Raw genomic sequence first — 57,671 nt, 5'->3', positions numbered from 1 at the left:
GTTTCCTGATGGTGCTCTTCGAGACGGCGATCGCCAAGATGCGGGTGTTCCGTGTGCCGGAATTCGTCGGCGGCGCGCTGATGCTCGGCTTTCTCGGCACCCTGCTGCTGTTCGTTTCGCGGAGCTTCTGATGGAACGCTTTTCCCTCGACGCTGCGCATCTTCTCGCCGGAGGCATGGTCCTGGTGAGCTTCATGATGCTCTACCAGAATCGCATTCTCGGCCTGCTCAACGTGTTTGCGGCGCACGCGGTTGTGCTGTCGCTCTCCGTTGCCTGGCAAGCCTATGTCCAGTCGGCGCCGCACCTCTTCGTAACGGCTGCTATCGCTTTGATCCTCAAGGCGATCATCATTCCGGTGGCGCTCCACCATATGGTGCTGCGGCTCGGTGTCCATCGCGACATCGAGACGGTGGGCGGCATCGGCCCGACCATGCTGATGGGCATCGGCCTGGTGGCGCTTTCCATGGTCGTGATGCTGCCGGCCGCCGCCGAAGCTGATCCGATCGCCCGCGAAGACTTGGCGCTCGCCCTCTCGGTGATTCTGCTCGGCCTCCTGATGATGGTGACGCGTCAGAATGCCATTAGCCAGATCGTCGGCTTCATGAGCCTTGAAAATGGGTTGGTGCTGGCAGCCACCGGCGCCCGGGGCATGCCGCTGGTGGTCGAGATTTCCGTCGCCTTTTCGGTGTTGGTCGCCTTCATCGTCATCGGCGTGTTCCTGTTCCGCATCCGCGAACGCTTCGACACCATCGATACCCAAGCCCTCGACGACTTCCGGGAGGGCCGGGAATGAGCTCGTTTCTGAATATGCTCCCCTTTGCGCCGATCGACGCTCTGCTCGTGGTACCCGGCGTTGCCGCGCTGCTTCTGACATTGATCCCGCAATACCGGCTCGGTGCGCGCGTCAACATGCTGGCGTCAGGCATCACCTTCCTGTTCGCCCTGACATTGCTCATCGAGCGGCCGGATCCGACGGTCAGTTTCCTGTTCGTCGACGACCTCAACGTCGTGTTCGTCGTGCTGGGCACTTTTGTGGGGTTCACCACCTCGATCTTCTCGGCGAGCTACATCGGGCACGAAATCGAGATCGGCCGGCTGAAGCCGGGCTACATCCGCTTCTACCACGGCATGTACCAAGCGCTTTCCTTCTCGATGAACCTCGGTCTGACGGCCAACAATGTCGGCTTGATGTGGGTGGCGGTGGAGCTTGCCACGCTGACCACCGTGCTGATGGTCGGCCTTTACCGCACACAGGCGGCGTTGGAAGCGGCCTGGAAATACTTCATTCTCGGCTCGGTCGGCATTGCCCTCGCCCTGTTCGGCACCATCCTGATCTACATGGCCGCCCGGCCGGTGATCGGCGAGGGCCACGACGCGATGGTGTGGACCTCATTGATCGCCAATGCCCCGAAGTTCAGCCCAGAGCTACTTAACGTCGCCTTTGTGTTCCTGATGCTTGGCTACGGCACCAAGGTCGGTCTCGCGCCATTGCATGCCTGGTTGCCTGACGCCCATGCGGAGGGCCCGACACCGATCTCAGCGGTGCTGTCGGGCCTCCTGCTCAACGTGGCGCTCTATGCACTGTTGCGCTTCAAGATGCTGCTCGCCGCCAATCCCCTTGCAGTGGCGCCGGGACCGCTCCTGGTGACGCTCGGCTTGGTATCGCTGATCTTTGCGGCCTTCATGCTGTACCTCAGGCGCGACATCAAGCGGCTGTTCGCCTACTCGTCGATCGAGCACATGGGGCTCATCGCCTTCGCGTTCGGCATGGGCGGGCCGCTTGCCAACTTTGCCGGCCTCTTGCACATGACCATGCATTCGCTGACCAAGTCGGCTATCTTCTTTGCCGTCGGACAGGTGGCACAGGTCAAGGGAACGCAGAAGATCGCCGATATCAGGGGCCTCACCGAGAGCCATCCGACACTCGGCTGGAGCCTCATCGTCGGCGTCGCCGCCATTGCCGGCCTGCCGCCCATGGGCATCTTTACCAGCGAGTTCCTGCTGGTGAGTTCGACCTTTGCCCGTCAGCCGCTGCTGGCCATACCGCTGGTCATTGGCCTGCTCCTTGCCTTTGGCGCGCTGATCTGGCGGCTGACCGGCATTGCTTTCGGCAAACCATCACCCAGCGTTGTCGACGCCGGCCGGCACCCCTCGATGTTGCCGCTCATCATTCATCTTGTTCTGGTGCTGATCGCTGGTCTCTATCTGCCGGGTCCGCTGGTCGCCTGGTTCCAGAACGTCGCGCGGATGTTGGGGTGAAATCATGAGCACGCTCCGCACCGCCCTTCTCAACGCCGCCCTGACCGTCGAAGAGCAGAAGCCCTGGCCGCGCATTACCGTCGACGCCGATACATGGCGGCAGGCAACGCTGGCGGTTGCCGCCGGCAACGCCACGCTATCCGGCCTCTGGGCTGAGCCGGGCGCCGTCCATATGGCCTTGCTCGACGACGACGACGGCTCGCTGATGGTACTGACGCTCCTGGCGTCCGACGGCCGCTTTCCGTCGGTCGGCCTTACGCATCCGCCGGCCCAGCGCCTCGAGCGAAAAATTGTCGATCTCTATGGCCTCATTCCGGAGGGCATGCCGGACGACCGACGCTGGCTCGATCATGATCGCTGGGGCGTTCGCGCGCCGCTTGGCTCCAGTGCCCCGGCATCGGCCGACGGAGCCACCTACCCCTTCCTGAAGGCCGAAGGGCCGCCGCTGCATCAGATTGCCGTCGGCCCAGTACACGCCGGCATCATCGAACCAGGCCATTTCCGCTTTTCCGCCAATGGCGAGATCGTCGTGCGGTTGGAGGAACGGCTCGGTTACGTCCACAAAGGCATCGAGGGGTTGCTTATCAACACGACGCTGGAGGCCGCGGCGAAGGTGGTCGCCCGTGTTTCCGGCGACAGTACGGTGGCCTATTCCCTCGCTTTCGCGCGAGCCGCCGAGGCAGCCCTTGGTGTCGCCGTGCCGCAACGGGCGGTCTGGCTTCGTGCACTGATGGCCGAACTCGAACGGCTTGCCAACCATCTCGGCGACATCGGCGCCATCTGCAACGACGCCGCCTTCGCGCTCATGCTTGCTCACTGCGGCATGCTGCGCGAAGAGGTATTGAGGGCAACCAAGATCGCCTTCGGCCACCGGTTGATGATGGATTGCATCGTGCCGGGTGGTATCGCCACCGATCTTCACGATGCCGCACCGATCTTGGCGCTGACAATGCATATTCGGCAGCGCTTTCCGCGGCTGGTCGAACTCTACGACAATACAGCATCGCTGCAGAATCGCACCGTCTCGACGGGGCGCCTTCTGCCCGAACTCGCCCGCCGTTTCGGTGCTGGTGGGCCGGTCGGCCGCGCCTCTGGGCGCGCCTTCGATGCCCGTAAGGCGCCTGGCTATCCTCCCTACGGCGATCTCGACTTCAAGATGATCAAGCGGGAGGACGGCGACGTCGATGCCCGCATCTGGGTGCGCATCGACGAGGTCTATGAAAGCCTGGAGCTGATCGAGCAGATCGTCGACCGGTTGCCAGCCGGACCGATTGCCTACCCACTGGCGCCGGCACTCCGCGAGCGGAAGGTGCCGCAGGCCGGCGGTCTTGCCAACGAACCACGCGATAGCGCCAGTGAGGGGCTCGCCATGGTCGAGGGCTTTCGGGGCGACATCCTGGTCTGGCTCAGGACCGACGAGACTGGCCACGTGCTACGGGGCACCGTACGCGACCCCTCGGTCTTCCATTGGCCGCTCCTGGAAGCAGCGATCGAGGGCAACATCGTCGCCGACTTCCCGCTCTGCAACAAGTCTTTCAACTGTTCCTATTCCGGACACGACCTTTGAAGCGGACGACCGACCATGCGTAGAATGCTGCTTGAAGGGCTTTTTCGCCGGCCGGTGACGGAAGGGGCGCCGACCATCGCCGATGCCGAAATTGAAGCGCTGGCCGAGCGACTCGGCGTCGCCGCAAAAGCGCGGCTTGGCCGCAGCTTATCGATCCGTGAGGTCGATGCCGGCTCGTGCAATGGCTGCGAGTTGGAAATCCACGCCCTCAACAACAGTTATTATGACGTGGAGCGTTTCGGCCTGCGCTTCGTCGCTTCGCCTCGCCACGCCGACGTGCTGATGGTAACCGGGCCAGTGACGGCCAATATGCGCGAGGGACTTGAGCGCACTTATGCGGCAACGCCTGCGCCCAAATGGGTGGTGGCGATCGGCGACTGCGCGGCCGGCTGCGGGGTGTTCGGCAAGAGTTACGCGGTCGTCGGTGCCGTATCGAACGTCATTCCGGTCGATCTCGTCATCCCCGGATGTCCGCCGGAGCCGATCGACATGCTGAAAGGCTTGGTCGGCCTCATCGAGGCCAGTGCGCGCGGTTAAAGCCGCCGTCCAAAGCGCCACAGAAGCAACGGCTTTTGCCAGGCACCGATTTCGGCCACCGGTCCGTAGGGCGGCCTCTTGGCCAGCGCTTTGAGATAGGACGGAATGAAGGCGAGCGGCAGAAAGGCCGGCTTGGCGCGTGCGTCCGTTCCCGTCAAGGCAGCGAGCGCCTTTTCGAGATGACCGGCGACGTGGCTTCTGAGACCTTCGAGAACCCCCGCCAGTTCTTCCGCCTTATGACCCTGGCGGACATCGTCCGGATCAATCCCGGCTGCCTTCAGAAGATCGGCGGGTAGATAGACCTGATTGCGTCGCGCATGGATCGGCAGCGCCCGCATCAATCCGGTCAAAGCGTAAGCGACCCCAGCATGACCGGCAGCGTCGGCCGCTTTGGGATCCGCGCCGTCGCAAAGGATCTGTGCGATTTCAAGGAACAGCACCGACGCCGTTTCTCCGGCGTAGCCCTCGAGGTCGTTGAGCGTCGGCATGGCGTCGTCGTAGAGATCGAAGCGGCGCGCTTCCAGGAGATTGACAAAACCCGAACGACGCAGCGAGAAGCGCCGGATCGTATCGATCAACGCCGCAGCCACCGGATGGCCGGCAACGTCACCCCGCGCTTCGCCCTCGATGGCATCGACCCACCATTGCAGCCGAATTTCGCCCGGCATCGCCTCGTGAATGGTCTCGCGGATGCGGGCCGCCTCGTAGGAAAAGGCGTGGACAGCTAGGGCATGCCGGCGTTTCGTCTCAGGCAGAAGTCCGTCAGCCAACCAGCGGTCACGATCATGATCGTGCACGAGGTCTTCGCAATAGCGGTAGGCGTCGTCGAGGCGCGCGGGCGTCATCAGTCGACCGCCAGGAGGGCTGCGGCGAACCGGCGGCGCTCGCCGAGCATGACGTTGAACAATCGAACCGCCGCCCCGGTCGACATCGCTTCGTGCTTGAGTCCCTGTTCGCGCAGAGCTTCGGCGACACTCCGCTTGACTGGGACGAGGTCATTGCCCGTGCCGATCAACAACATGTCGAGGCTGGCGACCTCGGCCAGAACCAGAGCGAGGCTCTCGCCGGTGATGTCGGACGGTGCAACGGCCGCCCAGCCATGAACGCCGGACGGCAGAATCAGAATCGATCCGCGGTGAGACATGCCGCCAAAACGGAAGCCGCCGTTGCCGTAGGCTTCTACCGGCACCTGCTCGGGCAGGTGCTGTTCGAGGCGTTCCAGAGGTCGGCCTCGTGGTCCGAACAGCTTCATCGGCGGCGCTCCGGCGTTGAAGACACGTCCGAACTCACGCCGGTTCGGCGGCCTCTTCGCTGTCATCCTCGACTTTTTTCGCCGATTTGTCGCCGGCCAATTGCGGGTCAAGGAAGATCAGAACCGGGGCGGCGATGAAGATCGACGAGTAAGTGCCGATCACCACGCCGAACAGCATCGAGGCGGTGAACGAGCGGATCACTTCCCCACCGAAGATCACCAGCGCGGAAAGCGCGATAAGGGTGGTGAGCGCGGTGTTGGTCGTCCGGGTCAGCGTCTGGTTGATGGCGAGATCCAGGAGGACGACGAGGTTGAGACGCTTGTACTTACGCCGCATCTCGCGGATTCGGTCGTACACGACGACGGTATCATTCAGCGAATAGCCGACGATAGTCAGGATGGCGGCGATCGATGACAGGTTGAACTCAACCTGACTGACCGCGAAGAAGCCGATGGTCAGCACAACGTCGTGCAGCGTGGCGATCACCGCGCCGAGCGAATATTGCCATTCGAACCGGAACCAGACGTAGACCATGATCAGGCCCAGCGCCGAGATGATGCCGAGGATGCCGTTCTGAGCCAGTTCGCCGGAAACGCGCGGGCCGACCACTTCCGTGCGGCGATAGTCGACGCTGTCGCCGAAGGCGGCCTGCACCTTGTCAACCACGGCCGTTTGCGCCTCGTCGCCACCATTCTGGCGGACGATGCGGATCAGCACGTCATTATCGGCACCAAACGACTGTACCTGCACCTCGCCAAGTTTGAGCCCATCAAGGGTATGGCGGATACCCTCGAGATCGGCAGGGCCAGACTTGGTCTGAATTTCCATGAGCGTGCCGCCCTGGAAATCGATGCCGGTGTTCATGCCGTGGGTATAGAGGACCACGAAGCAGAGCACCGACGCAATGCCGGAAAAGAGGAAGCTCCACTTCCTCCACTTCATGAAAGGGATCTTGGTGTCGTCGGGAAATAGGCGAAGCAGGCGCATGATGGAGCCTCAGGGTCCGGATCAGAGCGGAACGACGGACGGCCGCCGATAGCGGACCCAGGTCGCCACCACCAAACGGGTGAAGGTGATGGCCGTGAACATGGTGGTGACGATGCCGATTACGTGGGTCACCGCGAAGCCCTTCACCGGACCGGAGCCCATCTGGAACAGTACGATGGCAGCGATCAGCGTTGTGATGTTGGCGTCGAGGATAGTGCCGAAAGCGCGACGGAACCCGGCATCAATGGCAGAAACTGGCGACCGGCCAAGCCGCTGCTCTTCTCGGATGCGCTCGTAGATCAGCACGTTGCTGTCCACCGCCATACCCATGGTGAGCACGATACCGGCGATACCGGGCAGCGTCAGCGTCGCCTGCAGGATGGTGATGATCGCCATGATCAGGATCAGGTTCACCACCAGAGCAACGTTGGCAAACACCCCGAACAGGCCATAGGCCGCCAGCATGAAGATGACGACGGCGACCGTACCGATCATCGCGGCGCGCTCGCCGGCGGCGATCGAGTCGGCGCCAAGGCCCGGACCGACAGTGCGCTCTTCGGCGACCGACAGCTTGGCCGGCAACGCGCCGGCGCGGAGCAGCACAGCAAGATCGTTGGCCGTTTCCACCGTGAAGTGGCCGGAGATCTGGCCGGAACCCTGGGTGATCGGCTCGTTGATGCGCGGCGCGGAGATGATCTCATCGTCGAGGACGATGGCAAACAGCCGGCCGACGTTGTCGGAGGTCACCTGAGCAAACTTGCGGGCACCCGACGTCGACAGACGGAAGGACACCACCGGCTCGTTGGTCTGGCTCTGGAAGGACGTCTGGGCGTCCGTGAGATCTTCGCCGGTCATCAACGGCGTCTCGTCGACCACCATCGGAATACCGCCCGCTTCCTTCTGCTTCAGAAGAATCTCGCCGGGCGGCAGGTTGCCCTTGGCCGCTTCCTCGGGCGACACATTGAGGTCGACGAGGTGGAAGGTCATCTGTGCCGTACGGCCAATGATATTCTTGAGACGGGCGGGATCCTTCTCACCCGGCGCTTCGACCAGGATACGGTCTGACCCCTGGCGCTGGATCGACGGCTCGACAGCGCCCATCTGATCGACGCGGCGACGAATGACTTCGATGGACTGCTGAACGACGGTGCCGAGCCGCTTATCGAGACCGGCCTCAGAGAACCCGAGGCGCATCAGGCCATCGGAGCCCTGGTCCAGTTGGAATTCGGTAACGGCAACGCCGCCAAGCGCACCGGTCGACAGTGGCGTCAGCAAATTGCGAAGGCGCTTTGCGGCTTCATCGAACTTATCGGCATCACGGACCTTCATCTGGACGACGTCGCCCTGAATGCCGAGGCCGGTGTAGCCGATGCGCGGCTCGTCGCGCATTGCCTGACGGATATCGCCTTCCAGCGACTTGAGCCGCTTCTGCTTATAGTCGTTCACATCGACTTGGTAGAGCAGATAGACACCGCCCTGGAGGTCGAGGCCAAGGACCACCTGCCGCCCGGGAAGCCAGGACGGCCAATAGGACTTGATCTGGTCCGAGCTCAGGTAGTTGGGAATCAGAACCACGAGCGCGACGAAAATCGTCAAGAGGATCGCGGTTACCTTCCAGCGGGAAAAATAGAGCATTTGCTGCCTCGGACCTCATTGGCCGAAAGCGGGCAGTCGGGCTGCCCGCCTTCCCTCTCGTACCGACCGTTCGGTCAGTTGCCTTCCTTGACGGGCTCGCCTTTGGTGCGCAGCTGCTGCACCAGGCCGGCGGCGACTCGCACCTGCACCTTGGCCGTGCCGTCGCCCACATCCAGTACCAGCTCGCTCTCATCGACGACCTTGACGATCTTGCCGATCAGGCCGCCCTGCATCACCACCACGTCACCACGGCGGAGATTCTTCAGCATATCCCGGTGCTCCTTGGCCTTGCGCTGCTGCGGCCGAATGAGCAGGAAATACATGATGACGAAGATCAGGATGAAGGGCGCGAACTGGATCAGAAAATTGGCGTCGCCAGCAGCACCGGCTGCCTGGGCATAGGCTGGGGTCACGAACATCAAGTCAACTCCATCGGCACGCCGCCGCCCGCAAAGCCGGACCGACGAGGCATAGGGGCATTGAAGAGAAGGCGGCATGCCGCCCGCTCGAAAGTGGCCGGAATATACCTAGGCCGCAGGACTTTGCAAACCAAAGCTACGTATGGGCGCTCTCGTGATGGACTTCTAGGTAGTCTCCGGCAGAAATCGCAGCAAAGCGTACCGCAAATGACCTTGCGTGGTTTGCATCGGCACGCCCGGCGGACTAGAAGATAGCAAGAGTACCGCACGGTACGCAGCCCAAAAGGAAGGGGACGGACATGAACGATTCCGCCATCGAGACGCTGAATGTCCATCTTGAACGCATCGCCAGCCTTCTCGAACGGCTAGCTCCCCCCCTGCCCCAGTCGCCGGATTTCGGAGCGGCCGATGCCTTCGTTTTCGTAGCTGATCCCATTTCGCTGCAACCCGTCCGGCGGGTCAACCGTGTCGAGATCGACCTTCTCAAAGGTATTGACCGCAACCGCGACATGATCGTCGCCAACACCGAGCGTTTCGCCCGCGGCCTGCCGGCCAATAATGTGCTTCTCTGGGGCGCGCGCGGCATGGGCAAGTCATCGCTGGTGAAGGCTTCGCAGGCGGAGGTCAACAAGCGCCTTGTCGGCCATCCCGGCTTCACGCCGCTCAAGCTGATCGAGATTCACCGCGAGGACATCGAGAGCCTGCCCGTTTTGATGAAGATGCTGCGTGATAGCGGCCACCGCTTTATCCTGTTCTGCGACGATCTGTCCTTCGATCACGGGGACACGTCCTATAAGTCGCTGAAGGCGGTGCTGGAGGGTGGCATTGAGGGGCGCCCTGACAATGTGGTGTTCTACGCCACCTCCAACCGACGCCATTTGCTGCCGCGTGACATGATGGAGAATGAGCGGGCCACCGCGATCAATCCAGGGGAAGCCGTCGAGGAAAAGGTGTCGCTCTCGGATCGCTTCGGTCTATGGGTCGGCTTCCATAATTGTTCGCAGGATGATTATCTCGAAATGGTTCATGGCTATGTCGCCGCGCTGGAACTCAATATCGATCCCGAGGTTCTCCGTGCCGAGGCACTCGAATGGGAGCGGACGCGCGGCGCACGGTCGGGCCGTGTCGCCTGGCAATATGTTCAAGATCTGGCCGGTCGGCTCGGGCTCGGCGAGTAACCGCCGGCGTCCGGTGCGGGAGGAAAAAATGATGAAGCGTGTCGTGGCGTTGGGAGCACTCGCCCTGCTCGCGGGCTGCGTGTCGACACCGGTTCCGGTCGTCTACAAAGCCGGATCGACCTTCGCTGAGCGACAGGCGGTGGCCGACCAATGCCGTGTCGAATCGCTGGGAAAAATCCCGCAGGCGCTGGTCACGGAGTACCGGCCACCGGAATACAGCCCGGGATTTACCGAGTGCCGGGAAGATCCAGTCAGCGGACGCAGATATTGCCGCGAGACCGGTGGGTTCTTCTATCCCGGAAGCAGCCGCACACGGGACGTGAATGCCGAATTGCGGGAGCGCTATATCGGCGGCTGCCTGCGCCGCTCGGGATTTGACGTCATTGCCAAGCCGATTTGCGGCGGTAGCGCCGAAAAGGCATATCTGGCCAGCCGCGACAATCAGGCACCAGCCGCCTCGCTGGCCTGCGTGACCGACGACGAGCGGATCATCCCACGCAGTTGGCGTTAGGCCGCGTGCAAAAAACCGGCGGTCGAAGCCGCCGGTTCAAGACACTTGCCGTCTTAGTTAATCGGGCGTCAGCCGCTGAGGTAAGGCAGCGGATCGACGGGACGATTGCCGTTGCGGATCTCGAAGTGAAGCTGCGGCCGGCTGACGTTGCCGGTAGCGCCGACCTTGGCAATGGTCTGGCCGCGCAGGATGCTGTCGCCGCGCTGGACCAACACCTCGCTGGCGTGAGCATAAGCCGATACGAAGCCGTTCGGGTGCTTCACCAACACCAGATTGCCGAAGCCCTTCAGCTCATTGCCGGCGTAGATCACTTGGCCGCCCTCGGCCGCCTTGATCGGCGTACCTTCGGGTACCTCGATATTGATGCCGTCGTTGCGTTCGCCGCCCGGCTTCACACCGAAAGCGGAGATCACACGACCGCGTACCGGCCAGCGGAAGCTGCCGTCGGCGGCGCTTTCGACACCCGCCGATGCCGCCGGTGCGTCCTTGACGCTCGGCTGAGTCTGGTTCGGCGCAAGCGCCGCCACCTGCTGGGTGGCCTGCTGAGCAGGCTTGTTGCCGGCCGGAGGTAGTAGGCCCGCCTTGGCGTCGGTGGCTGTCGCAGACGTTGGGTTCGCCATGGCGACGGACGTGGTCTGAGGAGCCGCAGGCTTGGCCGGCGCAGCGGCGGCGACTTCGCTCGACACCGACCTCGGCACTGGAGGCTTCGTCGGCGGTAGCTGGCCGAGGGTCTGCGGACCGGGAGCGGTAGCCGATGCGGTCGCCAAAGCTGGAGCGTGGGCGGAGGGCGGCACGGCTGCGACACCCTGCTGCGAATAGGCCGGAATAACGATGCTCTGACCCGGCGTCAGCTGAGCGCCAGCGACCAGACCGTTGGCGGCAAGCAGCGTCGATTCGGCGACACCGTAGCGGCGCGCGAGCACCTGCACGCTATCACCCGGTTTCACAGTCACGGCGGTGCCATTCGTCGGAGTCCAGGGCTGAGGAGCCGCCGGAGCCACGCCCGTTGGCGACGGCAGGGCCGCGGTCTGCGTCGGCCGGACATAGGCGCCATTATTGACGACGGCGCCGGGAGCCGGAGGCAGAGCGCTGGACGACACGGTGGAGGCCGGGGCAGCGTAAGTCGGCTGCGTGTAGGCCGGTTGCGCATAGGCGGGCTGCGCGTAGGTCGCCTGGGAGTTTATAGATCCGGTCGGCATCGGATCAGCGCGACCAATGATCTGGCCCTGGTTGTCCGTCTCGGCAAACACGTTTCCGAAACGGCTCACGTCGCCGCTGCACCCGGCCGAAAAGCCGGCCAGGATGGCAACGGCGGCAACCTGGGCCAGGAAGCGGGAGGTCCGGCAGATCGCTAGGTTACTCATGATCATCAGGTCTCGCCTGCTCGACTTCAACTGCAATGATTAAGCCGCAGTAACGTTGACAAAGACTTAAAGCGACAGGGCGTCACGCCGGATACGGTCATGAAACGCAGGGAAAACGGCGGATTTCCTCAACACTTTTGGTGAATGCGCCACGCCTCGTTGCCGAGACTCACAGTCGCCGCGCCACGCCTTCCCGCAACGGGAACTGCCGGATGCTGCCGAGTTCAGCGCGATGAAATAGCCGACCATCGCGAGAGATTCGCACCAGGGTTTGGGTGTGGCCGGTCCCCACCGGGGCGACCAGCGTCCCCTTGTCGGCCAGTTGATCGAGAAGTGCGGTGGGTACCTTTTCGATCGCTCCGTCGATCAGGATACGATTGTAGGGCGCGTAGCGGGTAAAGCCTTCGAGCCCATCGCCGAGCAGCGTCGTGACATTGGTAATCTTCAAGGCAGAAAGACGGTCCTCGGCAATGTCGATCAGGCTACGGAACCTGTCCATCGTCACCACCTGGGCGGCGAGATGAGCGAGAATCGCAGCCTGGAAGCCAGAACCGCAGCCCACCTCGAGCACTTTGTCATCGGGCTGAACGGCGAGCGCGGACACCATCAGGGCAACTGTGGACGGCGCGTTGATGGTCTGGCCGCATTCGATCGGCAAGGAACGATCGAGATAGGCGCTCGCCTGGTGAGCAGCCGCCACGAACATCCGACGGGGTACGAGTTCAAGGGCACGCAGCAGTCGGTTATCGGTGACGCCGATACCACGGAGCTTCATCGTCAGCTCCGCGATTGCCACCTTATCCGGCTCGAAAGGCCTCATTGACACCATTCTCTCGCGCAATGCCGTAAAACATGAATTGCGACGCTGCATTTATGATCGAGGTGTCAAAAGTAAGACGAACAGCCTTGAAAAAGCGTTTCGCTTAAAACAGTGCCCGCAGTTTTTCCATGGCGGCGCTGTCAGTGAGGTCGAGACGGAGCGGGGTGACCGAAACCTTGTTGCGAGATATGGCGAAGGCGTCCGTTCCTTGCGCACACAGCATCTCGCCGCGCCGGAAGGTCAGCCAATAATAAGGCTTGTGGCGGGCATCGATGCGTTTCTCGACGTCGATGCCATGGTCGTAGGCGAAGTTACCCTGACGCGTCACCTCGATGCCGACCACCTCGGACGGCGGGCAATTGGGGAAGTTGACGTTGATGAAGGTGCCGTGGGCGATCCCCTGCCCCGTCAGCTTGCTGAGAATTTCGGGACCCAACGCCTCGGCGGTCTCGAAGGGGATGCGGCCGACGAAATCTTCATAGGCTTGGCTCAATGCAACGGCGGGAATGCCGAGCAGCGTCGCCTCGATGGCGCAAGCGACGGTGCCGGAATAGGTAACGTCGTCGGCCATGTTGGTGCCGGCGTTGACGCCGGACAGCACGAGGTCCGGCCGGCCGGGGAGGAGGTGCCGAACCCCCATAATGACGCAGTCGGTCGGCGTACCACGCACCGCGAAGCGGCGCTCATCGAGTTTCCTCGCCCTGAGCGGGTCGTGCAGCGTGAGCGAATGGGCAAACCCCGACTGGTCGGTCTCCGGTGCCACGACCCAGACGTCATCACTCAGCGACCGGGCTATGTTCTCGAGTGCCACCAGACCCGGCGCATGGATGCCGTCATCATTGGAAATCAGGATGCGCATGGCCGGGTCTTTCGCTTTCTGCTCAGGCTTTCTCTATGCGGGTAACGCCACCCATCAGCGGCAGCAACACGTCGGGCACCGTCACCGTGCCATCCTCGTTCTGCCAGGTCTCCATGACGGCGATGAGGGCACGGCCGACGGCGACGCCGGACCCGTTGAGCGTATGAACGAAACGCGTGCCCTTCGGCTCGCCGGTCGGGCGGTAGCGAGCGTTCATGCGGCGCCCTTGGAAATCGCCACAGACCGAGCAGGACGAAATCTCGCGGAACTTCTTCTGGCCGGGCAGCCAGACTTCGATGTCGTAGGTCTTGCGACTACCGAATCCCATGTCGCCGGTGCAGAGCGTCACGACGCGATAGGCGAGTCCCAGCCGCTTGAGAACCTCTTCAGCGCAGGCGAGCATGCGCTCGTGCTCGTCGATCGACTTTTCCTGCGCGGTGATCGAGACGAGTTCGACCTTGTTGAACTGATGCTGGCGCAGCATGCCGCGTACGTCGCGGCCGGCCGAACCGGCTTCCGACCGGAAACACGGCGTCAACGCCGTGAAGCGTAGTGGCAGATCCTTCTCTTCAAGGATTTCCTCGCGCACCAGATTGGTGAGCGGCACTTCGGCCGTCGGGATCAGCCAGCGTCCGTCGGTCGTCCGGAACAAGTCCTCGGAGAACTTCGGCAGCTGGCCCGTACCGTACATCACCTCGTCGCGCACCATCAGCGGCGGAATCACCTCGGTGTAGCCGTGCTCGATGGTGTGGAGATTGATCATGAACTGCCCAAGGGCGCGCTCAAGCCGGGCGAGATGGCTCTTCACCACGGTGAAGCGAGCACCGGCCAGCTTGGCGGCCCGCTCGAAATCCATCATCCCGAGCCCTTCGCCCAGCTCGAAGTGCTCCTTCGCCCAGTTGATCTGGCGTGGCTCGCCGAACCGATGATGCTCGACGTTGGCGCTCTCGTCCGGACCTTCAGGCACATCGTCGAGCGGCGGATTGGGAATGACCGACAGGGCCGCGTCGAGGGCGGCATCCAGCTCGCGCTCTTTCGCCTCGCCGTCCTGAATGAACGACTTGATGCGCGCGACCTCTTCCATCAGCTCGCTGGCGCGCGCCTCGTCTTTGCCAGCCTTGGCCTTGCCAATTTCCTTGGAAGCGGCGTTGCGGCGCTCCTGCGCCTCCTGCAGCGACTTGATGTTGGCGCGGCGCGCGTCATCGAGGCGGATAGCCTCCGACGCCGTGGCTTCGGCGAGGTCCGCCGACTGGCCGCGCCGCATCAAGGCGTGCTTCAGGGCTTCCGGATTGTCGCGAATCCACTTGATGTCGAGCATTGGCTTTCCCCGCGCGGCACGTCCGCCGGAGCCCTCGCATCAGCCTTCGGTGGTGGTGGAGACGTCCCGGGACTCGCCGCGCTTGTTAATGTACCTGACGGCAATGATGGACACTTCGTAGAGAACCATCGTCGGAACCGCAAGCAGGATTTGGCTCATCGGGTCGGGCGGCGTCAGCACGGCAGCTACCACGAAGGACAGCAGGATGGCGTAGCGGCGCCAGGATTTCAGCCCCGCCTCAGTCACGACACCGACGCGCGCAAGCAGTGTCAACACCACAGGAAGCTGGAACACGATGCCGAAGGCGAAGATCAGCGTCATGATCAGGCTGAGATATTCCGACACCTTGGGCAAAAGCTCGATGGCCGCCTTTCCATTGCCGCCGGTCTGCTGCATCGACAGGAAGAACAGCATGATGGCCGGCATGACGAAGAAAAAGACCATCAGCGCGCCGAGTACGAACAAGATCGGCGTGGCAATGAGAAACGGCAGAAAGGCCTGCCGCTCGTGTTTATAGAGGCCCGGCGCGACGAACATGTAGATCTGATTGGCGATCACCGGAAAGGCGATGAAAAAGGCACCGAACAGAGCCAGCTTCAGCTGAGTGAAGAAATACTCCTGCGGCGCGGTGTAGATCAGCCGCACGTTCTGCGCAGCGCCCGCCGCCCGCTCGTACGGGATCACCAGGAGATTGAAGATATCCTGGGCGAAGAAGAAGCAAATCAGGAAGCAGACGAGAATCGCGACCACCGATTTCAGGAGGCGCGACCGCAGTTCAGCGAGGTGCTCGATGAGAGGGGCCTTGGACGACTCGATCTCGTCCTCTTCATCTTTGCTGGTCATGCGGCACCCCCGTCCTTGCCGCCCGAAGCAGGCGCTTCGGGAGCTTGTCCCTCAACCGACTTCTCAGCCCCAATCGGATGATGAGCTTCGGTCGGCTTCGGCCCATCGACTGGCGTTTCCGCCGCTGCCGGAAGCGAAGCGTCCGCCGGGACCGGGGTCGATTCCACAGCCTTCGGCGGAATCGGTGCCGTCACCGATTTCTTCAAATCGTCGCCTAGGTTGCGGACGGGATCGAAGGTCTTCTTCAGGTCTGTCAGCGGATTGGCGTTCTGAACGCTGTTTTTGAGGTCGGCGAGATCAGCCTCCCGCTCCGCCTCGCGAAGCGCCTGATTGAATTGCGCCTGCATGTCGCCTGCCATGCGCCGAGCCTTGCCAACCAGCTGACCGACAGTCCTGAGCAGACGTGGCAGATCCTTGGTGGGGAAGACAATGAGCGCCACGATGGCAATCACCAGGATTTCCGACCAGCCGACTTCAAACATCGCTTACTCGCCTGTCATCGGCGCACACCGCGCCTTTAGGCGCGACGCCTCAAAGATGAACGTACGATACGAGGGGCGATCAGACCCGCGGCGAATCGTCAGTCTTGTTTTCGACGGGCTTGGTCGGCGTTTCATCCTCGTCGGACATACCCTTTTTGAAGTTCTTGATGCCCTTGGCAAAATCGCCCATCAGCTCGGGAATCTTGCCCCGACCGCCAAACAGAATAAGAACGACGACCAGGACGATCAGCCAATGCCAGATGCTCAACGAACCCATTTTTGTCTCCAAAGGGGCATAGCTGCCCAAAAGTGGCGGCACTCTTGCACAACGCACGCCCTGTCGCAAGAAACCGTAACTAAGCTATAGCGGAATTCCGGCTTTCTGAAGATGCGCCCCGGCTAACCTTGAAAAAGCCTCATTCATCGCTTGGCAGCGGTTCGTAATCCTGGAAATCAAGCTCTGTCAGCGGATCTTCGTCGGGCATCAAAGTGTCGGATGCGTTGGGAATCGGCACACGGAAACCGGGTGGTACTGCCCCTTCCAGGAAACCCGCCGCCTTGAGATCATCGACGCCCGGCAAATCGGTCACCGCCTCCAAGCCGAAGTGGACCAGAAAGGCCTCCGTCGTGCCGTAGGTGAGCGGCCGGCCCGGCGTGCGGCGGCGACCGCGCATCCTGATCCAGCCGGTTTCCATCAGCACATCGAGCGTTCCCTTATTGGTGGAAACGCCGCGAATTTCTTCGATCTCGGCACGGGTCACCGGCTGATGGTAGGCAATGATCGCCAGCGTCTCCAGCGCCGCCCTCGACAGCTTCTTGGGCTCGACCTGTTCGCGCGTCAGGAGGTGGGCAAGGTCGGGTGCCGTCCGGAACATCCACTTGCCGGCCACCTCGACGAGATTGACGCCGCGCGAGGCATAGATGGTGCGAAGGTCGGCCAAAACCTGAGGGACATCGGTGCCAGGCGCCAAGCGCTCGGCGAGCTCCTCGGCGCCGACCGGCTGGGCCGACGCGAACAGGATCGCCTCGGCGCCGCGGATCGCCGTCATCCAGGCCTCGTATTCCGCCGGATCGCGGTTGCCGGCAAACAGTCGAAGCTGGCCATGGGGCGTTTCGTCGGTGAAGTCCGAACGGGTCATGAGCCGCCCTCCTCGGGCGTATCGGATCTACCCTGCCCTTTGCGCACATAGAGCGGTGCGAATGGCGCAGATTGCATCAGTTCCATTCGCCCTTCACGCACCAGTTCCAGCGAAGCCGAAAAGGCTGAGGCGCGAACCGTTGCTCGCGATTCAGGGCCAGTCATATAGCGAATGAGATAGTCATCGATCGGCGCCCAGTCGGCAATCGTGCCGATCAAGCGTTCCAGAAGGTCGCGCGCGTCGGCCAGAGCCCAGACCTGCCGCTTGCGGACGGTATGGACGCGCACCATGTCGCGCTGGCGCTGCCGGCCATAGGCGTCCAGCAGATCGAAAAGGCTCGCCTCCCATAGCGAGCGCCGTACCAGGCCCGTCTCCTCCGGCGCCCCACGAGGCAACACATCCCGGCCGAGCCGAGATCGATCGATGAGCCGTCCGGCCAGAATACGTATACCTTCCAGCCGCTTCAGCCGCATGGCGAGCATGCCGGCGAGCTCCTCGGCCGAGGGTTCGTCTCCAGGCGTTTCGTCCGGCGGCAACATCAGACGCGATTTGAGATAGGCAAGCCAGGCGGCCATGACCAGATAGTCGGCGGCCAGTTCCAACCGGCGTTCGCCCAACCGTTCGATGAAGGCGAGGTATTGATTGGCCAGAGCGAGAATGGAGATACGGGCCAGATCGACCTTCTGGTTGCGAGCAAGCGTCAGCAGAAGGTCGAGCGGACCCTCGAAGCCGTCGAGATCGACCACGAATGCCTCATCAGCCATCGCGTCGATGTCAAGCTTGGTTTCGCTCCACTCGTCGGTCGTTGCCATTAGAAGGCCATTACCCCGTACCGCTCCGGTCAGACGCTGACAGCATCAAAGGCGGCCAGCGCGGCATCCAGCCGGGCAAGAACGCCGTCAGCATCATCATGTGGCGATCCCGCGCGTCCCATCAATGCTCTTTCCGCCCGGCTAGCCGCTTTTCCCACCAGTTCGGGGGCTTCGGCGGCAACGGCGATCATCTCGTCCATGTCTCCCGAACAATGGAGAGCGATATCGCAGCCGGCGGCGAGCGTTGCCCGTGCCCGCTCGGCGAGCGTGCCTTTCAGAGCGTTCATGGAGAGATCGTCGGAGAACAGCAGACCGTCGAAGCCTATCCGGCCACGGACGATCTCGTTGATGACAACCGGTGACTGCGTTGCCGGCCGGTCGGGATCGATGGCCGTATAGACGAGATGAGCGGTCATCGCCGCCGGCAGATCAGCCAGCGCGGCAAACGGCGCAAAATCGATAGATGCCAGACTCTCGAGGTCGGCATCGACCACCGGCAGCTCGTGATGGCTGTCGACGCGGGCGCGACCGTGGCCCGGCACATGCTTGATCACCGGCAGCACGCCGGCCGAGATCAGGCCGTTGGCAAAGGCGCGACCGGCCGCCGCCACCAGATCAGGCTGCTCGCCATAGCTGCGATCGCCGATGGCTGGCGTCATGCCGAGGGTGGCGATGTCGAGGCACGGAGCACAATCGACGTCGATGCCGACGGCGACAAGATCATCGCCGATCAAATGGGCGACATCCTCAATCAGTTGGCTATCGCCGGCGAGCACCGCCGCGCCAGCCAGTCGCCGCCCGGATGGATATTTGCGCCAATGCGGCGCCGTCAGCCGCTGAACGCGCCCACCCTCCTGATCGATCAGTACCGGCGCCTGCCAGCCGACGGCATCGCGAAAGTCTGCCGTCAAGCGCCTCAACTGATCGGAATCCTCGACGTTGCGGCGAAACAGGATCAGCCCCCAAGGCGCCGCCTCGGTGAGAAACGAGCGCTCACCAGCGGAAAGCACTGTACCCTTGAGGCCGGTCACGAAAGCACGGGACATGGACTGTCTCCAAAGGAAAGGCCGCGCCGGTGCCGTGCGGCACCAAGACGCGGCCAAAGACCATCGCTAGATCAGCGAGCAATCAGACAGGTTCCACCGGCCGACCGGAGCTGCTCGCAGAGCGCCACCGCAGCCTCCTTGGTCGGCGCGCCGACGCGTGCCCGATAGTAGACGCCCTTGCTGCCGAGGTCAGCCTGCTGGATGTCGACGACAGCCGACCCGAGGATCGACGGAAACTTCTTTTGCAACGCGGTGAAGGCGCTGCGTGCCGCGTCCTCGCTACGCTGGGATGACAACTGCACATACGCGCCAGCGTTTCCGCTGGTGGTCGTCGCCGGCGCGGCCTGGGTAGGCGCCGGCAGGCTTGCCACCTGCATCGGAGCTGCAGGCTGCGCTTTGCCGGCGGCAGCCGTCAGATCGAGCGGACCGGAGGATGGCGTAGCAGCGGGAGCCGCCGGTTTGTCAGGCGGCAGCGGCGCCGACGCCTGGGACGGCACGGACGCCGTCGTTTCCACGGAAGCATCCGGCGCTGCAGGGAGATTGATCGGCATCGACTGGCCGGAGGCATCGGTCAAGTTGCTGGGCGGCAAGCTCTGAGAGGCGGCGGGCGCGCTGTCCGACGCCACGGTCTGGTTCGTCGAAGCGAGCGGCGGCAGGCCGGCTCCGCCCTCCGTATCGTCTGTTGCTGCCACGTCGGGCGACGTTTCGCTGCGGGCAATGATCTGCCCGGCACCATCGCTCGGCGGCGGCGCAGCGGAAGCCGTCGCGTTAGCCGGCGTATCGGCCGGCGTCTGGATCAAAGAGCCATCGGGGCGAACCAACACGGTGCGAACGCGGCGAGGCCCCGTTTCGTTGGGGTCGAAACCGGTCGGAAGCTCCGCCTCGACTTCCTGACCATCCGGAAGCGTTATGCGCGAAACATGCGGTGTGACGGCCGGCAACTCGGGCACGTCGCCACTGCGAGCGACCAATCGCTCCTCGCTCTTGGGCGGCGCGCCACCGACCGTATCGTAGACGGAGGCACCTTCCGAGGACGCGACGACTTCCTGGGCGTTGGGATCGGGCTTGACCTTGTAGGGGCCGTCGGGCGCCTTCACCACCACGGCCTCGCCAAAGCCGGTCGAGCCACCGAAGAAAGCCCAGCCGGCGAAACCGGCAGCGACCAGAAAAACGGCGGCCGCGGCGGCCGTCATAAGGCGACGACGACCGTGCGCAGAGGCGGGCTCGGAATCGACATCGCCGGTATGCGGCGGAAGGACGCCGAATTCATCGACGACCGGATCGACGCCGTCGCGCTCGAATTCGGCCATGAACTCATCGAGAGCCTGATCGTCCCAGGGATCATAAGCCTGGTTGGTCTTGCGGGCGTTGGCCGGCTTGTAGACTTGGCCGGTCCGCACATCGACCGGGTTCATCGAAGCGATGTCCTGCTCCAGTTCGGCGGCAAGAGCATCGACCAACTGGTCCATTTCAACGCCACCGGCTTCCGGGCCGCTGAGAAGGTCTTCGTAGAAACGCTCCTCGTCGCTGAGGTGGCGATCGCCGTCGGACACGGCGGGCCGCATCGAGGACTGTTCGGCTGCGCTGCTCCTAACCATCGGCGTCGCTCTTCCCGTTTACTCCGCCCCCGCCAGAATCGAACGATTCGCGAGGCGACTATCTCATTTCTTCGGGCGCATTGACGCCAAGAACCTCAAGGCCCGACGCAAGGACGTTTCGGACAGCCTTGACCAAAGCCAAGCGCGCGTGGGTCAACAGTGGTTGATCAGGGTTAACAAAACGCAAATTTACATTTTCCTTGCCAGCGTTCCAATGTCCATGGAAGTCGCTTGCGAGTTCATACAGATAAAAAGCGACCCTATGTGGCTCATGGGTGTCGGCTGCCGCGTCGATGACACGGGGAAATTCCGCCAATTTCCGGACAAGCGCTAGTTCGGACGGATCGGCAAGCAAGTGCAGAGGCGCCGCCGATTCGTCGGCGGCGGCCACTTCCGGCGCCGTTTCGCGCGCTTGCCGAAGGATCGAGTGGCAGCGGGCATGGGCATACTGGACGTAGAAAACCGGATTGTCCTTGCTCTGCTCCTTGACCTTGACGAAGTCGAAATCGAGCGATGCGTCGTTCTTGCGCATCAACATCATGAAGCGAACGGCGTCGGGGCCGACCTCCTCGACGACGTCGGCCAGCGTCACGAAGTCGCCGGAGCGTTTGCTCATCTTCACGGGCTCGCCACCCCGATAGAGCTTCACCATCTGGCAGAGGCGGACAATAACCTCGATGGTACCGCCGGAGATGGCGTTGCCGACAGCCTCGAGCCGCTTGACATACCCGCCGTGATCGGCACCAAGGATGAAGATCATCTGCTTGAAGCCGCGCTGATATTTCGAGCGCATGTAGGCGACGTCGGCGGCAAAGTAGGTATAGCTGCCATCCGACTTGACGAGCGGACGGTCGACATCGTCGCCAGCGTTCGAGGAGCGGAACAGCACCTGTTCGCGGTCCTCCCAGTCCTCCGGCACCTGACCTTTGGGCGGCGCCAGACGGCCGTCATAGACGAGATCGCGCTTGCGGAACTCGTCGATCATTTCGGCGATCTCGGAAGGCTCGTTATCGCGCGTATCGTGCAGCGTTTTTTCCGAGAAGAACACGTCGTGCTTGACGCCGAGCAGCGCCAGATCGGCGCGGATCATGTCCATCATCATGTCGACGGCGAGAGGCTTGACGATCGGCAGCCATTCGGCTTCCGGCATTGTCAGCAGCTTGTTACCCCAAGCAGCCTTGAGCGCCTCGCCCACCGGCTTCAGGTAATCGCCGGGATAGAGTCCTTCCGGAATCTCGATCGCTTCGCCCAGCGCCTCGCGGTAGCGCAGGAAGGCCGAGCGAGCCAGCACGTCGATCTGCCCGCCGGCGTCGTTGATGTAATATTCCTTGGTGACGTCGAAGCCGGCCTTGGCCAGGAGGCGCGCCAGCGCGTCGCCCACGACGGCGCCGCGGCAGTGGCCGACATGCATCGGTCCGGTGGGATTGGCCGAGACATATTCGACGTTGACCTTGAGATTGTTGCCGAGGCTGGTCGCGCCCACGGCGAGCCCCTCAGCCAGCGACGTCTTCAAGAAGTCGGTCCAGAAGGCCTGGGATATGCGGAGATTGATGAAGCCCGGTCCGGCCACCTCGACTGCTTCGACATCGGAATCCTTCCGGAGCGCAACGGCGATCTCCTCAGCGAGGTCGCGCGGCTTCCTGCCCAGCGGCTTTGCCAGGAGCATGGCGGCGTTGGTGGCAACATCGCCATGGCTCGCATCGCGCGGCGGCTCGACGGCGATGCGGGAGAGCGCATCAGCGGGGAGGTCAAGCGGCAGGGAAGCGATGGCCGAGCGAATGCGCTCACCGAACACCTGGAAGATATTCATCGGGTACCTCGTGGGAGCCGGATTCCGGCCAATTGGCGAGGGGCCTATCGTAATTCCGGCGTATCGTCAAACCAGCGACGGTGTTCCTGGATGGCGAAACGGTCGGTCATGCCGGCGATATAATCCCCTACCCGACGGGCAAGCGCCACATCGTCTCCTGCATCCAGATTGCTCCGCCACTCCTCCGGCATGAAGTCGGGGTGGCCCACATAGGTGCCAAACAGGTCTTTCACCACGCGATCGGCATCACGGCGCACCCTCATCACCTCGGGGTGCCGGTACATGCGCGGGAAGAGAAACCCCTTGATCGCAGCGTCGACGGCGGCCATTTCCTCGGAGAAAGTCACAATGGTGCGGCCGGCTTGCCGAATGTCATCGGATGACCTGGGGCGGAGCTCCGCGAGCCGGTTGACCGATGCAACGATGACGTCCTCCACCATGGCGGTAATCAACCGCCGCGTGATTTCGTGGATGGTGCGATGACGGTCGAGGCCGGGGTACTTGGCTTCGATCGCATCGAGAAAGCCGCCGATCAGCGGCAGCGGCCGAAGATCGTCCAGCGAGAACAGCCCGGCGCGGAGACCATCGTCAATGTCATGCGCATCATAGGCGATGTCATCGGCAATCGCCGCGCACTGTGCCTCGGCGCTGGCGTGCGTATCGAGCCTCAGCGAATAGAGATCCGGATAGGCCAGGAGGGCCACCGGCAATCCGCGCTCGGCATGATGGCCGATCGGCTTGCCGCCTGCATCGGTGAGTGGACCGTTGTGTTTGACGAGGCCTTCCAGCGTTTCCCATGACAGGTTGAGCCCATCGAATTCGGCGTAGGAATGTTCGAGTTCGGTGACGGCCCGGAACGACTGGGCGTTGTGATCGAAACCGCCGAAGCCAGCGAGACAGGCGTCGAGCGCATCCTCACCGGTATGGCCGAAGGGCGTGTGGCCGAGATCGTGGGCAAGCGCCAGCGCTTCGGCGAGATCCTCATTGAGCCGCAAGGCGCGGGCGAGCGCGCGACCGATCTGCGCGACTTCCAGGGTGTGGGTCAGACGGGTGCGGTAGTGGTCGCCTTCGTGGAAAACGAACACCTGCGTCTTGTGTTTCAGGCGGCGGAAGGTGGTGGAGTGAATGATGCGGTCGCGGTCGCGCTGGAACGGCGTGCGCGTCGGGCTCGCCGGTTCGGGATAACGCCGACCCAGGCTTTCGTCGGGGTGGACGGCGAAAGGCGCCAGCGGTTCCGTGCCAAACCCGAGACCTGCCACTATTGCCTCCCAAGACTATCCGGTTCTCGCAAATCCGCATGACGGGCTCGCGCAGCTGTCATTTGACTTTGCCATCCGCTGCCTTACGTATGTCAGCAGGGTTCACAGTTTCAAGTCATCCGAGGCCGAAGGACCATGATGGAAGCTCTTGCCGCCAATATCAGCCTGACCGCCGGCGCGGCGCGCCGGATCTCCAAGGTTCTGGAAAAGCAGCCGGGCAAGACGGCCCTGCGCATTTCCGTAGAAGGCGGCGGCTGCTCGGGCTTTTCCTATCGCTTCGATCTCGTCGATGGCCGTAACGCCGACGATATCGCCGTCACGCGCGATGGCGCGACGGTGTTGATCGACGCGGTGTCGCTGCCGTTCATGGATGGTTCGGAGATTGACTTCGTCGATGACCTGATGGGTCAGGCCTTCAAGATCAATAATCCGAACGCCACATCGAGCTGCGGTTGCGGCACCTCGTTTGCGGTCTAATTACGCCTAGAGCTTTCCCGGTGAAATTAGCTTCACCGGGAAAGCTCTATTCTTGAGACGCAACTCCCGGCGCAAAACCGGTTCCCGCTTTTGCTGGACTTGCCTTAGACCGTCAGCAGCGTCGAGCCCACGGTTTCGCGGGCCTCCATCGCCTTGTGGCAGGCGACGGCATCGGCCAGCTTGAACTTCTGCCCAACGTTGATCTTCACGACATCATTGCGAATCTGCTCGAACAGATCCTCGGCGCAGGCGTCGAGATCCCCGCGCGTTGCCGTGTAGTGACCGAGCGTCGGCCGCGTGACGTAGAGCGAGCCCTTCTGCGACAAAATGCCGAGGTTGAATTCCGCGACCGGGCCCGAGGAGTTACCGAAAGAGGCAAACAGGCCGCGCGGCTTCAGGCAGTCGAGCGAAGCCGGGAATGTGTCCTTGCCAACCGAATCGTAGACGACGTCGCACTTGGCCCCGCCGGTGATCTCGGCCACCCGGGCGACGAAATCCTCCGTCCGGTAATTAATGACATGCGTATAGCCGCAACTTCTGGCGATTTCCGCCTTTTCCTCCGAGCCGACCGTGGCGATGGAGGTGGCGCCAAGCGACTTCAGCCACTGACCGGCAATCTGGCCCACACCACCGGCGCCGGCGTGGAACAGCACTGTATGATCGCGCGTCACCTTGAAGGTCTGGCGCAGCAGATACTGCACGGTCATGCCCTTGAGGAGGCTTGCCGCCACGGTAAATCCATCGATGTCGTCAGGAATGCGGACGAGCTTCTGTGCCGAGATAAGGCGTGCCTCGGCGTAGGCGCCGACCGATCCGGCATAGGCGACGCGATCGCCGGGGCGGAACTGAACGACGCCCTCCCCGACCTTTTCCACGATGCCGACAGCTTCGGCGCCGGGGATGAATGGCAGGCCGGCCGGCGCGGGATAAAGCCCCTTGCGATAGTAGGTGTCGATGAAGTTGACGCCGATGGCGGTATGCTTCAGGCGCACTTCGCCAGGACCGGGCGCTCCGACCTCGACCTCCTCAAGGGACATCACTTCGGGTCCGCCCGTTTGACGGACGACAATCGCCTTCACCATGGCCTTCGCTCCACTAGGGTTATGGGGTGGATGCGTTCGTACCACCAACGGCGTCGGGCTCGCCAATCATCTTTTGTTGGCCGGCAAGATCACCCTTGGGCGGATCGGCCTCGCGCGCGAACACCCCTGACATTGCCACAAAAGGCACCATCATGAGGAAGGCGGCGGTCAGGCCGAAGTGCTGGGCGACGAAGCCGACGCCAGGCGGCGCCAACAGGAAGATGGCCGTGATGATCATCGACATGGCCGCGACGTTGCGCGCCGCGTCGCCCGGCTTGTCACCGGCCGCCGCCACGCCGATCGGCATGACCAGCGAGACGCCAACACCCATCAACGCCAATGACAGGCCGGAGATGGCAATGTGGGGCGAGAAGATGAAGCCGATCAGCCCGACGGCCGTCGTGGTGGCGCAGACGCGGACAATGTTCGACGCGCGGTAGCGCGCCCGGAACCAGTCGCCGGCTACCCGGCCGACGAACATGGTGAGCGGGAACGTGCCATAAGCGGCCGACGTCCAGAAGGGATTCGGCTGAAGCTGCTCGCGCAGGAACAGCGTCCCCCAGTCGTAGACGGCGCCCTCCGCCAGCGTCACACCGGTCGCCATGATGCAGAGGCCGATCAGACCGACGCTCGGCAGGGTGAACAGCGGCGGCTTGGCGGCATCCACCGGGCGATGGACCCGTTCATACATGGGAAGCGGCAGCAGCCGCGCGATGCCGGCACAGGCGACGACACCGAGCAGCGCCATTGCGGCGAGGTGCCAGACAAGCGGCACACCGAACTGGCCGAACAGGCCGGCAGACAGCGCCCCGCAGACAAAACCGAGGCTCCAGTAGCCATGACATTGGGCCATATATTTGCGGCCAGTGGTCGCTTCGAGACGCTGAACCCCGGCATTGCCGCCGATCTCAAACAGCGTGTTGCCGGCGCCGGCGAAGAACAAAATGGCAGCCAGCAGCATCCAGTGGCCGGCAAGACCGATGCCGAGCAGCATGAACGCGGCGAGCGCCAGCCCCCAGATGCCGACGCGGGCGGCGGCGAAGCGATCCATCAACGGCCCGGCGAGCGGCGCGGTGACCAACGCCCCCACCGGCCCCAGAAACAGGGCGAGCCCCATCGTCGCCTTGTCGACGCCGAGATGGGCCAGCAGATCCGGCATGCGTGTCAGCCAGTTGGCCGTGAGAAACGACGAGCCGAAATAAAGGGTGCCGATGCGGAGGGCGGTAAACACGGTTGTCACCGATCGAAGGGGGAACTGCGGCGGATCCTCCTTTAGGAATCCGCCACGACAGGAGTCATCGATAAAACGATTCAAACCCTGGGCGCAATGACCAACGACTGGGCCGGACCGGCTTCGCCGCCGATGACGATGGCTGCGTGCCCCGTTGGACACACAGAAACATGGCTGGGGTTGGCAGAGCTTTTGAAAATCGCCCTGCCCTCGGTTGCCATGTCGGTTCGGGTCGAGTATGTGAAAGCCCGTTCGCGCCGGCCCGTTGGCGGGCTATACTCGGCGAAAGCGGCAACAGCCGCTGCGATCAAGGTGGGAGCGCGTAGCTCAGTCGGTAGAGCACGTGACTTTTAATCATGGGGTCGAGGGTTCGAATCCCTCCGCGCTCACCAGTCTTTTCAATTGGTTAGCAAGAAACCAACGAGAACGAGAGCAGAACGTGCGACCGTTTGCGAGGCTTTGCGACTGGTCGCACGTGCGACCTCTTGTTCCTTTTATGTGCTGAACGAGAAAACCGAGCTGGAACACAGCGCGCCGAAGGCTCGTGCCCTCCCGGTTTATTGAGGCAACCTATCGATCTGGGTTCGAAGATCCTCAAGCGTGTCACCACCAACCATCTGTCCTCTAATCGACTCGTACTCATCCTCTATTTCCCGACGCGGCGCGAGCTCATGCAACCTCTTCCCATCTCTTGCATAATTGAACAGCTTGTTCACGCGTATCTTGATATCTATCAACGTTACAAGGATTTGCTTCATTATTTCTATATAATATTGGCCCTGCTTATCCTTATCGTCCTTATAGAATATATTAATTCTCGCCCTTACAATCTGAACTCTAGATAGAATATCAGATATTCTTTCCGCAATCTCAACAGGAAGATGCTTGACACAATTCTGATATTTATCGGTCAAGTCGGAACACAACTTTGTGTTATATTCATTGAGAACAGAGAATGAATTCTTAAACTTTATGTCGTCATCGATTTTTTTGTAAACGACATCCAACTCTTCTAGAGTATCAGATAAAACCATAGCCAAAGTAGCCTTCGCAGCCGCCGCTTCCTCCCGTTTCCGTTCTCGGTGGGGAAGCAAGGCAGCTTGATAAGCCCAAATGCCGGCACCAATCGTCGATACGGCGCCAACTAGCCCTTGCCAATCATACAAAAACTTGTAAAGGTCCTTATTGACCGCAAGGGACAGGAATACTAGATAAACGAGAAACACAACGGTAAGTCCATAAACAATAGCTCCGGCTATTTGAATCTGATACTTCTCAATGTTCTTTTTCGGCACAAATAACACCAACAATAGTAATATTATAACAATAAGTTCTACGATAGCCATGCTCACCCCCTGAATAAATCCGAATTTTACAAGTCAGTCGCCTGCGCATCCATCCATGCGATGAGCTTTTCAATTGCGTGGTTCGCCATTTCAGAATGAGCGTAGAGGTAGTGCTTCAACGTTTGAGTAGCGGACTGAAGCGTGTGGCCGGTGATCTGGCAGATTTCTGGAAGGGTGCACCCTGCCCTAGCCAGCCAGGTCACGGCCGTATCGCGAAGATACTAGTCGCGGGGTCAGAGAACTCTTGAACGTCATCGGCAATGACTTCCTCGCGCGACTCGCATTTTTATAGTGGGTCATTGCCCCACAAGGCAGCGCTTTAGGGCATCGGATGCTTTGGTCGATCCTCTAGCTGAAAGCAGAAATGGCCGATCGGAAATGCCGTCCTTTATGGCAACTTGCTTTTTGGCTGCTGTGAACAGATCCACGAACTGCAATGCCGTCTCTTTGTTCAGTGTTACCTGCGATACTGCGAGGTTATCGCCGACCGAGCCAGTTTCCCCGTCACCGGCGGTCATAATGTTCCCATCAACCGCGATCTGAATTTCTGGCGTTACCAGCGCCAGTGAAGATTCATAGGCGAATCCGGGAATCGCCCGGATCAGCATTCCTGGCTCTTTGGTGTCGCAGATGATGATGATGCCGGATCGCATTGATGACATGTAACCGACAGTCACCCGCATTCCGTTCGAAAATGGATCGTTCTCAATTTCGGCCGACCAGCGTTCGAAATCAGCACTTGCCGTGCCAGCGGACAGCAAGAGCCCGGCTATACCCAAACCAAGTTTTCTCATGATTACCCCCCAATACCCCAATCCAAAGGTACATCTCACCCGCTTGCAGTCAACGATTGACAGCCGCGCGGGGCTACACCTTTGGTTAGAGATGAAGGGGTTAGTGCGGCTACGTTGCCGCCCAATACGCCGAGATAGCTCCCAAGCCGGACCAAGCGCTAATAAGCTCTCGCTTTGCTTCTCCGGCCAACAAAAAAGGAGGGGCTTTCCCCTCCTTAGAGCTCGTAGGTGTGGCGAACGGTAATCCGCCGGCGTTCCTTGCGGAGGAGGAAGCAGCTCGATGCGCATCCCTCATTCCACGAGCGCGGCACGGGATGCCGACACCTGATGAACGGACACTTGACGGCGTCCTGTGACAAATCGCTCATGATCCCTTCTTGCCTCAGTTGTCAATTTATCTTGAGCGGTACCATACCATACGACTTTAGTATTAGTCACCCTTGGGACGATCACGAAGTCGCCATCGTGCCGCAGGGACGAAGGGAAGTTGTCGGTTCGGTAAAGGTTTGGTTTTCCTGTCTGCGACTTTGGTCTATGGAAAGGCAGCCCAACCCTCGATTTGAGGTGCCATCATGCCGATTGCCATCGATAACGCCCTGGACCAAGCCGGCACCGGTCCATTTCAGCGACGGCTACTCGGCATCTTCGGCCTCGTCTGGGCGGCAGACGCCATGCAGGTTCTGGCGGTCGGCTTCACCGCTCCGTCGATCGCCGCCAGCTTTGGCCTGACGGTACCGGAGGCACTGCAAACCGGCACGTTGTTCTTCTTCGGCATGATGATCGGTGCGGCATTGTTCGGCCGGATTGCCGATCGGATCGGTCGTCGCCGGGTGCTGCTGGTCACCGTGGCCTGCGACGGCATTTTCGGCTTGGCATCGGTGTTTGCACCGAACTTCCCGCTGCTGCTGATCGCCCGCTTCCTCACCGGCGCCGCCGTTGGCGGCACGCTGCCGGTCGATTACGCGATGATGGCCGAGTTCCTGCCGTCAGACCGGCGTGGCCGCTGGCTGGTCATGCTGGAGGCCTTTTGGGCGGTCGGCACGGTCATCGTGGCACTAGCCGCCTGGGCAGCGGCGTCAACCGGCCTGTCAGAGGCCTGGCGAGCGATCTTCCTGGTCACGGCCGTTCCGGCGCTGATCGGCTTCTGGCTGCGCCTGATGGTGCCGGAGTCGCCGCTCTATCTCCTCCGCAAGGGACGTGGCGAGGAGGCGCGCGCCGTCATCGATCGCATCCTGACCGTCAACGGCAAGGCGCCCCTGTCGGAACCACTCGCGGCGGGCGAAGCGCCGCAAGCTGTGCGTCTGCTGTCGCCGTCGTTGAGAAAGCGGACGCTGCTCATGCTGGCGGTGTGGTTCCTGGTGTCGCTCAGCTATTATGGCATATTCACCTGGATGCCGGCCCGCCTCGCCGGCGAAGGGTTCGGCTTCGTGCGCGGCTACGGTTTTCTGGTCATCGTCGCGCTGGCCCAGCTTCCCGGCTACGCGCTGGCGGCCTGGGGCGTCGAGCGGATCGGCCGCAGATCGACCCTCATCGGCTTTCTGCTGCTATCGGCAGCCGGCTGCGTGCTGTTCGTCGTTGCCGGCGATGCAACGTTGGTTGCCACGGCCATTCTGCTGATGAGCTTTGCGCTGCTCGGCACCTGGGGCGCGCTCTACGCCTATACACCGGAACTCTATCCGACGGCGGCACGGGCAAGCGGCATGGGTGCCGCCGGCGCCATGGCGCGGCTTGGCGGCCTCCTGGCACCGTCACTGTTGTCGCTTCTCATTGCCCGGAGCTTCGGGGCGGCGGTGGCACTGTTCGCCGTGCTGCTCATTCTCGCTGCCGTGGCGGCGTCGCAGATCGACGCCGAAACCCGACAGCAGGCGCTCGACTGACAAATCTGCTTCGGCCAGATACCGATATCATTGCTGGGCTGGTCTAGGTCCCTCCTAGACCCGGTGAGTTTTGCTGAGTTTTGCCGTCAGCTTCTCGGCAAACTTATCAAAATAGATCATTTTCAATCAAAAACTAGGGGTTCATGCGAGGTTGTGAGCGGCTTTGCCAGTCAATAGCTTTCAATTCGGTTCAGCTCTCGGACGGCTTTTCGTGTCGAGGATGATCTCGCGACGGCGGTACCCCGATGCCCTCCCCGCCGCGGCCATCGGCAGGCCGGGAAAGCCGGCCTCAGGAGGAACGAGCATGTCCCATCGCATGATTCTCAACGAAACGTCCTATTTCGGCGCCGGCGCCCGGGCCGAGATGGTCGGCGAGGTGCAGCGCCGTGGCTACAGGAAGGCGCTGGTGGTCACAGACGCTGTGCTGGTCAAGGCCGGCACGGTCGCCAAGGTAACGAGCCTGCTCGACGCCGCAGGCCTTCCTTACGAACTGTTCGACAAGGTAATGCCCAACCCGACCATCGGCGTCGTCAAGGAAGGCGTCGCCGCCTTTGCCAAGGCCAAGGCCGACTATCTCATCGCCATCGGCGGCGGTTCGCCACAGGATACCGCCAAGGCGATCGGCATCATCACCAACAATCCGGAATTCTCCGACGTGCGCAGCCTCGAAGGCTTCGCCCCCACCAAGAAGCCGTCAGTGCCGATCATCGCGCTGGCGACGACCGCCGGCACCGCCGCCGAGGTGACGATCAACTACGTCATTACCGACGAGGAAAAGCGCCGCAAGTTCGTCTGCATCGATCCGCACGACATTCCCCTGGTCGCCATCATCGACAGTGAGCTGATGGCCACCATGCCAAAGCCACTCAAGGCCGCCACCGGCATGGACGCGCTGACGCATGCCATCGAGGGCTACATCACCAAGGGCGCCTGGGAGCTTTCCGACGCGCTGCACATCAAGGCGATAGAGATCATCGGCCGCGCGCTGCGCGCTTCCTGCGCCGGCGATGCCAAGGGCGTCGAGGACATGGCGCTCGGCCAGTATGTGGCCGGCATGGGCTTTTCCAACGTCGGCCTCGGCCTTGTGCATGGCATGGCCCATCCGCTCGGCGCCTTCTACAACACGCCGCACGGCGTCGCCAACGCGGTGCTGCTGCCGACGCTGATGGCCTACAACGCCGATTTCACCGGTGAGAAGTATCGGGCGATCGCCGCAGCTCTTGGCGTCAAGGGTACCGAGACGATGCCGATCGCCGAGGCGCGCAAGGCGGCCGTTGCGGCGGTGCAGAAGCTGTCCACCGACGTCGGCATTCCCGCCAAGCTCTCGGAAGTGGGCGTGAAGGCCGAGGACATTCCGGCACTGGCCAAGGCGGCTTTCGCCGACGTTTGCACCGGCGGCAACCCGCGCGACACCAACATTTCCGAAATCGAGGCGCTCTATAAGTCGATTCTCTGAGAAGCTCGACTCGAGCCAACATTGCAATGATGAACGGCGGCGCTCTTCAGAGCGCCGTCGGCATTTCTGAGGGCAAAGTTTGCGGCACGACAACGAGCCTCTGCGGTGGGAAGACTAATCTCTAATCATCAAACAACGGAGACTTCGCAGATGCCCCTTGATACGATCGAACCGGTGAGTGTTCTCGATGTGCGCCGTCTGCCGTGCGAGCTGCGCCGCGCCACCATCATCGAAAGCTTCGACGCCCTTGAGCCCGGTCAGGCGCTGGACATCATCAACAGCTTCGACCCGGTGCCGCTGCGCCAGCATTTCGAGGAGCGGACCCTGGTCGGATTCGGCTGGGACTATCTCGAACAGGGGCCGGAGATTTGGCACATCCGACTGACCAGGAGATGAGCCGATGAGAGAGAAGACCCTTGCCGCTCTCGCCACCGTTGACGATCCCGAACTCGGCATCGACATCGTCTCGCTGGGCCTCGTCCGCCGCCTCGATATTGGCGACGGCACCATCGACGTCGAGCTGATGATGACCACCCCAACCTGCCCGCTCGGCAGCTTGATTGGAGAAAACGCCCGCGCCGCCGTGGAACGCGCGGCCGGAGCGGGATGGACGGTCAGCGTTGCTATCGACAAGGTCACCGTCTGGTCGCCTGAGCTCGCCGATCCCGCAGTTCGCTCCCGTTTCGAGCGTCAGCCATCGCGCTTCGAGGCAGCCGTCTCGAAATTTGCCGCCGGCCTTTTCGGGCGCTGAGGGCAGAAGCCCGGTTCCCGCCGTCGTTTCAGATATTCCATGGAGCCCTGCCATGAAGCTCACATCGTTTCTCCGCATCGCCCTTGCGGTATCGGCTGCGGCGTCGCTGGTGGCGGGTCTCACGGGCGGTCTCGCCCGCTTGGGCGTGGTTGCTCCAATCGGCGATGTCGCCGACATGCACGGGGCGATCATGGCCTCCGGCTTCTTCGGCACGCTGATCTCGCTCGAAAGGGCCGTCGCGGATGGCCGTCTTGTGGCACTCCTGGTGCCTGCGATGTCGGCAGCCGGCGCCGTTCTTCTGCTTTGCGGCTATGCCGAGGCCACCGCGCCGCTCTTCCTGATCGCGGGTCTCGGCCTCACGACGCTGACGGCTCTCGCCACATGGAAGCTGCCGACCCTGTTCACCGGATTGATGACCGCCGCCGCCGCGCTGTGGCCGCTCGGAACGATCTTCTGGATGTCCGGCAAGACACTGGCAGAAGTGGGCTATGTCTGGCTTGGCTTCCTTATCCTGACGGTCGTCGCCGAGCGGATCGAACTGTCGCGCCTCTTGAGGCCGACGCTGGCCGCCCGCGGTTTGCTGGTCGTTCTCGTTGCGCTGTTCGCGCTGGCGTTGGGGCTGGGCCAACCTTGGAATGGTTCGTTCCTGCTATCTCTCTCGCTCGCCGGCATCGCGCTCTGGCTGCTCAAGGAAGATATCGCGCTGCGGACCGTCCGCACCCATGGCTTTGCTCGTTTCTCAGCCCTTCTGCTGATCTGCGGCTACGGCTGGTTGATCGTCGCCGCTGCGAGCCTGTCCCTATTGCCGCCGGGCGAGGCCGTTTATGGCCATGACGCGGCGATCCACGCGATCGCCGTTGGTTTCATCCTGTCGATGGTATTTGCCCACGCACCGATCATTCTGCCGGCCGTCACGGGAGCGCCGGTCCGCTACGTGCCGATCCTTTATGTGCCGGCCGCCCTGTTGCAGGTAGCGATTGGGTTGCGCGTCACTTTCGACGCCATGGAGGCGACCGAGAGGCTGTATTGTCCCGCATGGCTAACCATCGCGGCGATCGTGACTTACGTTGCGTTGCTGCTGGGCACGATGGCAATCCGGCCAAGAACCGCCGCATCGGTCTGAGATGCAAATCGGTCAGCCAGTCCTGAGCCAATTGTCCATCAGCCGGCCATGCAGCGTCGAAGCGGCACGGTAGGCACGGCACCGGTTGCGTCCGATGCGCTTGGCCTCGGCAAGCGCCGCACCGGCGGCGGCCATCAAAGCCTCGATGTTGGCGCCGACGTCCGCCACAGAGGCCACGCCAACGCTGGTGGTAAGCGGAACGTGCTCGCCTGCCTCAGTGACAAGCTTCAGCTCTTCAGTCCGGCGGCAAAGATACTCGGCAATCGACAGGCCGACGTCGAGCCGGATCGACGGCATGAACAGTGCGAACTCTTCATCGCCCACACGCGCCACGATATCAGGCGGACGCACTTCACGGTGCAGCACTTGAGCGAAGGCACGCAAGGCTCGGTCCCCTTCCTCGCGGCCGAAACGGTCGTTGACGAAGTGGAAATGATCGAGGTCGAACACCATCAGCACGCCACGCTCGCCAGCACCCTGCAATAGCGCTTCGGCGGCGCGAAAGAAGGCCGACCGATTGGGAAGGCCGGTCAACGCATCGATATCCGCTGCCTTCCGGTGCAAGCGTGCCTCACGCTGGGCTAGCAGGGTCAACATGGCAACGACCAGGAACAGCGTGAACAATAATGCTTCGAGTACACCTGCGATAAACGGCGGCGACTGATCGAAGGTCGCCTCGAAACCGAAATCGGGAAGAAGCATCAGCAACGGCACCCGGAGCGCATAGAGCGTACCGTGAGCGGCAAATAGCACAGCGGTGGGCAAACGGGCGGGCAATGGCTCGATCCGCCGGCGGAGGATAAGCTTCCAGGCGATCGCCAGCGAATAAAGGGCCATGACCGATGCCGCCAGAGCGGCATGTAGGGTTGGTTCATCGTGCAGCAAGGGAATGGCGAGGAATGGCAGCCAGGCAACGGCTCCCAGCACCGCCTTCCAGACGACCGGTCGGCAGCCCTCGAAAAGCTGGAAGCCGAGCCAGATCAGCCCATAGGCAAAGGCCAGAACCGCGTTGCCAAACAGCACCGACGTCCAATCCGGGACCACCGGACGCAGCATGTAAAAGGCGCAGGCGGCAGCGCCGAGCCACAGGGACGCCGCCCAGACACCCAGGGACGGGTTGCGTCGCTCCGTCAGCCAGATGAAACCGAAGGTCGTGCCGGCCGTCACACCGCCAAGCACGCCCACGAGCAATAACGTCGAAACGCTGATCAATTCGCCCATGACGACCTCCACGCTTCAAGCCGCGGGGTCTATTCACTCAGGAAGAGCTATAACAATACTCGATTGTGTCAGAAAAGTGTAGGATTCATGGCGGACAGCCAAGAATTTCCGACCTTCATAACATGTTTAACGCCGGAACTTTCCTTTGAGCGATGATAAGGAAGGATAACGGCCCTTTGGCACCGGGGCCACGGGTGGCGGCGGTGGCGTTGGCTTGAGCTTCAACTTCTGCGGTTCAACAGGCTTAAGCGCCGTCGAAGCGCCGGACTTCGCATCATCGACCATACGGACGAGTTTGAGCAACACGGCGGCCGTGCCCCTGAGGCGCTGCTCGGCCTCCGGCCAGTCGCGTGTCAGAACGATCTTCTGATCCGGCCGGATCTTGGCGAGCGAGCCTTGCTCGCCGATGTACTGGACCAGTGCCGCCGGATTTTCGAACTTGCCTTCGCGGAAGGACAACACAAGTCCCTTCGGGCCGGCGTCGATCTTCTCGATGTTGGCCTTGCGGCAAAGGCTCTTGATGGTGATGGTCTTGAGGAGGTGTTCAACTTCTTCCGGAAGCGGGCCGAAGCGGTCGATCAACTCGGCGCCGAAGGCATCGATCGAACCACCATCTTCGAGCTCTGCGAGGCGCCGATAAAGGCCGAGGCGAAGCTGCAGGTCGGGCACGTAATGGTCGGGGATCATCACCGGCGTGCCGAGCGTGATCTGCGGCGACCACTGGTCCTCGACGACCTCGTCGACGATGCCGGCCTTGAGCTGGGCGACCGCCTCTTCCAGCATCTGCTGGTAGAGCTCGTAGCCGACCTCCCGGATGTGGCCGGATTGTTCCTCGCCAAGAAGGTTGCCGGCGCCGCGCAGGTCGAGGTCGTGGCTCGCCAGCTGAAAGCCGGCACCCAGCGTATCGAGCGACTGCAAGACCTTGAGCCGGCGCTCAGCCACGGTGTTGACGCGGTTTTCCGGCGGCGTGGTGAAGATGGCATAGGCGCGCGTCTTGGAGCGGCCGACACGGCCCTTGAGCTGATAGAGCTGGGCGAGGCCGAACATGTCGGCGCGATGAATGATCAGAGTGTTGGCCGTGGGTATATCGAGGCCGGATTCGACGATGGTGGTTGAGAGCAGCACATCATATTGGCCTTCATAGAAGGCGTTCATGATGTCCTCGAGCTGCGTTGCGGCCATCTGGCCGTGGGCAACGGCAACCTTCACCTCGGGCACGTGCTTTTCCAGGAACTCCCGCTGGCTGGCGAGGTCGGCGACGCGCGGGCAGACGTAGAATACCTGCCCTCCGCGATATTTCTCCCTGAGGATGGCCTCGCGAACGATCAGCGGATCGAAGGGCGTGACGAAGGTGCGCACGGCGAGGCGATCGACCGGCGGCGTCGCGATCAGCGACAGCTCGCGGACGCCGGTCAGCGCCAGCTGCAGCGTGCGCGGGATAGGCGTGGCGGAAAGCGTCAGCACATGCACGTCGGACTTTAGCTCCTTCAGGCGCTCCTTGTGCTTGACGCCGAAATGCTGCTCCTCGTCGATGATCAGCAGGCCGAGATCCTTGAAGTCGATGCCCTTGGCAAGCAGCGCATGCGTTCCCACCGCGACATCGACGGTACCATCGGCGATGCCTGCCCTGGTCGCAGCGAGGTCTTTCGAGGGCACGAGACGCGACGCCTGCCGTACGTTGATCGGCAAGCCCTTGAACCGGTCGTGAAAGGTACGGAAATGCTGGCGCGACAGCAGCGTCGTCGGCACGACGACCGCCACTTGCTTGCCGCTCATCGCGGCGAGGAAGGCGGCGCGCAGAGCCACTTCCGTCTTGCCGAAACCGACATCGCCGCAGACGAGACGGTCCATCGGACGGCCGGAGGACAGATCGCCGGCCACCGCCTCGATGGCGTTGAGCTGGTCCTCGGTCTCGTCATAGGGAAAGCGGGCGGCAAAATCGTCGTAGAGGCCTTCCGGCGGCGATAGCACCGGAGCCGTCTTGAGCAGGCGCGCAGCCGCCGTCTTGATCAACTCGTCGGCGATCTCGCGGATGCGTTTCTTCAGGCGCGCCTTGCGCGCTTGCCAAGCGCCGCCGCCCAGCTTATCGAGCTGCGCTTCGGCGTCATCGGAGCCATAACGGCTCAGAAGTTCGATATTCTCGACCGGCAGGAACAGCTTGTCGCCGCCGGCGTAGACGATCTCCAAACAGTCGTGCGGTGCACCAGCCGCCTCAATCGTCTTGAGGCCGACGAAGCGACCGATGCCGTGATCGACGTGGACGACCAAGTCGCCCTCGGCAAGGCTGGTGGCCTCCTTGATGAAGTTCTCGGCCTTCTTGCGGCTCTTGGCGCCGCGCACCAGACGGTCGCCCAGCACGTCCTGCTCGGCGATCACCACGAAGCCGGGTACTTCGAAGCCGGTCTCGATGCCGAGAATGGCCAGCGGCAGCATGCCGGGCGAGGCCTTCAAGGCGGCGTCGAGGTGCGGCGTCAGTTCGGTCGCCTGGCCGCCGTGGTCGCGAATGACTTGCGCCAAACGATCGCGCGAGCCTTCCGACCAACAGGCAAGGATCACCTTGCGCTTATCCTCTCCGAGCGTGGCGATGTATTTCACCAGCGCGTCGAAGATGTTGACGTCACCAGCCGCCCGCTCGGCAGCGAAGGAGCGGCCGGTCTTGCCACCAAAGTCGACGATTTTCACCGACGACTGTTCAGGTCTGTTGAAAGGCGTCAGGCGGGCGACAGTCCGGCGAGAAAGAAGGCCCTGCAGTTCACTTTCGGCGAGATAGAGCGTCGTCGGCGGCATCGGTTTGTAGGGCGCGCCGGAACCGCCCGTTTTCAGCGTGTCGAGGCGGGCCTCGTAATGGTCGACAATGGTGGTGAGGCGTTCATTCACCGCCTCGTCGACCAGCGGGTCGACCATGATGGGCGCGTCGCCCGTATAATCGAACAGCGTGCCGAGCTGTTCGTGGAACAGCGGCAGCCAATGCTCGATGCCGGCGTAGCGGCGCCCTTCGCTCACCGCTTCGTACATCGGGTCCCCCGATGTCGCGGCACCAAAGGCAGCTACATAGCCCTGCCGGAAGCGCTTGATGGACGCCGGGGTGATCTGCACCTCGCTCATCGGTACGAGATCCAGGCGTTTGAGCTGCCCAGTCGAGCGCTGGCTTTCTGGATCGAAGGTGCGGATCGACTCGAGCTGATCGCCAAAGAAATCAAGGCGAACCGGCGCTTCGGTTCCCGGCGCATAGAGATCGAGAATGCCACCGCGCACGGCATATTCGCCTGTGTCGCGCACCGTCGACGAGCGGGAGAACCCCGCGTCCTCCAGCCAGGCCGTGAGCTTGCCCATGTCAGCGACGTTGCCGGGCGCCAGCGTCATCGCCTGTCCAGCCACCATGGACGGCGGCACCACGCGCTGCACCATCGCGTTGACTGTGGTCAGCAGAACGAAGGGCCGCGTATCACCGGCATGCGCCGCCAATTCCGACAGCGTCGTCATCCGCCGTGCGACAACGGCCGGCGTCGGCGACACACGATCATAGGGAAGGCAGTCCCAGCCGGGGAATTCCAGTATACCGATTTCCGGGGCGAAGAAGGCGAGCGCCCTCTGGAGCTGTTGCAGCCGCTGGCCGTCGCGGGCAACGTAGACCGCATCAAGCCCGCGCCGCTTTTCCGACCGCACCAATTCGGCAAGCGCCAGCGCCTCGGCGCCATCCGGAACGGCAGCAACAGTGATGGCGGAGAAATCAGACAGCAGGCTGGACCAGGGTGTGGGCATGGTGGCGGCATCTGGAATGAACGGAAGGTGATCTTCTAAAGCATCCGAGCGCAAAAGGGAACCCTAAGCAAAAAGAGAAAATATAGCAATTACAATAATTTAGCAATTCAGCATCAATCTGGCGCAAATGAGATTGGGGCGCAAATCACCCAACTGGGGGGGCGTCGCGAGGACTCCTGGATACCGCATTGGATTGGAGACCGGGGGCACGGTTCGTCCATTCTTCAACGGGCGTGGTATTTTTACATAGCAAATTAGTATTTCTTCGGTAGATATCCCTAGTTACGGCTTCTTCGCCTTCGCAGGCGAATGTGAGTAGCCGGCCCGTGCCGAGAGGTCCACTTCGTGAGCACGTTCCTGGACGTTCCGTCTTTGGTCATCGCAGCGTCAATAGCTGGCGCCTGCGTCTCGGCCAGCCATCTGCTGATCTGGAACGCCATAAGGAACGAAATCAGCGTTCTCATCTGGAGCATCGCTTACGGCCTGATGACGATCTCCATGATCATGTTGGGGCTGCGCGGTTACATCCCCGGCGGGTTATCCATCATTGCCAGCAACGCGATGCTGCTCCTGGCCTCAGGATTGATCTGGCTCGGATATCGTCGCTTCATCGGCAAGAGCGCCACCTGTGACCGCTTCTTCGTCCCACTCGGTGCGACAATCTGGCTGGCCTTTGCCTGCGATGGGCGGCTTTTTGCCGACATCAATTTCAGGACTTACCTCGTCTCGACCATACAGTTCTTCTATCTGCTCGTTCTGATCGTCCAACTCGTCCGGGAATGCCGAAAGGAGCCATTGCCGGCACTTAATCTGACGGTGGTGGTCATCGCCTTTCAGCAGGCAATGCTGGCGACCCGCGTGATCTCCCTGTTCTTTTTTCCATTCGATCCAACGGCCGCCACTCTTCCAAACGGCGTGCTGATCAGTCTTACGCTGATTGGTTCGACGGCCGTCGTCATTGTTTCGGGTTTGCTGCAAATGGCTCTGGTCGCTCAGCGCTCGGAACGACGGTTCCGTATCGCGGCGGAAACCGATGAGCTGACCGGACTGGCCAATCGACGATACTTCCTCAGCGAAATTCTGCCGCGTCTGGCAGACCGGCCCAGCCAGGGAGCCTTGGCGCTATTCGATCTGGATCACTTCAAGCACATCAACGACACGCACGGCCATCTGGCCGGCGACCGAACGCTCAGCGAGTTCGCTCGCATTCTCACCGAGGTCGCTCCCCAAGATGCCATCACGGCGCGGGTGGGTGGCGAAGAGTTTGCCGTTTTCCTTCCCGATGCCACCACCGACACGGCCGCCAGCCTTGCAGAGCGCATTCGGCTGCTCACCCACTCCTGCCGGCTGGACACGATCAAGGGTGAACTGCGCGTCACCGTAAGCGGCGGGGTCGCCAGCGTGGCCGACGTTGGTTCGGATTACGAAACGTTGCATAACGCAGCCGACTTCGCGCTCTACAAGGCCAAGAGCGAAGGGCGAAACCGCGTGATCATTCATCGCCCGGATCCGTTTACGGCGCAGCTCGGCTTTTCCCGGCTCGATGATCATGCCGGCTGGCCGGCCTCCGCGGCGGTCTGACGGCCATTCAGCCGCTGACCGGATGCTCGCGGGCGAAGGCAATCACCTTGGAGAAGACCGCCTTTGGTGCAGTTTCGGGAACCGGTATCTTCTCGAGAATCCAACCGAACAGTTCCCGATCATCGACCTCGAGCAGAGCTTCGAACTCTTCCAGCTCGTTATCCGTCAGGTCGCCGATCGCGTGGTCGGCAAAACGGCCGAGCAGCAGATCCAGCTCCCGCGTGCCGCGATGCCAGGCGTGATAGAGAAGCTTCCGGCGTCTTGGCGAGAGGTCGTCGGATGTGCGGTTGAGCCCCGACATCGGCATTTCTCCTGGTAAATCAATTCAATGGTGCACTCGCCGAACGAGCGCCCCTCCGTCAGGTGATAGTCGATTTACGGCGAAAGGCAACGCTCGCCGGTTGTCTGTCGTATCGCCGACCGCCCAAGGCTGCTATAGGGAGCACCCTTTTCGAATATTGCCTCGGCTATTTTATCATGCATGCCCCTTCATCCGGCCGTTGGTCCGAGCTTGTCGCTCCGCATCATCTGGCAGCCTCGCTGACGCTGATGCTCGCCACGGCGATCTTCGCCTTCAATGCCTTCCTGGTATCGACCGCGATGCCCACGGCGGTGGGTGAGTTGCACGGCGAGGCCTATATTTCCTGGACGCTCACCGTCTATATCGTGGCCTCCATTACCGCCGGGGCTTCGGCGCCGCTGCTCAAGGCACGCTTTGGCGCGCGTCGCTGCCTGTTCGTGGCCAGCGGTGTATTCGCCGTCGGCACGCTTGCCGCGGCGCTGTCGCCGAGCATGGAACTGGTGCTCGTCGGCCGTACCGTGCAGGGCGCCGGTGAAGGTCTGGTTGCGGCTGTCGCTTTCGCCTTGATACCGCAGCTCTTCCCGGCGCGACTGGTCTCCAAGCTGTTCGGTGCCGAGGCGATCGTCTGGGCCGTCGCAGCTTTCGGCGGACCGGTTCTGGCCGGCATCATTACCGAAATGGTGAGCTGGCGCGCGGCCTTCTTCGTCAACCTGCCGATCGTTGCCATATTCCTGGTTCTCGTCCACATGGCGGTGCCGCAAGAGGCGCGCAATCACGACGCAGGGATTTTCCCCGGCATCCGGCTCGGTCTCGTAGCGCTTGCCATGATGGCGATCTCGGTCGCTGGCGTCACATTCAGCGAGCCCTGGCAGGCCGCCATCGTGGTGGCCGGCGCCGCGCTTTTTCTGACCGCCGCCGTGCGCATCGATCTTTCGGCCCGCGTGTCGATCTTGCCGAGCGGCGCCTTCGGTCTTTCCAGCGTGCCGGGGCTGGGGCTTTGGACGATCTTCTTCCTGCCCCTTGCCCAATCGGTGACCGGCGTTTTTCTGGTCTACCTTATCCAGCATCTCTGGGGATATGGGCCTGCCGTGGCCGGGGGAATAGGCGCCATTCTGGCCGTCGCATGGAGTTGTGGCGCTATCACGGTTGCCAACTTCGACGGTCGAGGCAGACGGCTGGCATTTGTCGCCATCGGCGGGTCAATCTTGGTTGCCGGCCTCGTGGTGGCTCTCACCGCCGTAGCCCAACACCTTCTGGTCTTGGTCATACTCGGTCAGATGGTGATCGGTCTCGGCATGGGAATCGCTTGGGGCAGCCTCTGCCAAGTGGTCATGGAAACCTACCCTGAGGGCGAACGCGACAAGGCTTCGGCCCTGGTGCCAACGCTGCAATCGGCCGGCTACGCGGCGGGTTCGGCGATCTTTGGTCTGGTCGCCAACCTGGCCGGATTCGCGGCCGACCGCACGGCGGAGGGCCTTCGGTCTGCAATGATCGTCGCCTTCGCCGCCGCGATTATCCTCGCCCTGCCGCCGCTTGCCTTTGCGCTTCGCATGGGCAAGCTCCATCGAGCTGACGCCTGAAACCGGATCAGATCGATACCTCCCCCCCTGGAACGATCCCGACCTCCTGCAGGTGGGCGACGACACGCTCGGCGAGCAGGTCGGCGGCTGCCAACGTGGTGTCGAGGTGCAACTCCGGATGCTCGGGCATCTCATAGGGTGAGGAAATGCCGGTGAAGCGAGCGATTTCTCCCGTCCGAGCCTTGGCATAGAGACCCTTGGGATCGCGCGCTTCAGCGATATCGAGCGGTGTATCGACGAACACTTCGACGAACTCGCCCTCTTCCACCAACTCGCGGGCCAGCTGCCGCTCGGCCCGGAACGGCGAGATGAAGGACACCAGCACGATCAGGCCAGCGTCGACGAACAGTTTCGCCGTTTCGGCAACGCGGCGGATGTTCTCGACCCGGTCGGCATCCGAGAAGCCGAGGTCACGGTTGAGGCCATGGCGAACGTTATCGCCATCGAGAATGTAAGCGTGACGGCCAAGCGCCGTCAGTTTCTTCTCGACGAGGTTGGCAATGGTCGACTTGCCGGCGCCGGATAGGCCGGTGAACCACACAACGGCCGGCTTCTGTCCCTTGGCGAGCGCCCGCGCCCGCTTGTCGACATCCAGAGCCTGCCAATGGATGTTGCCAGCTCTACGCAGGCCATGGTCGATCATGCCGGCGCCGACGGTAAGATTGGACAGCCGATCGATGATGATGAAGGCGCCGGTCTCGCGATTGACGGCGTAAGGGTCGAAGGCGACCGGTTCGGACAAAGACAGATTGGTGATGCCGACTTCGTTCAGAGCAAGGCTCTTCGCCGGCAGTTCGCCACCGGTATTGACATCAATCTTATGACGGATGGCCGTCACCTGGGCGGTGACCTGGCGTGCGCCGATCTTGAGGAGATAGGGGCGCCCCGGCAGGAGCGGTTCGTCGGCCATCCAGATCAGGTGAGCGGCAAACTGATCGGACACCTCCGGCCGTTCCGTGGCAGCCGACAGAACGTCGCCACGCGAAATGTCGATCTCGTCGGTCAGCGTCAGCGTCACCGCCTCGCCAGCCGAAGCGGCTGCGAGCTCACCATCAAAGGTGACGATGGATTTTACCGTCGAGGTCCTGCCGGATTTTGCCACCACCACGGCATCGCCCCGCCGCACGGTGCCGGAGACGATGGTGCCAGAGAAGCCACGAAAATCGAGATTGGGCCGATTGACCCATTGCACCGGCAAGCGGAACGCCCGCTCTGACGCATCGTCATCAACCGCCACGGTTTCCAGATGCTCGACCAGCGTCGGGCCGGTATACCAGGGAATGCGAGCGCTGCGCTCGAGCACGTTGTCGCCATAGCGGGCACTGAGCGGAATGGCCGTCAACGTCTCAAAACCAAGATCCGCGGCAAAGGCTCGATATTCGGCAACGATGTCTTCGAAGACCGCTTGAGAGAAATCGACCAGGTCGATCTTGTTGACCGCCAGCACGACGTGGCGGATTCCGACTAGCGATACGATGAAGGAATGACGCCGCGTTTGGGTCAGCACGCCGCGTCGCGCGTCGATCAGGATCACCGCGAGATCGGAGGTCGAGGCGCCGGTCGCCATGTTGCGCGTGTATTGCTCGTGACCGGGCGTGTCGGCGACGATGAACTTGCGCTTGTCGGTCGAGAAGAAGCGATAGGCGACGTCGATGGTGATGCCCTGCTCGCGCTCGGCTTCCAAGCCATCGACGAGCAAAGCCAGGTCAATGTCGTCGCCGACCGTGCCGTGTTTGCGGGAATCCTTCTCGAGGCTCAACAGCTGGTCTTCGAACAGCAGCTTGGAATCGTAGAGCAGACGGCCGATCAGCGTCGATTTGCCATCATCGACCGACCCGCAGGTCAGGAATCGCAGGAGGCTTTTTCGCTCATGTCGGCCCAGGTAATCGGTGAAGGCGGAGGCGTCGGCGGCAACGTTGGGGTCGATGGCATTCATCAGAAGTAGCCTTCCCGCTTCTTCTTTTCCATGGAGGCGGCATCGTCATGGTCGATCAGGCGACCAGACCGCTCGGACGTCCGGGCAATCAGCATTTCACGGACGATTTCCGGCAGGGTTGCAGCGTCACTCTCGACGGCGGCGGTCAGGGGATAGCAGCCGAGCGTGCGGAAACGGACGCGCCGCAGTTCCGGCGTCTCGCCCGGCTCGAGCGGCAGGCGATGATCGTCGACCATGATCCACTGACCGCCTCGGTTCACTACGGGGCGTTCGGCGGAGAAATAGAGCGGAACGATCGGGATCTTCTCAAGCAGGATATATTGCCAGATGTCGAGCTCGGTCCAGTTGGACAGCGGGAAGACGCGGATGCTCTCGCCCGGCCGGACACGTGAGTTGTAGAGGCGCCATAGCTCCGGACGCTGGTTCTTCGGATCCCAAGCGTGGGTATCAGTGCGAAAAGAGAACACCCGCTCCTTCGCCCTGCTCTTCTCTTCATCACGGCGGGCGCCGCCGAAGGCCGCATCGAAGCCATGAGCGGTCAGCGCCTGCTTCAACGCCTCTGTTTTCATGATGCTGGTGTAAACCGAGGAGCCGTGTGTGAATGGGGTTATGCCGGCAGCAATGCCGTCCTGATTGGTATGAACCAGAAGGTCGAGCCCTTCCTGCTTCATCGTCGCATCCCGGAAGGCGATCATCTCGCGGAACTTCCAGGTCGTATCGACGTGCAGAAGCGGGAAAGGCAGTTTGCCGGGATAGAAGGCCTTGAGCGCTAGGCGCAGCATGACCGAACTGTCCTTGCCGATCGAATAAAGCATGACCGGGTTGCGGAACTCGGCGGCGACTTCGCGGATGATGTGGATGGATTCCGCTTCGAGACGCTTCAAATGGGTCAGACGATCCTGGGACACCTGAACTCACCTCGTGCGCGACGCCAGTCGCGGCTTGCTTTCCGCCGGTCCCCTGACCGGAGATATTGGTGAAGCGGTACCAAGCCCCTCCGGTGCTCTCAAGAAAGCGCGCACTCCGGCAAAAGGAGAAAAGAGAAAATCTTTCCGTTGGCGACGTTTTGCTTTCGCAATTCCACACCTACGGTCAATAATATCTATTATCTACTGATTTTGTATTCTAATTAAGGCCGTTAAGACCTGTTCCCGTCGGACTTACCCCCAGTCCGCTCGGGAGCCGCTGCCGTCGACCCGCGTACGATCAACTGCACGGGCCAGACCTCGGCCACCGCGCCCGGCTTTTGCCCGGCGACTCGCGCCAGCGCCATTTCGGCAACCCGGGCGCCGGCAGCTCGGATCGAGGAGCGTGTGGTCGTCAACTGCGGATGAAACTGATCGGCAGGAAAGGCGGGCATCTCGTCGTCGTGCGCGACGATCGACAGATCGCGTGGCACGTCAAGGCCGAGTTCAGCGGCGGCCCGAAGCACACCAAGCGCCACGAGTGCGGAACCGCATAGAAAAGCTGTCGGCCGCGCGTCGCTTTCCAGCGCCTGACGGGCGCAGTGATAGGCATTCTCGGCGGTCATCGGCATGAAGTGCTCATCGAGCATGTCGTTCGGTAGGCCAGCGGCAGCAAAGGCATTGGCGGCACCTCGCGAGCGATCCTGTGCGAAAGTGAAATGCTCCTCGCCGTTGATCAGAGTAACGCGCCGGTGGCCAAGTTGGATCAGGAAGCTGGTCGCCTGCTGAAAGGCGCCGAAATTGTCGATGTCGATATAGGAAATGCCGGTGGGATCGGACGGACGACCGTGCACGACAAAGGGGAACTCCAGCTCATTGAGTAGAGCAATACGCTCATCGGTGAGCTTGGGGCCCGATATGATCACGACGTCGACCGTGCCGTCGCGAGCCAGCCGTCCGAAGGTGACAATCTCGTCACGCGGCGTCGAGGGGCTGATGAGAATGTCAAAGCCCTGTTTGGCGCTGGTCTCGGCCACGCCGGCAAGATATTCGACGAAAAGTGGATCCATGAGCGCGTTTCGCTCGGCATTAAACACAACGCCCAAAGCATGAGCACGCCCGGTCGCGAGCCGTCGGGCCGCCGGACTGGGCCGATATCCGAAACGTTGCGCAGCGGCGAGAACGATTTCGCGGGTTTTTTCGCTGACTTCCGGATATCCGTTGAGCGCGCGACTGACAGTCGTCTGCGAAAGATGCAGTTCGGCTGCCAATTCCTTAAGATTCATTGTCATTTTCCGTCGTCATCGGCAGCTGCCTCGTTCTTCCCCCGAAGCCGTGAGCAGAGGCCGATGCGCGAGCCTTACCATTTGTAGCGATACTGTTACACCCCATTACACGCCCTGCCCAAAGGATCGGCATAGGCCGTATGCGCTCGCAAAGGCGCTAAATCCTCCCTGCAAACGGTTACATTGACCAGTTGACAGCAACTTGGCTTTCAAGGATGATCCCAGCGTTCAAAGCGCTTTGGGGATTTCGAGGCGCTTCGTACCCAGTTGCGGCATTCGGGAGAAGTGCCGCATTCAAGGGAGGACTTGATGCTTCATTCAGCCCTGCGTGCCGGTCTTTTTGCCGGCGCGGTTTTAACCGCATCTGCCACGATGGCTGCCGAGCTTGCGATCGTGTCCGGTGACTCCGGCAATGGGCTGGCTTTCCTACAGAGCCAGCTGAAGAACTTCGAGGCCAAGACCGGCAATACGGTCAAGATCGTGCCGATGCCACCGTCGACCACCGACCAATTCGGCCAGTACCGCCTGTGGCTTGCCGCCGGTAACGCCGACATCGACGTGTATCAGACCGACGTGATCTGGGCCCCGCAGCTTTCCGATCAGTTCGTGGATCTGACCGATGCCGCCAAGGACGTGGTCAAGGATCATTTCCCGTCGATCATCGAGTCGCAAACGGCCAATGGCAAACTGGTAGCCATTCCAGGCTTTACCGACGCGCCGGCGCTGTTCTATCGCAAAGACCTGCTTGAAAAATATGGCAAGCCGGTTCCCAAGACCTGGGACGAGATGGCCGCCACGGCCAAGGAAATCCAGGACAAGGAACGCGCCGCCGGCGCCAAGGACCTTTGGGGCTTCGTTTTTCAGGGTAATGCCTACGAGGGCCTGACCTGCAACGCCTTGGAGTGGGTGAAATCGTTCGGCGGCGGCCAAATTGTCGAGGCCAACGGCGACATCTCCATCAACAATGAAAAGGCGGCCAAGGCTCTCGAGATGGCCAAGGGCTGGATCGGTACCATCTCGCCCCCGGGCGTCCTCGCCTATCAGGAAGAGGAAGCGCGTGGCGTCTGGCAGACCGGCAACGCGGTATTCATGCGCAACTGGCCTTACGCCTTCGCACTCGGCGATAGCGCGGACAGCGCGGTGAAGGGCAAATTCGGCGTATCGACGCTGCCGGCCGCAACGACGACCGACAAGCCGGCTGCCACTCTCGGCGGCTGGAACTTTGCGGTGTCCAAGTATTCCAAGCATCCTGAGGAGGCGATCAAGCTCGCCTTGTTCCTCGGATCGAAGGAAGTCCAGAAGAACCGCGCCATCGAGCAGACCACCTTGCCGAGCATCATGTCTCTCTATGACGACCCAGATGTTGCCAAGGCTGCGCCGATCATTCCCCAGTGGAAGGACGTGTTCATGAACGCCGTGCCGCGTCCGTCGGCCCCGACCAAGGTCAAGTACAACGAGGTGTCCTCGCTGTTCTGGTCGGCCGTTCACGACACACTGTCGGGCAACGGCACGGCCGCGGATAACCTCGAAATCCTCGAGGGCAAGCTGACCGAGCTCAAGGGGTCCGGCTGGTAAGCTACGCCAGCTCGCCGGCCGCCCACGTCGCTCCCCGAGACGTCGGGCGGCCGGATCCCTGGAACCGGCTTGTTTCGCAGCGCATGTTCATTGGCGTATTGCGCCGAAATCACAGCCGAAAAGACTTCTCAGCCGACGAGGCGGCTGCCGGTGACTTTTCGTTGCCGGACTGCGCGTAACCGGCGCCGCCGAGGCGGACCGATGCCTTCCGACTCCATCGCAGGAATTGCCATGGCCTCCACACAATCGACGATCCAGATCGTGCCGACCGCCCCGGGCCATAAACGGGTCAAGTCCGAGTTGATGCGGCAGCGCCTCAGGGCCGCCAGCTGGTTCCTGGTACCGATGCTGCTCGCGCTTGCCATCGTCGCCGGATGGCCGCTGCTCAGAACGATCTATTTTTCGTTCACCAACGCATCGTTGACCAATATCAGCGGCGCGGAACTGATCGGTTTCAAGAACTACCTTAACTGGACGGTTCTGAAGAGCGGCCGCGTCATCTGGTCCGGGCTACTCGCCGACCCCGTCTGGTGGAACGCCGTCTGGAATACGGTGCGCTTCTCTGTGCTCTCGGTCACGCTCGAAACCATTCTCGGCACGGTCGTGGCGCTGGTGCTCAATGCCGACTTCAAGGGACGCGGCATCGTACGCGCGGCCATTCTGATCCCTTGGGCCATTCCAACCATCGTGTCGGCCCGCATGTGGAGCTGGATGCTGAATGACCAGTTCGGCATCATCAACGACATGCTGATGATGCTGGGGCTTATCGATCACAAGATCGCCTGGACCGCCTCGTCGGACACGGCAATGATCGCCGTGCTGATCGTCGATGTCTGGAAGACGACGCCTTTCATGGCGCTTCTCATTCTCGCCGGCCTGCAGATGATCCCACGGGACATCTATGAAGCCGCAGCCATCGACGGCGTACATCCGGTCAAGACCTTTTGGAAGGTTACCCTGCCCCTGGTACGACCGGCCCTGATGGTGGCGGTCATCTTCCGCTTGCTCGATGCTATGCGCATTTTCGACCTGATCTACGTGCTGACCCCCAACAGCGCCCAGACCAAGACGATCTCGGTTCTGGCACGGGAAAACCTGATCGATTTCGACAAATTCGCCTATGGATCGGCGCAGTCGACCATGTTGTTCCTGCTTATTGCGCTGATGACCATCCTCTACATCTGGCTCGGCAAGGTGCGTTTCGACGGAGGAGATCGGTGATGCTCTGGCGCCATACCAAGACTGCCGCTTTCTATTTGCTCGTGGCGATCATCGTCCTTGTTTCGGTTTTTCCGTTCTACTACGCGATCCTCACAAGCTTCAAATCCGGCACGGCCCTGTTCGAGGTCAACTACCTTCCGGTCCACTTCAGCCTGGACAACTACATCTCCGTGCTGACCACCGGTGTGTTCGTCCGAAACCTCGGCAACTCCATCCTGGTGGCGACCTCGGTGGTGGTGCTGGCGCTGTTTCTAGCGATTACTGCCGCCTTTGCACTGGCCCGCGTCAGTTTCCGTGGCCGCGGCCTTCTGTTGATGACCATTCTTGCCGTGTCGATGTTCCCGCAGATCGCCGTGCTGGCCGGTCTGTTCGAGCTGGTGCGGGCTTTCGGCCTCTTCAACACACCCTTCGCCCTGATCTTCTCCTATACGATCTTCACGCTGCCCTTCACGGTGTGGGTGCTCACCACCTTCATGCGCGATCTGCCGGTGGAGATCGAAGAGGCGGCGATCGTCGACGGCGCCACGCCGTGGGTCATCATCAGCAAGGTGTTCATGCCGCTGATGTGGCCGGCGCTGGTGACGACGGGGCTCCTGGCCTTCATCGCCGCCTGGAACGAGTTCCTGTTCGCGCTGACTTTCACCTCCTCCAACGAAACGCGCACGGTGCCTGTGGCGATCGCGCTGCTGTCGGGGGCGAGCCAATACGAGATTCCCTGGGGCCGCATCATGGCGGCTTCGGTGATCGTTACCGTGCCGCTCGTCGTTCTCGTGTTGATTTTCCAGCGCAAGATCGTTCAGGGGCTGACGGCCGGCGGCGTCAAAGGCTAGGAAGGCGCGCAATCTTCCCAAAGCGATGAAACCCGCTTTGCCTCAGCAGCGTTGCTGCGACAAGATGAAAATGCCGACGCCCTCCCCGCCGGCATCGATGAGAGAGAGATCGACCGACGATGGATATGCCTGAAAAAACCGTAGCAAATGCAAGCCGAGCCTCCGACCCCGACTGGTGGCGCGGCGCAGTGATCTACCAGATCTACCCGCGCTCGTTTCAAGACTCCAACAGCGACGGGATCGGTGATCTTGCAGGCATTACAGCCCGTCTCGGATATCTCGAAGATCTCGGCGTCGATGCCGTCTGGCTGTCGCCATTCTTCAAGTCGCCCATGAAGGACTTCGGCTACGACGTTTCCGACTATTGCGATATCGATCCCATCTTCGGAACGCTCGACGACTTCCGGACGATGGTTGCCGAGGCGCATCGGCGCGGCATCAAGGTGATCATCGACCAGGTGCTGAGCCACACGTCCGACCAGCACTCCTGGTTCGCAGAGAGCCGCCGCGATCAGATCAACGACAAGGCGGATTGGTATGTATGGGCCGATGCCCAGCCGGACGGCACACCGCCGAACAACTGGCTGTCGGTGTTCGGCGGTTCTGCCTGGGAGTGGGATACCCGCCGGTGCCAGTACTACTTGCACAACTTCCTGGCCAGTCAGCCCGACCTCAACTTTCATACTCCCGCGGTGCAGGACGCATTGCTCGACGTGCTGAAGTTCTGGCTCGACCTCGGTGTCGATGGATTCCGGCTCGACACCGTGAACTTCTACTTTCACGACGAGCAGCTTCGTCCCAATCCGCCGCAGACCCGACCGGTCGACGCCATCGATGCACCGCGGGTCAATCCCTATCTTCGGCAGGACCACATCTATGACAAGAGCCAGCCGGAGAATCTCGAGTTCCTGAAGCGGATGCGCCAGCTGCTCGACCAGTATCCCGGCTCGACCACCGTGGGCGAGATCGGCGACGGCGATCGTTCGCTCAAAACGATGATTGCCTACACCTCCGGCGGTGACAAGCTGCACATGAGCTACACGTTCGATCTTCTGGGTGGCGAGCCGACGCGGGCCTATGTGGAAAAGACGTTGAAGACCTTCGAGGCGCAAGCCGGCGACGCATGGCCATGCTGGGCGCTGTCCAACCACGACGTGGTCCGCTATGCGACACGGTTCCTGCCCTTCGCGCAGAACCCGGCGCAGCGGGACAAACTGATGGCAACGCTCCACCTCAGCCTGCGTGGCTCGGTCTGCATCTATGAAGGGGACGAACTCGGCCTCACCGAAGCAGACCTTGCCTTCGAGGATCTGGTCGATCCCTACGGCATCCGCTTCTGGCCGGAGTTCAAGGGGCGCGATGGCTGCCGTACGCCCATGGTGTGGGAGGCCGAGGCCCCCAATGCCGGTTTCTCCACGGCCAAGCCCTGGCTGCCGGTGCCTCAGGCCCACCTCGCCAAGTCAGTCGACCAACAGGTCGGCAAGCCGGAGAGCCAGTACGAGCTCTACAAGGCGATGATCACCTGGCGCAAGACGAGCCGGGCGCTGACCAAGGGCTCGGTGAGCTTCCTCGCCTCGGATGGCAATGTTCTCGCCTTCCTGCGACAGGCGGGTGAGGAGAAGGTGCTCTGCGTCTTCAACTTCGGGCACACGGGCGCCGGTTTCCCGGTGCCGGCAGGGCTTTCCGTTGCCTCGATCGCCGAGCTCGGCTTCGCGTCGCGTGTCGTCGAGGGCATGGTGACGCTGCCAGCCGAGAGTGCCTTCGTCGCCAGGATGAAATGATCTGAACCAAAGACCGGCCGCCCCTTGCGGGCGGCCGGGCTCCAAGAATGGGGTTGGGAGAACCCTTCGCGAAATTCGGGAGGAACTGCGCATGTCAGCCGGACTGAAGCTCAAGCAAGTCAAGAAGGCCTATGGCGCCGTGCAGGTACTGCACGGCATCGACCTCGACATCAAGTCCGGCGAGTTCGTCGTCTTTGTCGGCCCTTCCGGCTGCGGCAAATCGACGCTGCTGCGGCTGATTGCCGGCCTTGAGGATATCACCGAGGGTACGCTCGAAATCGGCGGTACCGTGGTCAATACGCTGCCGCCCTCCAAGCGCGGCATTGCCATGGTGTTCCAGAGCTACGCGCTCTACCCGCATATGACGGTCTACGAGAACATGGCTTTCGGCCTGAAGCTCGCGAAGGCCGCACCGGGGGAACAGGAGAAACGGGTGCGGGAAGCTGCGGAAATGCTGCAGATCACGCCCTATCTCGATCGCCTGCCCAAGCAGCTGTCCGGCGGCCAGCGGCAGCGTGTTGCCATCGGTCGGGCCATCGTCCGCGACCCGAAGGTCTTCCTGTTCGACGAACCGCTTTCCAACCTCGATGCGGCGCTGCGCGTTGCCACACGCCTGGAGATCGCCAAGCTGCATGAGCGCATGGCCGAGACCACCATGATCTACGTGACGCACGATCAGGTGGAAGCGATGACGCTCGCCGATCGCATCGTGGTGCTCAACTACGGCGTGGTCGAACAGGTTGGCACGCCGATGGAACTCTACCATACGCCGGACAACCTGTTCGTCGCCCGTTTCATCGGGTCGCCGGCCATGAACATCGTGCCGGCAACCATTGCCAGCACCGGCGCGCCGGCAACGGTGCAGCCGGAATCCGGCAACCCGGTTACCATCAATGCCGAGGTCGCGGCGACCTATCTCGACGCCAAGGCCACGTTCGGCGTCCGGCCGGAAGACCTGACCCCGACCGACGGACCGGGACTTTTCACCGGAACGGTGTCGATCGTCGAGAAGCTCGGCGAGGTAACCCTGGTCTATTTGGATACCGGCCTTGAGGAGCCCATCACCGTGAAAATCGACGGCGACGTGGAGATTGCCAAGGGCGCCACGCTGACCGTAACGGCGCCGGCGGAGCGGCTGCATCTTTTCGATGAGAACGGCGTTGCCTTTCCGCGTGTGCGCTTCGCGCGCGCTGCGGAATGAGCGATCACGGTCGCCCGCCAAGGGCGACCGTCTTCTAGAGCATTTCCGGCGAACTCCGGTTCGCCGGAAATGCTCTAACTTTTTGTTTCACCGCAATTTCGGACTCAAAACCGGTTCCCACTTTTGCTGAAATTGCTCTAGAGAATGCCGACCCTCTTGAGGAACCACCAGGCGCCCCATATCGACAACCCGCCGAGCAGGAACGCGAACACTGTTCCGAAATGCTCGCCGGCGAAAGGCAGCCCGCCGGTGTTCATGCCGAAAAAGCCGGTGACAAGCGTCGGTGGCAACAGGAAGGCTGTCATGATCGAGAGTATGTAGAGGTGGCGGTTGGTTTCGGAAGAAATCTTGGAGTCGATTTCTTCGTGCAGCAGGCGTGCCCGATCCTGGAGGGCCTGCATCTCCTGCGAAGCCGAGCCGAGCAGATCGGCCAGCGTCTCGGCCATCTCCACCGTACCAGTGGGCAGCGGGTCCGGCTCGTCCCAGCGTTGATAGCGACGGAACAGAGCTACCGAGGCTCGGAGCTGGCGGTTTAGCCGGACGATGGTGCGCCGGACCGGACCGAGGCGGCGGCGCTCGTCGCGCGGCGCCGTCTCGAAAACATAATCCTCGATGCGGTCGAGCTCGTCGCCCATCTCGAGGATGAGGGAGTCCACCACCTTCTCGAATTCGGTAACGACGGCCGCGAACACGCCCACCGCCTCGTGAATGGCGAGGCCGCGGTCCACGGCAAGCCGGGCTGCTTCCACACAGCGCAGGGGATGTAGCCGCGCCGTGACAATCAGCCGCTCGGAGGCTGCAAAACGGAACCAGCCGATATCGTTGGTCTCATAATCGAAGGCACGCTCGATATCGGTGAATACGCCGTGTAGCACGCCATCGTCGGAGGCAAGCACCACATGGTTGTCGCGATCAGTGAGTGTCGCCCGTGCCGCCTCCGGAAGATCGGCGAAGCCTTCCAAAAACTTGGGAACCCGCGCGTCGCTGAGGGCCAGATGCAGCCAGACAAAGCCCTCGTGGACGATCAAGTCCTCGCGTAACGTGGTCGGCGGCAAGGGATGGCCGACGCCGGTGACGGCGTCAAAACGATAGGCCCAAACGAAGCCGGGAATCTCGGTGTTGAGCAAGGGCCAGACACTCCGGACACAGGCGCGGCGGACCGCGATCTTCCTGATAACACGCTGGAGTGACGATTCCACTCCAATCGGTGCTTCTGGAGCGCTCCCCGGGCCGATCGAAACATCGACCGGAAAAACGCCCCAGACCGTTTGGCCGGGTATCCGCTCAAGCTCGTCAATCCAGAGCGGCGGATGCCCTGAATGATCAGTGCAGCTGGCGCCGGATCAATCCGGCAGGGCAGCGGTTATGATGAACTCGACCTTGTACTCCGGCGCGGCCAGCTTGGCTTCGCCCGTCGCACGCGCCGGCGTGTTGCCCGGCGCCACCCAGGATTCCCATACCTCGTTCATGGCGGCAAAGTCGGCCATGTCGGCCAGCCAGACGATGGCCTGCAGAGCCCGCGTCTTGTCGGTGCCGGCTGCGGCCAGCAGGCGATCGACCTCGGCCAGAGCTTCGACGGCCTGCGACTTGACGTCGCCCTTCGGCGAGCCGACCTGACCAGCGAGATAGACGGTCTTGTTGTGGATGACGGCGTTGCTCATGCGCTTGCCGGGCTCGATGCGGGTGATCGCCATGAGGGGACTCTCCGATGTCTGCGGCGGGCGGCCCATCCGCCCGCGGAACTGTCCGTTGCCTATCTTCTCGGCAGATGGCCCGCAACAGGAAACACGCAGCAGAGGGATCGGATTGGCGACTGCAAGGGAGGCTGGATCGATTAGGGTCGGCTGCGCCGGCCGAATGAGCGCTGCCACGGATGGTCTGCCAGAACCTTGCCTCATACAAGTTGTTGTAACGGGTCGTGACATCCCTGCGGCCGCATACGCGAAAGTCTTTTATGTCCTCCTTTGGTCCCTATGGTCCGCTAGACGCCGATGACATCACGGCGATCAATATCGTCGCGCGCTTTCTGGCGCTTGACGACCTTGGCAACCAGGACAAACACAGCGCACCGGCTTTCGATCTGGTGGTGCTCGCCGGCAACGCCCTGTTATGGACCCTGGAAGGCGCGGTGAAGAAGGCCAGGACAAGGGGCGTGCCGCTCTTGATCTCGGGCGGCATCGGTCATTCGACTGGTCTGCTGGCAGCCGCCGTCGATGCCCATCCTGTCTACCGCAAGGCCCTCGCCAGCCAGACATCGGAAGCTCGCTTGCTCGGCGACATCGCGGCCATGTTTCTCGGGCTCAATCAGTCGCGGCTGTTGCTGGAAGATGCGTCGACCAACTGCGGCGAAAACGGCCTTTTCAGCCGGCGCTTTCTCGATGCGCAGAGACTGGTGCCGGCCGCGATATTGCTCGTTCAAGACCCGCTGATGCAGCGGCGCACCGATGCTTCGTTTCGGCAGGCCTGGGCCGATACAACCTGTCCTACGATCATCAATTGGCCGGTGCAGGTGCCCTGCATCGGCTACCGCCGCGACCGGATCGACTACCTCCAGAGCCCGAACAGCCACAAATGGACGCCCGAACGCTTCCTGTCGTTGCTGACCGGTGAGATCCAACGCCTGACGGACGACGAAAACGGCTACGGGCCGCGCGGCAAGGGCTTCCTGCCACATGTCGATATTCCCGATGACGTGGTGACGGCGTGGCGCCACATCATGAACTCTGGAAAATTCGAGGCGTCTGCACTAGGACGCCCGGCTAATTCCTGAACGGATATTGCCAGATTTCCGCCTGTCACATCGTTGGTAGACTAAAGATTCCGTTATCGGTACCTTCACGTACAACTCCCGCCTACGTAGTATTACGCCTCGCCCCCCCGAGTCCGGGTGGAGCCGCCGGTCGCCATCGACCGGCTGGACGGACCGGGGCGAAGCATCACGATTTGGGAGGAATACCGATGACATCCGTCACCGTCGACCCGACGAAGTCACCTGCCTCATATGTCATGACGAAGGAAGAGCGACACGTCATCTTCGCCTCGTCGCTCGGCACCGTCTTCGAGTGGTACGATTTCTATCTCTACGGTTCCCTGTCAGCGGTCATAGCCGCCCAGTTCTTTTCCGGCGTCAACCCGACGGCGGCCTTCATCTTCGCCCTGCTTGCCTTTGCTGCCGGCTTTGCTGTCAGGCCATTCGGCGCGCTGGTATTCGGCCGGCTCGGTGACATGATCGGTCGTAAATACACCTTCCTCGTCACTATCCTGATCATGGGTGCATCGACCTTCATTGTCGGCATCCTGCCCAACTACGCCACCATCGGTATGATTGCGCCGATCATCTTGATCCTGCTCCGCCTCTTGCAAGGCCTCGCGCTCGGTGGCGAGTATGGCGGTGCGGCGACCTACGTCGCCGAGCACGCGCCCGACCATCGTCGGGGCGCCTACACCTCCTGGATCCAGACGACGGCTACGCTCGGCCTGTTCCTGTCGCTTCTGGTCATCCTCGGCTGTCGCGCCGGGTTGTCAGCTGACGATTTCAACGCCTGGGGCTGGCGCATTCCTTTCCTGGTGTCGATCCTGTTGCTGGCCATCTCGGTCTGGATCCGCCTGAAGCTCAACGAGAGCCCGGCCTTCCGCCGCATGCAGGAAGACGGCAAGACCTCCAAGGCGCCGCTCACCGAAGCCTTTGGCAAGTGGAAGAACCTCAAGGTCGTCCTGCTCGCCCTGTTCGGTCTCGTCGCCGGTCAGGCGGTGGTCTGGTACACGGGTCAATTCTACGCGCTGTTCTTCCTGACGCAGACGTTGAAGGTAGAGGCACAGACCGCCAATCTCCTGATCGCCGCCTCGCTGTTGATCGCCACGCCGTTCTTCGTGATCTTCGGATCGCTGTCGGACCGGATCGGACGCAAGCCGATCATCATGGTCGGCCTGCTGCTCGCCTGCCTTACCTATTTCCCGATCTTCAAGGGGATCACTCACTACGCCAACCCGGCGCTGGAACAGGCTGTCGCCAACTCCCCGGTGATCGTCGTTGCCGACCCGAACGAGTGCTCGTTCCAGTTCAACCCCGTGGGTACTTCCAAGTTCACCACGTCTTGCGACGTGGCAAAAGCTGCTCTTGTCAAGGCGGGCGTACCTTATGAAAACGAGACGGCAGCGGCAGGAACGCCGGCGACCGTCAAGATCGGCGCCACCGCAGTGGCTTTCAATCCCGCCGCCAGCGCGGACGGCTCGACGCCGGCCCAGGTGTTCACCAAGTCGCTGACCGACGCCATCACCGCCGCCGGTTATCCGGCCAAGGCCGATCCGGCGCGGATCAACCTGGTCATGGTGACGCTGCTGCTCTTCGTGCTGGTGCTCTACGTCACCATGGTCTACGGCCCGATCGCCGCGATCCTGGTGGAAATGTTCCCCACCCGCATCCGCTATACGTCGATGTCGCTTCCCTATCACATCGGCAACGGCTGGTTCGGCGGTTTCCTGCCGACGACGGCCTTCGCCATGGTGGCAGCCACCGGCGACATCTACTACGGCCTCTGGTACCCGATCGTCGTGGCGGCTGTCACGCTGGTCATCGGCATGCTGTTTGTCCGCGAAACCAAGGACAACGACATCCACGCCGACTACTGATCGGCACCAGTTTCGAACGGAAGGCCCGG

The 57,671-nt window shown here is 62.0% G+C and carries 52 protein-coding genes and 1 tRNA gene (1 of these 53 cut by a window edge); 23 read left to right on the top strand and 30 right to left on the bottom strand.

Going from position 1 to position 57,671, the window contains the following annotated elements; genetic code table 11:
• The 5 genes in view from G522_RS0106010 to G522_RS0105990 are tightly spaced (at most 15 nt apart) and all read left to right on the top strand, a layout consistent with a single transcriptional unit that may run on beyond the window.
• Positions 1-131, top strand: partial view of a respiratory chain complex I subunit 1 family protein gene (locus tag G522_RS0106010; RefSeq protein WP_026790267.1) — the end only. Its footprint begins 823 nt before the window's first position; 131 of the gene's 954 nt are visible here — the last part of the coding sequence; the start codon falls outside the window, past its left edge; the stop codon is at positions 129-131.
• The gene (locus G522_RS0106005) at positions 131-793 is read left to right on the top strand and encodes a hydrogenase-4 component E (protein ID WP_026790266.1); all 663 of its coding nucleotides are present in this window, start codon (positions 131-133) and stop codon (positions 791-793) included. Before G522_RS0106010 ends, G522_RS0106005 begins: the two co-directional genes overlap by 1 nt.
• Complete coding sequence (locus G522_RS0106000) at positions 790-2,259, top strand: hydrogenase 4 subunit F (RefSeq protein ID WP_036838316.1); 1,470 nt, start codon at positions 790-792, stop codon at positions 2,257-2,259. The genes G522_RS0106005 and G522_RS0106000 overlap by 4 nt, the downstream gene beginning before the upstream one ends.
• A 4-nt stretch (positions 2,260-2,263) precedes the next feature.
• Positions 2,264-3,826, top strand: a complete 1,563-nt coding sequence (locus G522_RS0105995) for a hydrogenase large subunit (RefSeq protein WP_026790264.1) — start codon at positions 2,264-2,266, stop codon at positions 3,824-3,826.
• 15 nt (positions 3,827-3,841) lie between these two features.
• Entirely contained in the window at positions 3,842-4,363 is a 522-nt protein-coding gene (locus G522_RS0105990) for an NADH-quinone oxidoreductase subunit B family protein (protein ID WP_026790263.1), read from the top strand.
• Here the strand turns inward: G522_RS0105990 and G522_RS0105985 are convergent.
• The 5 genes from G522_RS0105985 to yajC form a co-directional block, all read right to left on the bottom strand.
• Positions 4,360-5,208 (bottom strand): phytoene/squalene synthase family protein, encoded by an 849-nt coding sequence (locus G522_RS0105985; RefSeq protein ID WP_036838313.1) that lies wholly within the window; start codon positions 5,206-5,208, stop codon positions 4,360-4,362. The genes G522_RS0105990 and G522_RS0105985 overlap by 4 nt on opposite strands.
• Positions 5,208-5,615 (bottom strand): Mth938-like domain-containing protein, encoded by a 408-nt coding sequence (locus tag G522_RS0105980; RefSeq protein WP_051228371.1) that lies wholly within the window; start codon positions 5,613-5,615, stop codon positions 5,208-5,210. The genes G522_RS0105985 and G522_RS0105980 overlap by 1 nt, the downstream gene beginning before the upstream one ends.
• A gap of 34 nt (positions 5,616-5,649) precedes the next feature.
• Positions 5,650-6,603: a protein translocase subunit SecF gene (gene secF / locus G522_RS25785; RefSeq protein ID WP_051228370.1), complete on the bottom strand. Its 954-nt coding sequence runs from the start codon at positions 6,601-6,603 to the stop codon at positions 5,650-5,652.
• Positions 6,604-6,624: 21 nt separating this feature from the next.
• On the bottom strand, positions 6,625-8,238 hold the full coding sequence (gene secD, locus G522_RS0105970; protein WP_026790260.1) for a protein translocase subunit SecD: 1,614 nt from the start codon (positions 8,236-8,238) through the stop codon (positions 6,625-6,627).
• A 74-nt stretch (positions 8,239-8,312) separates the two neighbouring features.
• Positions 8,313-8,657, bottom strand: a complete 345-nt coding sequence (gene yajC / locus G522_RS0105965) for a preprotein translocase subunit YajC (protein ID WP_026790259.1) — start codon at positions 8,655-8,657, stop codon at positions 8,313-8,315.
• A 299-nt stretch (positions 8,658-8,956) separates the two neighbouring features.
• Between yajC and G522_RS0105960 the strand changes: the two genes are divergently transcribed.
• Entirely contained in the window at positions 8,957-9,835 is an 879-nt protein-coding gene (locus tag G522_RS0105960) for an ATP-binding protein (RefSeq protein ID WP_026790258.1), read from the top strand.
• A gap of 28 nt (positions 9,836-9,863) precedes the next feature.
• Positions 9,864-10,346 (top strand): hypothetical protein, encoded by a 483-nt coding sequence (locus tag G522_RS25780; protein WP_156886846.1) that lies wholly within the window; start codon positions 9,864-9,866, stop codon positions 10,344-10,346.
• A gap of 68 nt (positions 10,347-10,414) precedes the next feature.
• Here G522_RS25780 and G522_RS0105950 read toward each other — a convergent pair whose 3' ends face one another.
• The 13 genes from G522_RS0105950 to G522_RS0105890 form a co-directional block, all read right to left on the bottom strand.
• Positions 10,415-11,710 carry a M23 family metallopeptidase gene (locus G522_RS0105950; RefSeq protein ID WP_026790257.1) on the bottom strand — a complete coding sequence of 432 codons (1,296 nt, stop codon included), beginning with the start codon at positions 11,708-11,710 and terminating at the stop codon, positions 10,415-10,417.
• Positions 11,711-11,879: 169 nt separating this feature from the next.
• Positions 11,880-12,530 carry a protein-L-isoaspartate(D-aspartate) O-methyltransferase gene (locus tag G522_RS0105945; RefSeq protein WP_036838310.1) on the bottom strand — a complete coding sequence of 217 codons (651 nt, stop codon included), beginning with the start codon at positions 12,528-12,530 and terminating at the stop codon, positions 11,880-11,882.
• A gap of 103 nt (positions 12,531-12,633) precedes the next feature.
• Positions 12,634-13,389 carry a 5'/3'-nucleotidase SurE gene (gene surE / locus G522_RS0105940; RefSeq protein ID WP_026790255.1) on the bottom strand — a complete coding sequence of 252 codons (756 nt, stop codon included), beginning with the start codon at positions 13,387-13,389 and terminating at the stop codon, positions 12,634-12,636.
• A gap of 22 nt (positions 13,390-13,411) precedes the next feature.
• Positions 13,412-14,707: a serine--tRNA ligase gene (serS, locus tag G522_RS0105935; RefSeq protein WP_026790254.1), complete on the bottom strand. Its 1,296-nt coding sequence runs from the start codon at positions 14,705-14,707 to the stop codon at positions 13,412-13,414.
• Between the two features lie 39 nt (positions 14,708-14,746).
• Complete coding sequence (tatC, locus tag G522_RS0105930) at positions 14,747-15,550, bottom strand: twin-arginine translocase subunit TatC (protein ID WP_026790253.1); 804 nt, start codon at positions 15,548-15,550, stop codon at positions 14,747-14,749.
• Complete coding sequence (gene tatB / locus G522_RS25775) at positions 15,547-16,032, bottom strand: Sec-independent protein translocase protein TatB (RefSeq protein WP_051228367.1); 486 nt, start codon at positions 16,030-16,032, stop codon at positions 15,547-15,549. Before tatB ends, tatC begins: the two co-directional genes overlap by 4 nt.
• 79 nt (positions 16,033-16,111) lie before the next feature.
• Complete coding sequence (locus G522_RS0105920) at positions 16,112-16,309, bottom strand: twin-arginine translocase TatA/TatE family subunit (protein ID WP_026790252.1); 198 nt, start codon at positions 16,307-16,309, stop codon at positions 16,112-16,114.
• 139 nt (positions 16,310-16,448) lie between these two features.
• The gene (scpB, locus tag G522_RS25770; protein WP_036838431.1) at positions 16,449-17,081 is read right to left on the bottom strand and encodes an SMC-Scp complex subunit ScpB; all 633 of its coding nucleotides are present in this window, start codon (positions 17,079-17,081) and stop codon (positions 16,449-16,451) included.
• Positions 17,082-17,167: 86 nt separating this feature from the next.
• Complete coding sequence (locus tag G522_RS0105910; protein WP_026790251.1) at positions 17,168-17,983, bottom strand: segregation and condensation protein A; 816 nt, start codon at positions 17,981-17,983, stop codon at positions 17,168-17,170.
• Between the two features lie 29 nt (positions 17,984-18,012).
• Positions 18,013-19,029: a beta-N-acetylhexosaminidase gene (gene nagZ, locus G522_RS25765; RefSeq protein WP_036838308.1), complete on the bottom strand. Its 1,017-nt coding sequence runs from the start codon at positions 19,027-19,029 to the stop codon at positions 18,013-18,015.
• Positions 19,030-19,100: 71 nt separating this feature from the next.
• Positions 19,101-20,627, bottom strand: a complete 1,527-nt coding sequence (locus G522_RS0105900; RefSeq protein WP_084632888.1) for an SPOR domain-containing protein — start codon at positions 20,625-20,627, stop codon at positions 19,101-19,103.
• A 58-nt stretch (positions 20,628-20,685) separates the two neighbouring features.
• Entirely contained in the window at positions 20,686-22,437 is a 1,752-nt protein-coding gene (gene argS / locus G522_RS0105895) for an arginine--tRNA ligase (protein WP_026790249.1), read from the bottom strand.
• A gap of 44 nt (positions 22,438-22,481) precedes the next feature.
• The gene (locus tag G522_RS0105890) at positions 22,482-23,699 is read right to left on the bottom strand and encodes a deoxyguanosinetriphosphate triphosphohydrolase (protein WP_036838305.1); all 1,218 of its coding nucleotides are present in this window, start codon (positions 23,697-23,699) and stop codon (positions 22,482-22,484) included.
• A 135-nt stretch (positions 23,700-23,834) separates the two neighbouring features.
• Between G522_RS0105890 and G522_RS0105885 the strand changes: the two genes are divergently transcribed.
• Positions 23,835-24,173, top strand: a complete 339-nt coding sequence (locus G522_RS0105885) for a HesB/IscA family protein (RefSeq protein ID WP_026790247.1) — start codon at positions 23,835-23,837, stop codon at positions 24,171-24,173.
• Positions 24,174-24,277: 104 nt separating this feature from the next.
• Here G522_RS0105885 and G522_RS0105880 read toward each other — a convergent pair whose 3' ends face one another.
• Both G522_RS0105880 and G522_RS0105875 read right to left on the bottom strand, forming a co-directional pair.
• Positions 24,278-25,255, bottom strand: a complete 978-nt coding sequence (locus G522_RS0105880; RefSeq protein ID WP_026790246.1) for a quinone oxidoreductase family protein — start codon at positions 25,253-25,255, stop codon at positions 24,278-24,280.
• Between the two features lie 19 nt (positions 25,256-25,274).
• The gene (locus tag G522_RS0105875) at positions 25,275-26,486 is read right to left on the bottom strand and encodes an MFS transporter (protein ID WP_156886844.1); all 1,212 of its coding nucleotides are present in this window, start codon (positions 26,484-26,486) and stop codon (positions 25,275-25,277) included.
• Positions 26,487-26,802: 316 nt separating this feature from the next.
• Here G522_RS0105875 and G522_RS0105870 point away from each other — a divergent pair.
• Positions 26,803-26,878 (top strand) — tRNA-Lys (locus G522_RS0105870).
• Positions 26,879-27,043: 165 nt separating this feature from the next.
• On the opposite strand, the gene G522_RS0105865 is transcribed toward G522_RS0105870, so the two are convergent.
• On the bottom strand, positions 27,044-27,832 hold the full coding sequence (locus G522_RS0105865) for a hypothetical protein (protein WP_026790244.1): 789 nt from the start codon (positions 27,830-27,832) through the stop codon (positions 27,044-27,046).
• Positions 27,833-28,128: 296 nt separating this feature from the next.
• Entirely contained in the window at positions 28,129-28,626 is a 498-nt protein-coding gene (locus tag G522_RS0105855) for a hypothetical protein (RefSeq protein ID WP_156886843.1), read from the bottom strand.
• A 572-nt stretch (positions 28,627-29,198) separates the two neighbouring features.
• Here G522_RS0105855 and G522_RS0105850 point away from each other — a divergent pair.
• The 5 genes from G522_RS0105850 (at position 29,199) to G522_RS0105830 (ending at position 33,833) form a co-directional block, all read left to right on the top strand.
• Complete coding sequence (locus G522_RS0105850) at positions 29,199-30,503, top strand: MFS transporter (protein ID WP_026790242.1); 1,305 nt, start codon at positions 29,199-29,201, stop codon at positions 30,501-30,503.
• Between the two features lie 304 nt (positions 30,504-30,807).
• Positions 30,808-31,959, top strand: a complete 1,152-nt coding sequence (gene fucO, locus G522_RS0105845; protein ID WP_026790241.1) for a lactaldehyde reductase — start codon at positions 30,808-30,810, stop codon at positions 31,957-31,959.
• Between the two features lie 150 nt (positions 31,960-32,109).
• Positions 32,110-32,355 carry a DUF2249 domain-containing protein gene (locus G522_RS0105840; protein ID WP_026790240.1) on the top strand — a complete coding sequence of 82 codons (246 nt, stop codon included), beginning with the start codon at positions 32,110-32,112 and terminating at the stop codon, positions 32,353-32,355.
• Positions 32,356-32,359: 4 nt separating this feature from the next.
• Positions 32,360-32,710: a metal-sulfur cluster assembly factor gene (locus tag G522_RS0105835; RefSeq protein ID WP_026790239.1), complete on the top strand. Its 351-nt coding sequence runs from the start codon at positions 32,360-32,362 to the stop codon at positions 32,708-32,710.
• Positions 32,711-32,762: 52 nt separating this feature from the next.
• Positions 32,763-33,833 carry a hypothetical protein gene (locus G522_RS0105830; RefSeq protein ID WP_026790238.1) on the top strand — a complete coding sequence of 357 codons (1,071 nt, stop codon included), beginning with the start codon at positions 32,763-32,765 and terminating at the stop codon, positions 33,831-33,833.
• Between the two features lie 12 nt (positions 33,834-33,845).
• Here the strand turns inward: G522_RS0105830 and G522_RS0105825 are convergent, their stop codons facing one another.
• Together G522_RS0105825 and mfd are read right to left on the bottom strand one after the other, a co-directional pair.
• Positions 33,846-35,054 carry a GGDEF domain-containing protein gene (locus G522_RS0105825; RefSeq protein WP_026790237.1) on the bottom strand — a complete coding sequence of 403 codons (1,209 nt, stop codon included), beginning with the start codon at positions 35,052-35,054 and terminating at the stop codon, positions 33,846-33,848.
• Positions 35,055-35,180: 126 nt separating this feature from the next.
• Positions 35,181-38,816, bottom strand: coding sequence for a transcription-repair coupling factor (gene mfd / locus G522_RS25760; RefSeq protein ID WP_084632879.1), 3,636 nt, complete (start codon positions 38,814-38,816; stop codon positions 35,181-35,183).
• A 345-nt stretch (positions 38,817-39,161) separates the two neighbouring features.
• On the opposite strand from mfd, the gene G522_RS28850 reads away from it, so the two are divergent.
• Positions 39,162-40,397: a GGDEF domain-containing protein gene (locus tag G522_RS28850; RefSeq protein ID WP_026790236.1), complete on the top strand. Its 1,236-nt coding sequence runs from the start codon at positions 39,162-39,164 to the stop codon at positions 40,395-40,397.
• A 7-nt stretch (positions 40,398-40,404) separates the two neighbouring features.
• Here G522_RS28850 and G522_RS0105810 read toward each other — a convergent pair whose 3' ends face one another.
• Positions 40,405-40,698, bottom strand: a complete 294-nt coding sequence (locus G522_RS0105810; RefSeq protein WP_026790235.1) for an FAD assembly factor SdhE — start codon at positions 40,696-40,698, stop codon at positions 40,405-40,407.
• 176 nt (positions 40,699-40,874) lie between these two features.
• On the opposite strand from G522_RS0105810, the gene G522_RS0105805 reads away from it, so the two are divergent.
• Complete coding sequence (locus G522_RS0105805; RefSeq protein ID WP_026790234.1) at positions 40,875-42,278, top strand: MFS transporter; 1,404 nt, start codon at positions 40,875-40,877, stop codon at positions 42,276-42,278.
• A gap of 7 nt (positions 42,279-42,285) precedes the next feature.
• Here G522_RS0105805 and cysN read toward each other — a convergent pair whose 3' ends face one another.
• The 3 genes from cysN to G522_RS0105790 all read right to left on the bottom strand — a co-directional run bounded on the left by cysN (position 42,286) and on the right by G522_RS0105790 (position 46,405).
• On the bottom strand, positions 42,286-44,214 hold the full coding sequence (gene cysN / locus G522_RS0105800; protein WP_026790233.1) for a sulfate adenylyltransferase subunit CysN: 1,929 nt from the start codon (positions 44,212-44,214) through the stop codon (positions 42,286-42,288).
• Positions 44,214-45,122: a sulfate adenylyltransferase subunit CysD gene (gene cysD / locus G522_RS0105795; RefSeq protein WP_026790232.1), complete on the bottom strand. Its 909-nt coding sequence runs from the start codon at positions 45,120-45,122 to the stop codon at positions 44,214-44,216. Before cysD ends, cysN begins: the two co-directional genes overlap by 1 nt.
• Before the next feature lie 230 nt (positions 45,123-45,352).
• Positions 45,353-46,405 (bottom strand): LacI family DNA-binding transcriptional regulator, encoded by a 1,053-nt coding sequence (locus tag G522_RS0105790; protein ID WP_051228366.1) that lies wholly within the window; start codon positions 46,403-46,405, stop codon positions 45,353-45,355.
• A gap of 372 nt (positions 46,406-46,777) precedes the next feature.
• Here G522_RS0105790 and G522_RS0105785 point away from each other — a divergent pair, with 372 nt between their 5' ends.
• From G522_RS0105785 to G522_RS0105765, 5 genes are all read left to right on the top strand, one after another.
• Positions 46,778-47,980, top strand: a complete 1,203-nt coding sequence (locus G522_RS0105785; protein WP_245586611.1) for an ABC transporter substrate-binding protein — start codon at positions 46,778-46,780, stop codon at positions 47,978-47,980.
• A gap of 303 nt (positions 47,981-48,283) precedes the next feature.
• A complete protein-coding gene (locus G522_RS0105780; protein ID WP_245586610.1) occupies positions 48,284-49,201 on the top strand; it encodes a carbohydrate ABC transporter permease in 918 nt (305 codons plus the stop codon).
• Positions 49,201-50,031 (top strand): carbohydrate ABC transporter permease, encoded by an 831-nt coding sequence (locus tag G522_RS0105775; RefSeq protein WP_026790228.1) that lies wholly within the window; start codon positions 49,201-49,203, stop codon positions 50,029-50,031. Before G522_RS0105780 ends, G522_RS0105775 begins: the two co-directional genes overlap by 1 nt.
• 125 nt (positions 50,032-50,156) lie before the next feature.
• Positions 50,157-51,812, top strand: a complete 1,656-nt coding sequence (locus tag G522_RS0105770; RefSeq protein WP_156886841.1) for an alpha-glucosidase — start codon at positions 50,157-50,159, stop codon at positions 51,810-51,812.
• Positions 51,813-51,903: 91 nt separating this feature from the next.
• Positions 51,904-53,013, top strand: a complete 1,110-nt coding sequence (locus G522_RS0105765; protein ID WP_036838299.1) for an ABC transporter ATP-binding protein — start codon at positions 51,904-51,906, stop codon at positions 53,011-53,013.
• 137 nt (positions 53,014-53,150) lie between these two features.
• On the opposite strand, the gene G522_RS0105760 is transcribed toward G522_RS0105765, so the two are convergent.
• Positions 53,151-54,140, bottom strand: coding sequence for a transporter (locus G522_RS0105760; protein WP_026790225.1), 990 nt, complete (start codon positions 54,138-54,140; stop codon positions 53,151-53,153).
• 216 nt (positions 54,141-54,356) lie between these two features.
• Complete coding sequence (locus tag G522_RS0105755) at positions 54,357-54,707, bottom strand: RidA family protein (RefSeq protein WP_026790224.1); 351 nt, start codon at positions 54,705-54,707, stop codon at positions 54,357-54,359.
• Between the two features lie 260 nt (positions 54,708-54,967).
• Here G522_RS0105755 and G522_RS0105750 point away from each other — a divergent pair, with 260 nt between their 5' ends.
• Together G522_RS0105750 and G522_RS0105745 are read left to right on the top strand one after the other, a co-directional pair.
• Positions 54,968-55,783, top strand: a complete 816-nt coding sequence (locus G522_RS0105750; RefSeq protein WP_026790223.1) for a YdcF family protein — start codon at positions 54,968-54,970, stop codon at positions 55,781-55,783.
• A 188-nt stretch (positions 55,784-55,971) separates the two neighbouring features.
• Positions 55,972-57,642 (top strand): MFS transporter, encoded by a 1,671-nt coding sequence (locus G522_RS0105745; RefSeq protein WP_245586600.1) that lies wholly within the window; start codon positions 55,972-55,974, stop codon positions 57,640-57,642.
• The last annotated feature ends 29 nt before the right edge of the window (positions 57,643-57,671 follow it).

This window comes from Pleomorphomonas oryzae DSM 16300 (assembly GCF_000422965.1).
GTDB classification, from domain to species: Bacteria; Pseudomonadota; Alphaproteobacteria; order Rhizobiales; family Pleomorphomonadaceae; genus Pleomorphomonas; species Pleomorphomonas oryzae.
The sequence above is the reverse complement of the archived record's forward strand: the minus strand, read 5'-3'. Positions and strand labels throughout refer to the sequence as shown.

Coding starts and splice junctions, on each gene's coding strand:
- G522_RS0106005 (WP_026790266.1), top strand. CDS start 131: ATGGAACGCTTTTCCCTCGACGCTGCGCATCTTCTCGCCGGAGGCATG.
- G522_RS0106000 (WP_036838316.1), top strand. CDS start 790: ATGAGCTCGTTTCTGAATATGCTCCCCTTTGCGCCGATCGACGCTCTG.
- G522_RS0105995 (WP_026790264.1), top strand. CDS start 2,264: ATGAGCACGCTCCGCACCGCCCTTCTCAACGCCGCCCTGACCGTCGAA.
- G522_RS0105990 (WP_026790263.1), top strand. CDS start 3,842: ATGCGTAGAATGCTGCTTGAAGGGCTTTTTCGCCGGCCGGTGACGGAA.
- G522_RS0105985 (WP_036838313.1), bottom strand. CDS start 5,208: ATGACGCCCGCGCGCCTCGACGACGCCTACCGCTATTGCGAAGACCTC.
- G522_RS0105980 (WP_051228371.1), bottom strand. CDS start 5,615: ATGAAGCTGTTCGGACCACGAGGCCGACCTCTGGAACGCCTCGAACAG.
- secF (WP_051228370.1), bottom strand. CDS start 6,603: ATGCGCCTGCTTCGCCTATTTCCCGACGACACCAAGATCCCTTTCATG.
- secD (WP_026790260.1), bottom strand. CDS start 8,238: ATGCTCTATTTTTCCCGCTGGAAGGTAACCGCGATCCTCTTGACGATT.
- yajC (WP_026790259.1), bottom strand. CDS start 8,657: ATGTTCGTGACCCCAGCCTATGCCCAGGCAGCCGGTGCTGCTGGCGAC.
- G522_RS0105960 (WP_026790258.1), top strand. CDS start 8,957: ATGAACGATTCCGCCATCGAGACGCTGAATGTCCATCTTGAACGCATC.
- G522_RS25780 (WP_156886846.1), top strand. CDS start 9,864: ATGATGAAGCGTGTCGTGGCGTTGGGAGCACTCGCCCTGCTCGCGGGC.
- G522_RS0105950 (WP_026790257.1), bottom strand. CDS start 11,710: ATGAGTAACCTAGCGATCTGCCGGACCTCCCGCTTCCTGGCCCAGGTT.
- G522_RS0105945 (WP_036838310.1), bottom strand. CDS start 12,530: ATGAGGCCTTTCGAGCCGGATAAGGTGGCAATCGCGGAGCTGACGATG.
- surE (WP_026790255.1), bottom strand. CDS start 13,389: ATGCGCATCCTGATTTCCAATGATGACGGCATCCATGCGCCGGGTCTG.
- serS (WP_026790254.1), bottom strand. CDS start 14,707: ATGCTCGACATCAAGTGGATTCGCGACAATCCGGAAGCCCTGAAGCAC.
- tatC (WP_026790253.1), bottom strand. CDS start 15,550: ATGACCAGCAAAGATGAAGAGGACGAGATCGAGTCGTCCAAGGCCCCT.
- tatB (WP_051228367.1), bottom strand. CDS start 16,032: ATGTTTGAAGTCGGCTGGTCGGAAATCCTGGTGATTGCCATCGTGGCG.
- G522_RS0105920 (WP_026790252.1), bottom strand. CDS start 16,309: ATGGGTTCGTTGAGCATCTGGCATTGGCTGATCGTCCTGGTCGTCGTT.
- scpB (WP_036838431.1), bottom strand. CDS start 17,081: ATGACGGCGATCCGCGGCGCCGAGGCGATCCTGTTCGCGTCGGCCCAG.
- G522_RS0105910 (WP_026790251.1), bottom strand. CDS start 17,983: ATGGCAACGACCGACGAGTGGAGCGAAACCAAGCTTGACATCGACGCG.
- nagZ (WP_036838308.1), bottom strand. CDS start 19,029: ATGTCCCGTGCTTTCGTGACCGGCCTCAAGGGTACAGTGCTTTCCGCT.
- G522_RS0105900 (WP_084632888.1), bottom strand. CDS start 20,627: ATGGTTAGGAGCAGCGCAGCCGAACAGTCCTCGATGCGGCCCGCCGTG.
- argS (WP_026790249.1), bottom strand. CDS start 22,437: ATGAATATCTTCCAGGTGTTCGGTGAGCGCATTCGCTCGGCCATCGCT.
- G522_RS0105885 (WP_026790247.1), top strand. CDS start 23,835: ATGGAAGCTCTTGCCGCCAATATCAGCCTGACCGCCGGCGCGGCGCGC.
- G522_RS0105880 (WP_026790246.1), bottom strand. CDS start 25,255: ATGGTGAAGGCGATTGTCGTCCGTCAAACGGGCGGACCCGAAGTGATG.
- G522_RS0105865 (WP_026790244.1), bottom strand. CDS start 27,832: ATGGCTATCGTAGAACTTATTGTTATAATATTACTATTGTTGGTGTTA.
- G522_RS0105855 (WP_156886843.1), bottom strand. CDS start 28,626: ATGAGAAAACTTGGTTTGGGTATAGCCGGGCTCTTGCTGTCCGCTGGC.
- G522_RS0105850 (WP_026790242.1), top strand. CDS start 29,199: ATGCCGATTGCCATCGATAACGCCCTGGACCAAGCCGGCACCGGTCCA.
- fucO (WP_026790241.1), top strand. CDS start 30,808: ATGTCCCATCGCATGATTCTCAACGAAACGTCCTATTTCGGCGCCGGC.
- G522_RS0105840 (WP_026790240.1), top strand. CDS start 32,110: ATGCCCCTTGATACGATCGAACCGGTGAGTGTTCTCGATGTGCGCCGT.
- G522_RS0105835 (WP_026790239.1), top strand. CDS start 32,360: ATGAGAGAGAAGACCCTTGCCGCTCTCGCCACCGTTGACGATCCCGAA.
- G522_RS0105830 (WP_026790238.1), top strand. CDS start 32,763: ATGAAGCTCACATCGTTTCTCCGCATCGCCCTTGCGGTATCGGCTGCG.
- G522_RS0105825 (WP_026790237.1), bottom strand. CDS start 35,054: ATGGGCGAATTGATCAGCGTTTCGACGTTATTGCTCGTGGGCGTGCTT.
- mfd (WP_084632879.1), bottom strand. CDS start 38,816: ATGCCCACACCCTGGTCCAGCCTGCTGTCTGATTTCTCCGCCATCACT.
- G522_RS0105810 (WP_026790235.1), bottom strand. CDS start 40,698: ATGTCGGGGCTCAACCGCACATCCGACGACCTCTCGCCAAGACGCCGG.
- G522_RS0105805 (WP_026790234.1), top strand. CDS start 40,875: ATGCATGCCCCTTCATCCGGCCGTTGGTCCGAGCTTGTCGCTCCGCAT.
- cysN (WP_026790233.1), bottom strand. CDS start 44,214: ATGAATGCCATCGACCCCAACGTTGCCGCCGACGCCTCCGCCTTCACC.
- G522_RS0105790 (WP_051228366.1), bottom strand. CDS start 46,405: ATGAATCTTAAGGAATTGGCAGCCGAACTGCATCTTTCGCAGACGACT.
- G522_RS0105785 (WP_245586611.1), top strand. CDS start 46,778: ATGGCTGCCGAGCTTGCGATCGTGTCCGGTGACTCCGGCAATGGGCTG.
- G522_RS0105780 (WP_245586610.1), top strand. CDS start 48,284: ATGCGGCAGCGCCTCAGGGCCGCCAGCTGGTTCCTGGTACCGATGCTG.
- G522_RS0105775 (WP_026790228.1), top strand. CDS start 49,201: ATGCTCTGGCGCCATACCAAGACTGCCGCTTTCTATTTGCTCGTGGCG.
- G522_RS0105770 (WP_156886841.1), top strand. CDS start 50,157: ATGCCTGAAAAAACCGTAGCAAATGCAAGCCGAGCCTCCGACCCCGAC.
- G522_RS0105765 (WP_036838299.1), top strand. CDS start 51,904: ATGTCAGCCGGACTGAAGCTCAAGCAAGTCAAGAAGGCCTATGGCGCC.
- G522_RS0105755 (WP_026790224.1), bottom strand. CDS start 54,707: ATGGCGATCACCCGCATCGAGCCCGGCAAGCGCATGAGCAACGCCGTC.
- G522_RS0105750 (WP_026790223.1), top strand. CDS start 54,968: ATGTCCTCCTTTGGTCCCTATGGTCCGCTAGACGCCGATGACATCACG.
- G522_RS0105745 (WP_245586600.1), top strand. CDS start 55,972: ATGACATCCGTCACCGTCGACCCGACGAAGTCACCTGCCTCATATGTC.